General features: G+C 35.1%; 63 protein-coding genes and 1 other annotated feature (2 of these 64 only partly in view). Of the genes, 19 read left to right on the top strand and 44 right to left on the bottom strand.

Annotated elements, in window-relative coordinates; genetic code table 11:
* On the bottom strand, positions 1-6 hold the start of the coding sequence (locus tag ACTYA4_RS05135) for an RsiX family anti-sigma factor (RefSeq protein ID WP_443480006.1). It extends 1,164 nt beyond the left edge of the window; only the first 6 of its 1,170 coding nucleotides appear in the window; the start codon lies at positions 4-6; the stop codon falls past the left edge of the window.
* Positions 1-529 carry the 5' portion of an RNA polymerase sigma factor SigX gene (gene sigX, locus ACTYA4_RS05130; protein ID WP_443480007.1) on the bottom strand. Its footprint begins 23 nt before the window's first position, so only the first 529 of its 552 coding nucleotides appear in the window; its start codon is at positions 527-529; its stop codon lies off the left edge, out of view. Before sigX ends, ACTYA4_RS05135 begins: the two co-directional genes overlap by 29 nt.
* A gap of 338 nt (positions 530-867) precedes the next feature.
* Positions 868-2,634, bottom strand: a complete 1,767-nt coding sequence (locus ACTYA4_RS05125; protein ID WP_443480008.1) for an ATP-binding protein — start codon at positions 2,632-2,634, stop codon at positions 868-870.
* Entirely contained in the window at positions 2,631-3,347 is a 717-nt protein-coding gene (locus ACTYA4_RS05120; RefSeq protein ID WP_443480009.1) for a response regulator transcription factor, read from the bottom strand. Before ACTYA4_RS05120 ends, ACTYA4_RS05125 begins: the two co-directional genes overlap by 4 nt.
* Before the next feature lie 165 nt (positions 3,348-3,512).
* A complete protein-coding gene (ccsA, locus tag ACTYA4_RS05115; protein WP_443480010.1) occupies positions 3,513-3,731 on the bottom strand; it encodes a cytochrome c biogenesis protein CcsA in 219 nt (72 codons plus the stop codon).
* Between the two features lie 46 nt (positions 3,732-3,777).
* On the bottom strand, positions 3,778-4,125 hold the full coding sequence (locus tag ACTYA4_RS05110) for a hypothetical protein (protein ID WP_443480011.1): 348 nt from the start codon (positions 4,123-4,125) through the stop codon (positions 3,778-3,780).
* A 63-nt stretch (positions 4,126-4,188) separates the two neighbouring features.
* On the bottom strand, positions 4,189-5,835 hold the full coding sequence (resB, locus tag ACTYA4_RS05105; RefSeq protein WP_443480012.1) for a cytochrome c biogenesis protein ResB: 1,647 nt from the start codon (positions 5,833-5,835) through the stop codon (positions 4,189-4,191).
* A gap of 19 nt (positions 5,836-5,854) precedes the next feature.
* The gene (resA, locus tag ACTYA4_RS05100; protein ID WP_443480013.1) at positions 5,855-6,379 is read right to left on the bottom strand and encodes a thiol-disulfide oxidoreductase ResA; all 525 of its coding nucleotides are present in this window, start codon (positions 6,377-6,379) and stop codon (positions 5,855-5,857) included.
* A gap of 268 nt (positions 6,380-6,647) precedes the next feature.
* Positions 6,648-7,373 (bottom strand): 23S rRNA pseudouridine(2605) synthase RluB, encoded by a 726-nt coding sequence (rluB, locus tag ACTYA4_RS05095; protein ID WP_445505572.1) that lies wholly within the window; start codon positions 7,371-7,373, stop codon positions 6,648-6,650.
* 650 nt (positions 7,374-8,023) lie between these two features.
* On the bottom strand, positions 8,024-8,557 hold the full coding sequence (locus tag ACTYA4_RS05090; RefSeq protein WP_443480015.1) for a spore maturation protein: 534 nt from the start codon (positions 8,555-8,557) through the stop codon (positions 8,024-8,026).
* A gap of 2 nt (positions 8,558-8,559) precedes the next feature.
* Positions 8,560-9,150: a nucleoside recognition domain-containing protein gene (locus ACTYA4_RS05085; protein WP_443480016.1), complete on the bottom strand. Its 591-nt coding sequence runs from the start codon at positions 9,148-9,150 to the stop codon at positions 8,560-8,562.
* Positions 9,143-10,291 carry a D-alanyl-D-alanine carboxypeptidase family protein gene (locus tag ACTYA4_RS05080; protein WP_443480017.1) on the bottom strand — a complete coding sequence of 383 codons (1,149 nt, stop codon included), beginning with the start codon at positions 10,289-10,291 and terminating at the stop codon, positions 9,143-9,145. The genes ACTYA4_RS05085 and ACTYA4_RS05080 overlap by 8 nt, the downstream gene beginning before the upstream one ends.
* 195 nt (positions 10,292-10,486) lie before the next feature.
* The gene (locus ACTYA4_RS05075; protein ID WP_443480018.1) at positions 10,487-11,278 is read right to left on the bottom strand and encodes a DUF4097 family beta strand repeat-containing protein; all 792 of its coding nucleotides are present in this window, start codon (positions 11,276-11,278) and stop codon (positions 10,487-10,489) included.
* On the bottom strand, positions 11,259-12,890 hold the full coding sequence (locus ACTYA4_RS05070; RefSeq protein WP_443480019.1) for a hypothetical protein: 1,632 nt from the start codon (positions 12,888-12,890) through the stop codon (positions 11,259-11,261). Before ACTYA4_RS05070 ends, ACTYA4_RS05075 begins: the two co-directional genes overlap by 20 nt.
* Positions 12,887-13,762: an ABC transporter ATP-binding protein gene (locus ACTYA4_RS05065; protein WP_443480020.1), complete on the bottom strand. Its 876-nt coding sequence runs from the start codon at positions 13,760-13,762 to the stop codon at positions 12,887-12,889. Before ACTYA4_RS05065 ends, ACTYA4_RS05070 begins: the two co-directional genes overlap by 4 nt.
* A gap of 268 nt (positions 13,763-14,030) precedes the next feature.
* On the opposite strand from ACTYA4_RS05065, the gene ACTYA4_RS05060 reads away from it, so the two are divergent.
* Together ACTYA4_RS05060 and ACTYA4_RS05055 are read left to right on the top strand one after the other, a co-directional pair.
* Positions 14,031-14,759 carry a response regulator transcription factor gene (locus ACTYA4_RS05060; RefSeq protein ID WP_443480021.1) on the top strand — a complete coding sequence of 243 codons (729 nt, stop codon included), beginning with the start codon at positions 14,031-14,033 and terminating at the stop codon, positions 14,757-14,759.
* Positions 14,756-15,865, top strand: coding sequence for a sensor histidine kinase (locus ACTYA4_RS05055; protein ID WP_445505571.1), 1,110 nt, complete (start codon positions 14,756-14,758; stop codon positions 15,863-15,865). The genes ACTYA4_RS05060 and ACTYA4_RS05055 overlap by 4 nt, the downstream gene beginning before the upstream one ends.
* Positions 15,866-16,008: 143 nt before the next feature.
* Here ACTYA4_RS05055 and ACTYA4_RS05050 read toward each other — a convergent pair whose 3' ends face one another.
* Positions 16,009-16,902: a superoxide dismutase gene (locus ACTYA4_RS05050; protein ID WP_443480023.1), complete on the bottom strand. Its 894-nt coding sequence runs from the start codon at positions 16,900-16,902 to the stop codon at positions 16,009-16,011.
* A 388-nt stretch (positions 16,903-17,290) separates the two neighbouring features.
* Positions 17,291-17,599, bottom strand: coding sequence for a transposase (locus tag ACTYA4_RS05045; RefSeq protein WP_443480024.1), 309 nt, complete (start codon positions 17,597-17,599; stop codon positions 17,291-17,293).
* Positions 17,600-17,823: 224 nt separating this feature from the next.
* On the opposite strand from ACTYA4_RS05045, the gene ACTYA4_RS05040 reads away from it, so the two are divergent.
* Positions 17,824-18,090 (top strand): hypothetical protein, encoded by a 267-nt coding sequence (locus ACTYA4_RS05040; RefSeq protein ID WP_443480025.1) that lies wholly within the window; start codon positions 17,824-17,826, stop codon positions 18,088-18,090.
* Positions 18,091-18,377: 287 nt separating this feature from the next.
* On the opposite strand, the gene scpB is transcribed toward ACTYA4_RS05040, so the two are convergent.
* The gene (gene scpB, locus ACTYA4_RS05035) at positions 18,378-18,962 is read right to left on the bottom strand and encodes an SMC-Scp complex subunit ScpB (protein WP_443480026.1); all 585 of its coding nucleotides are present in this window, start codon (positions 18,960-18,962) and stop codon (positions 18,378-18,380) included.
* Positions 18,952-19,719, bottom strand: a complete 768-nt coding sequence (locus ACTYA4_RS05030; protein WP_443480027.1) for a segregation/condensation protein A — start codon at positions 19,717-19,719, stop codon at positions 18,952-18,954. The genes scpB and ACTYA4_RS05030 overlap by 11 nt, the downstream gene beginning before the upstream one ends.
* A gap of 619 nt (positions 19,720-20,338) precedes the next feature.
* Between ACTYA4_RS05030 and ACTYA4_RS05025 the strand changes: the two genes are divergently transcribed.
* Entirely contained in the window at positions 20,339-20,857 is a 519-nt protein-coding gene (locus ACTYA4_RS05025; protein WP_443480028.1) for a DUF309 domain-containing protein, read from the top strand.
* A 206-nt stretch (positions 20,858-21,063) separates the two neighbouring features.
* Here ACTYA4_RS05025 and ACTYA4_RS05020 read toward each other — a convergent pair whose 3' ends face one another.
* From ACTYA4_RS05020 to ACTYA4_RS04975, 10 genes are all read right to left on the bottom strand, one after another.
* Positions 21,064-21,417 (bottom strand): GNAT family N-acetyltransferase, encoded by a 354-nt coding sequence (locus ACTYA4_RS05020; protein WP_443480029.1) that lies wholly within the window; start codon positions 21,415-21,417, stop codon positions 21,064-21,066.
* A 638-nt stretch (positions 21,418-22,055) separates the two neighbouring features.
* Positions 22,056-23,381 (bottom strand): diaminopimelate decarboxylase, encoded by a 1,326-nt coding sequence (gene lysA / locus ACTYA4_RS05015; RefSeq protein ID WP_443480030.1) that lies wholly within the window; start codon positions 23,379-23,381, stop codon positions 22,056-22,058.
* 260 nt (positions 23,382-23,641) lie between these two features.
* Positions 23,642-25,126: a spore germination protein gene (locus ACTYA4_RS05010; RefSeq protein WP_443480031.1), complete on the bottom strand. Its 1,485-nt coding sequence runs from the start codon at positions 25,124-25,126 to the stop codon at positions 23,642-23,644.
* Positions 25,089-25,685 carry a stage V sporulation protein SpoVABEA gene (gene spoVAEA, locus ACTYA4_RS05005; protein ID WP_443480032.1) on the bottom strand — a complete coding sequence of 199 codons (597 nt, stop codon included), beginning with the start codon at positions 25,683-25,685 and terminating at the stop codon, positions 25,089-25,091. Before spoVAEA ends, ACTYA4_RS05010 begins: the two co-directional genes overlap by 38 nt.
* Before the next feature lie 29 nt (positions 25,686-25,714).
* Entirely contained in the window at positions 25,715-26,134 is a 420-nt protein-coding gene (locus ACTYA4_RS05000; protein ID WP_443480033.1) for a stage V sporulation protein AB, read from the bottom strand.
* Positions 26,124-26,744 carry a stage V sporulation protein AA gene (locus ACTYA4_RS04995; RefSeq protein ID WP_443480034.1) on the bottom strand — a complete coding sequence of 207 codons (621 nt, stop codon included), beginning with the start codon at positions 26,742-26,744 and terminating at the stop codon, positions 26,124-26,126. The genes ACTYA4_RS05000 and ACTYA4_RS04995 overlap by 11 nt, the downstream gene beginning before the upstream one ends.
* A gap of 117 nt (positions 26,745-26,861) precedes the next feature.
* Complete coding sequence (gene sigF / locus ACTYA4_RS04990) at positions 26,862-27,617, bottom strand: RNA polymerase sporulation sigma factor SigF (protein WP_443480035.1); 756 nt, start codon at positions 27,615-27,617, stop codon at positions 26,862-26,864.
* Between the two features lie 12 nt (positions 27,618-27,629).
* Positions 27,630-28,070 (bottom strand): anti-sigma F factor, encoded by a 441-nt coding sequence (gene spoIIAB / locus ACTYA4_RS04985; RefSeq protein ID WP_443480036.1) that lies wholly within the window; start codon positions 28,068-28,070, stop codon positions 27,630-27,632.
* 1 nt (position 28,071) lies between these two features.
* The gene (spoIIAA, locus tag ACTYA4_RS04980) at positions 28,072-28,422 is read right to left on the bottom strand and encodes an anti-sigma F factor antagonist (protein ID WP_443480037.1); all 351 of its coding nucleotides are present in this window, start codon (positions 28,420-28,422) and stop codon (positions 28,072-28,074) included.
* A gap of 388 nt (positions 28,423-28,810) precedes the next feature.
* A complete protein-coding gene (locus ACTYA4_RS04975) occupies positions 28,811-29,974 on the bottom strand; it encodes a D-alanyl-D-alanine carboxypeptidase family protein (RefSeq protein WP_443480038.1) in 1,164 nt (387 codons plus the stop codon).
* Between the two features lie 272 nt (positions 29,975-30,246).
* Here ACTYA4_RS04975 and ACTYA4_RS04970 point away from each other — a divergent pair, with 272 nt between their 5' ends.
* The 4 genes from ACTYA4_RS04970 (at position 30,247) to ACTYA4_RS04955 (ending at position 33,946) form a co-directional block, all read left to right on the top strand.
* The gene (locus ACTYA4_RS04970; RefSeq protein WP_443480039.1) at positions 30,247-30,411 is read left to right on the top strand and encodes a MerR family transcriptional regulator; all 165 of its coding nucleotides are present in this window, start codon (positions 30,247-30,249) and stop codon (positions 30,409-30,411) included.
* A complete protein-coding gene (locus ACTYA4_RS04965; RefSeq protein WP_443480040.1) occupies positions 30,408-31,526 on the top strand; it encodes an RNA-guided endonuclease InsQ/TnpB family protein in 1,119 nt (372 codons plus the stop codon). Before ACTYA4_RS04970 ends, ACTYA4_RS04965 begins: the two co-directional genes overlap by 4 nt.
* A gap of 161 nt (positions 31,527-31,687) precedes the next feature.
* The gene (gene map, locus ACTYA4_RS04960; protein ID WP_443480041.1) at positions 31,688-32,434 is read left to right on the top strand and encodes a type I methionyl aminopeptidase; all 747 of its coding nucleotides are present in this window, start codon (positions 31,688-31,690) and stop codon (positions 32,432-32,434) included.
* A gap of 300 nt (positions 32,435-32,734) precedes the next feature.
* Positions 32,735-33,946, top strand: coding sequence for a GNAT family N-acetyltransferase (locus ACTYA4_RS04955; RefSeq protein ID WP_443480042.1), 1,212 nt, complete (start codon positions 32,735-32,737; stop codon positions 33,944-33,946).
* 139 nt (positions 33,947-34,085) lie between these two features.
* Here ACTYA4_RS04955 and ACTYA4_RS04950 read toward each other — a convergent pair whose 3' ends face one another.
* From ACTYA4_RS04950 to deoB, 3 genes are read right to left on the bottom strand one after another with little or no spacing between them, the layout of a single operon-like run.
* Positions 34,086-35,390, bottom strand: coding sequence for a pyrimidine-nucleoside phosphorylase (locus tag ACTYA4_RS04950; RefSeq protein ID WP_443480166.1), 1,305 nt, complete (start codon positions 35,388-35,390; stop codon positions 34,086-34,088).
* Positions 35,391-35,420: 30 nt separating this feature from the next.
* A complete protein-coding gene (locus tag ACTYA4_RS04945; RefSeq protein WP_443480043.1) occupies positions 35,421-36,239 on the bottom strand; it encodes a purine-nucleoside phosphorylase in 819 nt (272 codons plus the stop codon).
* 13 nt (positions 36,240-36,252) lie between these two features.
* Positions 36,253-37,437, bottom strand: coding sequence for a phosphopentomutase (gene deoB / locus ACTYA4_RS04940; RefSeq protein WP_443480044.1), 1,185 nt, complete (start codon positions 37,435-37,437; stop codon positions 36,253-36,255).
* Positions 37,438-37,769: 332 nt separating this feature from the next.
* Here deoB and ACTYA4_RS04935 point away from each other — a divergent pair, with 332 nt between their 5' ends.
* The 4 genes from ACTYA4_RS04935 to ACTYA4_RS04920 all read left to right on the top strand — a co-directional run bounded on the left by ACTYA4_RS04935 (position 37,770) and on the right by ACTYA4_RS04920 (position 40,827).
* On the top strand, positions 37,770-38,123 hold the full coding sequence (locus ACTYA4_RS04935) for an ArsR/SmtB family transcription factor (RefSeq protein WP_443480045.1): 354 nt from the start codon (positions 37,770-37,772) through the stop codon (positions 38,121-38,123).
* A 1-nt stretch (position 38,124) separates the two neighbouring features.
* Positions 38,125-38,556 (top strand): DNA mismatch repair protein, encoded by a 432-nt coding sequence (locus ACTYA4_RS04930; protein WP_443480046.1) that lies wholly within the window; start codon positions 38,125-38,127, stop codon positions 38,554-38,556.
* 137 nt (positions 38,557-38,693) lie between these two features.
* Positions 38,694-40,457, top strand: coding sequence for a SulP family inorganic anion transporter (locus tag ACTYA4_RS04925; protein ID WP_443480047.1), 1,764 nt, complete (start codon positions 38,694-38,696; stop codon positions 40,455-40,457).
* Positions 40,458-40,485: 28 nt separating this feature from the next.
* Positions 40,486-40,827, top strand: a complete 342-nt coding sequence (locus tag ACTYA4_RS04920) for a zinc ribbon domain-containing protein YjdM (RefSeq protein ID WP_443480048.1) — start codon at positions 40,486-40,488, stop codon at positions 40,825-40,827.
* 224 nt (positions 40,828-41,051) lie between these two features.
* Here ACTYA4_RS04920 and xerD read toward each other — a convergent pair whose 3' ends face one another.
* The 6 genes from xerD to ACTYA4_RS04890 form a co-directional block, all read right to left on the bottom strand.
* Positions 41,052-41,942: a site-specific tyrosine recombinase XerD gene (xerD, locus tag ACTYA4_RS04915; protein WP_443480049.1), complete on the bottom strand. Its 891-nt coding sequence runs from the start codon at positions 41,940-41,942 to the stop codon at positions 41,052-41,054.
* A 5-nt stretch (positions 41,943-41,947) separates the two neighbouring features.
* On the bottom strand, positions 41,948-42,175 hold the full coding sequence (locus ACTYA4_RS04910) for a YqzK family protein (RefSeq protein ID WP_443480050.1): 228 nt from the start codon (positions 42,173-42,175) through the stop codon (positions 41,948-41,950).
* A 178-nt stretch (positions 42,176-42,353) separates the two neighbouring features.
* Positions 42,354-42,815 carry a ferric iron uptake transcriptional regulator gene (fur, locus tag ACTYA4_RS04905; RefSeq protein ID WP_443480051.1) on the bottom strand — a complete coding sequence of 154 codons (462 nt, stop codon included), beginning with the start codon at positions 42,813-42,815 and terminating at the stop codon, positions 42,354-42,356.
* A gap of 162 nt (positions 42,816-42,977) precedes the next feature.
* Positions 42,978-43,643, bottom strand: coding sequence for a stage II sporulation protein M (spoIIM, locus tag ACTYA4_RS04900; RefSeq protein ID WP_443480052.1), 666 nt, complete (start codon positions 43,641-43,643; stop codon positions 42,978-42,980).
* 409 nt (positions 43,644-44,052) lie between these two features.
* Positions 44,053-45,228, bottom strand: a complete 1,176-nt coding sequence (locus ACTYA4_RS04895; protein ID WP_443480053.1) for an endonuclease Q family protein — start codon at positions 45,226-45,228, stop codon at positions 44,053-44,055.
* Complete coding sequence (locus ACTYA4_RS04890; protein ID WP_443480054.1) at positions 45,228-45,776, bottom strand: NUDIX hydrolase; 549 nt, start codon at positions 45,774-45,776, stop codon at positions 45,228-45,230. The genes ACTYA4_RS04895 and ACTYA4_RS04890 overlap by 1 nt, the downstream gene beginning before the upstream one ends.
* Positions 45,777-45,951: 175 nt before the next feature.
* Between ACTYA4_RS04890 and mciZ the strand changes: the two genes are divergently transcribed.
* Positions 45,952-46,110, top strand: coding sequence for a Z-ring formation inhibitor MciZ (mciZ, locus tag ACTYA4_RS04885; protein WP_443480055.1), 159 nt, complete (start codon positions 45,952-45,954; stop codon positions 46,108-46,110).
* Between the two features lie 110 nt (positions 46,111-46,220).
* Entirely contained in the window at positions 46,221-47,129 is a 909-nt protein-coding gene (locus ACTYA4_RS04880) for an aldo/keto reductase (RefSeq protein WP_443480056.1), read from the top strand.
* Between the two features lie 60 nt (positions 47,130-47,189).
* On the opposite strand, the gene ACTYA4_RS04875 is transcribed toward ACTYA4_RS04880, so the two are convergent.
* Entirely contained in the window at positions 47,190-47,435 is a 246-nt protein-coding gene (locus ACTYA4_RS04875; RefSeq protein WP_443480057.1) for a YqkE family protein, read from the bottom strand.
* Between the two features lie 38 nt (positions 47,436-47,473).
* Entirely contained in the window at positions 47,474-47,932 is a 459-nt protein-coding gene (locus ACTYA4_RS04870; RefSeq protein WP_443480058.1) for an OsmC family protein, read from the bottom strand.
* A gap of 110 nt (positions 47,933-48,042) precedes the next feature.
* Here ACTYA4_RS04870 and ACTYA4_RS04865 point away from each other — a divergent pair, with 110 nt between their 5' ends.
* Positions 48,043-48,174, top strand: coding sequence for a hypothetical protein (locus tag ACTYA4_RS04865; RefSeq protein ID WP_443480059.1), 132 nt, complete (start codon positions 48,043-48,045; stop codon positions 48,172-48,174).
* A 390-nt stretch (positions 48,175-48,564) separates the two neighbouring features.
* On the opposite strand, the gene ACTYA4_RS04860 is transcribed toward ACTYA4_RS04865, so the two are convergent.
* Positions 48,565-49,338, bottom strand: coding sequence for a GNAT family N-acetyltransferase (locus ACTYA4_RS04860; protein ID WP_443480060.1), 774 nt, complete (start codon positions 49,336-49,338; stop codon positions 48,565-48,567).
* 177 nt (positions 49,339-49,515) lie between these two features.
* Between ACTYA4_RS04860 and ACTYA4_RS04855 the strand changes: the two genes are divergently transcribed.
* On the top strand, positions 49,516-50,442 hold the full coding sequence (locus ACTYA4_RS04855; protein ID WP_443480061.1) for an alpha/beta hydrolase: 927 nt from the start codon (positions 49,516-49,518) through the stop codon (positions 50,440-50,442).
* Between the two features lie 43 nt (positions 50,443-50,485).
* On the opposite strand, the gene msrA is transcribed toward ACTYA4_RS04855, so the two are convergent.
* Complete coding sequence (msrA, locus tag ACTYA4_RS04850) at positions 50,486-51,001, bottom strand: peptide-methionine (S)-S-oxide reductase MsrA (RefSeq protein ID WP_443480062.1); 516 nt, start codon at positions 50,999-51,001, stop codon at positions 50,486-50,488.
* 165 nt (positions 51,002-51,166) lie between these two features.
* Between msrA and ACTYA4_RS04845 the strand changes: the two genes are divergently transcribed.
* Positions 51,167-51,367 carry a YqzH family protein gene (locus ACTYA4_RS04845; protein WP_443480063.1) on the top strand — a complete coding sequence of 67 codons (201 nt, stop codon included), beginning with the start codon at positions 51,167-51,169 and terminating at the stop codon, positions 51,365-51,367.
* Positions 51,368-51,890: 523 nt separating this feature from the next.
* Here the strand turns inward: ACTYA4_RS04845 and ACTYA4_RS04840 are convergent.
* Complete coding sequence (locus ACTYA4_RS04840; RefSeq protein WP_443480064.1) at positions 51,891-52,682, bottom strand: SDR family NAD(P)-dependent oxidoreductase; 792 nt, start codon at positions 52,680-52,682, stop codon at positions 51,891-51,893.
* A 427-nt stretch (positions 52,683-53,109) separates the two neighbouring features.
* Positions 53,110-53,330: a binding site (T-box leader), on the top strand.
* Positions 53,331-53,393: 63 nt separating this feature from the next.
* Between ACTYA4_RS04840 and proC the strand changes: the two genes are divergently transcribed.
* Positions 53,394-54,230: a pyrroline-5-carboxylate reductase gene (gene proC / locus ACTYA4_RS04835; RefSeq protein WP_443480065.1), complete on the top strand. Its 837-nt coding sequence runs from the start codon at positions 53,394-53,396 to the stop codon at positions 54,228-54,230.
* Positions 54,231-54,294: 64 nt separating this feature from the next.
* Here the strand turns inward: proC and rnz are convergent, their stop codons facing one another.
* Entirely contained in the window at positions 54,295-55,209 is a 915-nt protein-coding gene (gene rnz, locus ACTYA4_RS04830) for a ribonuclease Z (RefSeq protein ID WP_443480066.1), read from the bottom strand.
* A 567-nt stretch (positions 55,210-55,776) separates the two neighbouring features.
* Here rnz and zwf point away from each other — a divergent pair.
* Positions 55,777-57,249: a glucose-6-phosphate dehydrogenase gene (zwf, locus tag ACTYA4_RS04825; protein WP_445505578.1), complete on the top strand. Its 1,473-nt coding sequence runs from the start codon at positions 55,777-55,779 to the stop codon at positions 57,247-57,249.
* The last annotated feature ends 197 nt before the right edge of the window (positions 57,250-57,446 follow it).

Raw genomic sequence — 57,446 nt, 5'->3', positions numbered from 1 at the left:
CATCATCGCTGTCCTCCTCTCTGCTGATTTTCTCCATCTGCTTTCTTAATACTTTTAATGCCCTATGTTGTGTTGTTTTCACTTTACTTTCTGTCCATCCTAGCGATTCCGCAGTTTCTGCTATAGTGTGTTCTTGAATAAATCGCATGACAATAACTAAACGTTGATCAATCGTACATTTTTTTAAAGCTTTATAAATATTCTTCACTTCTTCCGATTGCAGCATTAGTTCATCTGGCAATACATCATCTGCCTTAATTTGCTGTTTGGACCAATCAAATTTCTCCATCATTCTGCTTTTTATATTTTTATGCTTTCGAAAATGATCGATTGCAACATTACGTGCAATACTGAATAACCATGTTTTTTCTGAACTTTTCCCTTCAAACCGGTGATACGACTTTAATACACGAATATACACTTCCTGTACTAAGTCTTCCGCTGTTTCTTTATGATTTACCATATAAAATAAAAATTGAAAAACGTCATGATGATACTTATTATATATTTCATCAAAAACGGAGTTCATCTCTTTCCCTCCCCGTTCATAAAATCAGTCGTATTTAAGGTGCGATTAGTTTCATTTTAAAAAAAATAATATAAAAACTTAAGCTCAAGTTAAGCCCAATCCATTCTTTGTTAAGAAAAAACTATTTATATGACCATAATGAACAAAAGCGCAGGCGCCTTGCTCAGCGCCGGAGCTAGACTCTAAACTAGGTTTGAAATTGTATACTTTCTTATCTTTTTAAATAGGCGTAGTTCTTTCCCTTTTTACCATAATAAAAAGGAAGGGAATGATCATTTCACCTTCCTTTTTATTATGGTAAATTGTTTCTCATGAATCAAGAACAATCGGCATTTTCTCTAATTATATTCAATATTTCGAGGCAAATAAATAAAAAATGTCGTACCTTGACCGTATTTACTTTGAACAGATAGTTGTCCTTTATGCGCCTCCACGATATTCTTTGCAATAGCAAGCCCCAAACCTGTGCCAGAATTTCCTCTTGTTCTTGCTTTGTCCGCTTTGTAAAAACGTTCAAACACAAAAGGCAAGTCTTCTTCCGAAATGCCAACACCTGTATCTGTTATTTCCCAATATACTCCATTTTCATCCATTTTACATGTAATGCTGACATTTCCTTTAGCTGGAGTATGTCTAATACTATTATCAATGATGTTGGTGAGCACTTGTTCCATGCGGTCAGAATCCATTAAAAAGTACTGTTCTGACTCAATCGTATGAACAGCCAATTCAATCTCTTTTTCTTTCACAAGCGCATAAAATTTCCTGGCGATCTTTTGTAAAAAGGAACGCAACTCTACCTCTTCTGTTAATAATTCTAGGTGTCCAGCTTCCATTCGAGCTAAATCTAATAATTCATTAACAAGCCGTCCCATTCTTAATGATTCGTCATAAATTATTTGCGCCATTTCTTTTTTTTCTTCCTCTGACTCTGCAATATTATCGACGATCGCTTCACTGTAGCCTTGCAGCATGCTGATTGGTGTCCGCAATTCATGAGAAACATTGGCAATAAAGTCGATACGCAGCTTATCAAGTCGCCGTTCTTCGGTCATATCCCTGATCACAGCAATCGCTCCTCTTATATGTTCCTTGTTATATAGAGGACTAACAATAATAACCCAGTATCGTCCTTGTATTTTAATTTCATCTAGTTGTTCTTCACCCGTAGTAACAGCTAGATGAAATAAGTCTTTTACTTGTTTCGGAACTTGCTCATGCAGTTTTTGGGTACCCTGTTCATACTGCCAATCTTGTAAAAATTTTTCTGCAGGTGGATTCGTAATTAAAAGACTGCCATTTTTATTAAATGTGATGACTCCATCAGCCATTCCACTTAAAATATTTCCCAGCTGTTCCTTTTCTTCGCTTAAAGCATTCATATTAAAATTCAATCGTTTGGCCATTTCATTAAACGCTACGGATAATTCTCCAATTTCATCTTGGGTCATGATTGGTACTTTCGTATCAAAATTCCCTCTAGATAAATCAAAGGCAGCTTCTCTCATCTTTCGCAATGGCGCTGTAATTCTTGTTAATAAGAAAAAAGCAAAAATAGTGGTTAAAATGATGGCAATAACTGCTGCCAATACAATAAATTTTGTCGTCGATTTTTTCGACTCATTTAACACCTCAATAGATTGATAAATAAAAACAGCTCCAACAGCTTTCCCATTTTCTACAATAGGGACGCTGATAATCACTAATTTATCTTTATGATGATTTTGGGAATCTGTTGTTACTATTTTTGGTTTATTGTCTGTTAACACTTCTGATAATTTTTTATTTTGCAATAAATAATCGGTGGAAATTTTTTTGGAGTTGCTATTTGGTGATACAATCATTTCTTTAGATGCTGTCATAATCGTTGCACCTGTAGATTTATCAAGAAGATTCCAAGCAATTTCTACCCCAAGATTCGAGTCATGCTTTTCCATTATGTTTGCCATTTTTGTGGCAGTATTAAGCAATCCTTTTGTGGTCTGATCCGTGTGATATTGCTGAAAATATTCCAGCAACATCACCGTTAAAATAAATAATACAATGGAAATAAGCAGTAAAAAAGTAAACCACAGTTTAAATACTACACTTCTCCAAAACATCATCCATTGTTAACCTCAAACTTATACCCTACTCCCCAAACTGTTACTATCATAGCTGCCGCCTCTTCTGATACTTTGTTTAATTTTTCTCTTAAACGTTTAACATGTGTATCAACTGTTCGTAAATCACCAAAAAACTCATAATGCCAAACTTCTTTTAGTAATAACTCTCTATCAAAAACTTTATCTGGTGATTTTGCTAAAAAGAAAAGAAGTTCATATTCTTTTGGTGTTAAGCTTACTTCTTTTCCATCTGCCAATACTCGATGTGCATCATGATCAATCGTTAATGATGGAAACACAATAACGTCTTTAGAAGCATTATCATTTTGGACAAAAGTAGCAGTTGTTGATCTTCTCAGTAATGCCTTGACTCTTAAAACAACTTCCCTTGGACTAAAAGGTTTCACAATATAATCGTCTGTACCTGCTTCAAAACCTTGTACTCGATTAATTTCCTCCCCTTTAGCCGTTAACATGATAACAGGTGTTGCTTTTTTCTCTCTTAATTCCTTGCATACTTCCATTCCATCTTTTCCAGGCATCATTAAATCAAGGAGTATTACATCATATTCTGACTCGAACGCCTTCGCTAAGGCGCTGTCTCCATCTTCCGCTTCCTCTACAATAAAGTCTTCTCTTTCTAAATACATTTTTAACAATCGTCTAATTCTTTCTTCATCATCGACTACTAAAATTTTTATTTCTTTCTCCATCATCAAGACCTCCTATACAAAAAACCTATCTCTAAAATAGATATATGTTTAATGATCCAAGTAGCTTTTTATCCATCATACTAAAAAGGCTTATTGATTTCAGCAATCCTTTATATTTAAGCATAGGAATGCAAGCCAACCATTAACAAATTTACTACGATTAAATTAAACATGATAATAATAAAACCGATAACAGCAAGCCATGCAGATTTTTTCCCTTGCCAATCCTTCGTTTCTTAAATGAAGGAAAGCGGCATAAAATAACCATGTAATAAGAGCCCCTACTTCCTTTGGGTCCCAATTCAAAAATCTTGACCAAGCAATTTGTGCCCAAATCATCGCAAATATTAACGCACCTAATGTAAAAACCGGAAAACCAATCAAAAAGGAGCGGTAATTGATTTCATGTAGAAGCTCTAAAGATACATTTTTAACGACAAGCTTTAATACTGCACCAATCCTTTTTTTTGAATATCCATCGCAATAGTATACATATGATGCATCCTGCTAGGAAAGATAACAAGACACTGTTTAATTTATTGCTATTTAACGATGCAGGAACCGCCACGATTGGGTTTTTATCTCCGTTTTCGACTATCTGATTGTCATTTGGTCCAATGAAGACTGGCAAATGGTACTCCATTTCATTTCTTTGACCATCTTTTCCAATCCAATAAATGGTTTCTTTATAATCGATAGCAGAAAAAATAATCGATAAAAAATGAACCCAAGTACGGAACAAAATAAGAGAATGATCCCTTCTATTCCTCTTGTACATTTACTCGACTTTTTTTCATTTGTTGCTTTAATTAAATAGAGGAGGAAAGCGGCATATAAAAAATTACTGCTGATGCTTACCATCTTCTCCCTCCTCTCCATAGCCGTTTTTTTGATAAGTAATCGTATTATCAGAAAGAAGATCTATTTTATCACCAAATAGATGGGATAATTCCCGTTTTAATGCAAACCAATTTTTATTTGTATGGGCTGCCACCCAAATTTCATTATTTCGCCATTGCATCCAAACTCTGCGATGATTCCAATAAGAACCTTGTATCACACCAACCATAAATATAATTCCGCCGACAAAAAGAATCGGCAGCATCGGGTCTTTTCGCACCGTTAAAGCTGAAACATTTTTTGTTTGCACATCATCTAACACTAATTTCCACTGATTGCTTGCATTTGATTCTATTGTTTGATTTAGTGTAGCAAATGATCGTTCTTTTTCCTTGCTTTTTGCTGAGCTAATTTCAAAAATAAAAGCAGGATTATTTGGAATCTTTGATTTAGTTGTTGGTTTTCCGCCTTTATCAAACTGAACATCAGGGTAGTATTCCAACATTTTGACATGTAAACCGTTCTTTAATGTGTAGCTGCTGTTTGGATTATTTACATGAATCAGGATGGTGTCGAGTTTTGTTTTTGATTGCTTATCGATGATTTTATATTGAACCTTGGAGACTTCATTTAGTTTAAAATCTCCTTGATAAATGGCATAGCCAGCGAATTTTAACGGGTTATTTACTTTAATATTGGCTTCTTTTAATTTTATTTGGGAAGTTTTTTCTCCTGCAATAGCGTTTGGACTAGCTTGAAGCAATGTTACATTCGTTTGAAAGTTTTTTGCTATCACAGTCCTATTTTCTAATGCTTGCTGAAAGACCTTATCTTCTTTGTTTTTATCATATACTTCTAATATAAATTGATTATTTGTTAAATAGTATAAACCGTTTGTGCCTGGAATTTGTTTAGTTTGTTCTTCCCGTATCCACATCACTTCATTAATATATAATCCAGGTATAAACCGCAGCATCGCCCCACATAAAAAAATAAGTAATCCAAGGTGGTTAATATAAGGACCCCATCTTGAAAACCGCCCTTTTTCTGCCAATAAATGCTGCTTCTCCTTTTTCACATGATATCGTAATTGATGGAGTTTCTTCTCTAATTCCTTATCATTGTCCATAGCAGGCAATTGGAAAAAAATACGCTGATTATAATAAAAACTTTCGTGTTTACCTACTCTCTGATGCTTTAACGCACGATATAATGGAAAAAACCTGTCAATACTTGCGATTACTAATGAAAAGCTTAAACAAATAATAAGAAGTAGATACCACCAAGATTGATACAAATTAGCAAATCCTATACTATAATATACACTGCCAAACCAGCCGTATGTATCAGAATAATAATCATATGAGGAAATCTCCGTTGGAATATACATTTCCTGCGGCAATATTGTTCCTATAATGGATGCAAGCAACAGGAGGAAAATAAAGCATACCCCTACTTTAACAGAAGAAAAAAAATTCCAAACTTTATCAATGATATTTTTATTATACGTTTGCGAGCGGCGGGGAGTGCCTTCATACCTCATATCAATCTTGCCTGCATCTACTTCTTGTAAAACTCTTCCACAACTTACACATAACTTTGTTCCTAAAGGATTTTTATGTCCACATTGACAATTTACAGTATTCATATGTATGTCCACCTAAAGATCAAGGTTTTATTTTCCTCATCAATTCTTGAATCTTGCTTTCTGTTAGTTCTCCTGTGTATATATCGATAATAAATCCTTCCTTATCAATTAAAAATGTCACTGGAAGTGGATTTATTCTATACGCTTCCTGAACTAGCTCTTCAGAATCAATCATAATCGGAAAAGTTAAGTCATATTGTTCTATAAATCTATTAACAACAAATGAAGATTCTCCAACGTTTACAGATAATACTTGTACATCTTTACTTTTATCTCGTGTATATAGTTCATTGATAGTCGGTATCTCGTTTTCACAAGGTTTGCACCAAGTAGCCCAAAAGTTCAAAAATACCCCTTGCCCTTTATAGTTTGAAAGTTTTTGTTGCTCCCCATTTTGATCCAAAAGCACAAAATCAGGAGCTTTTTGGCCAATTTGAACTTTTTCAGCTTGTTTCGCTGTTATACTCTCGTAAATAGTGTAGGCAGAAGCAACTATTAACAGCAATAAAATAATCACTCGAAGCAGTAACCGTTTCTTTTTCATGTCATCCCCCTGGAACAAAAGCGTAAGCGCCTTGAACAGCTCTGAAGAAAAATGTTCTCTTGACTCAAAAAGTGTTTTTTACTTTTAGAGGGAAGAGGTTATCTTTCACAGTGGCTAGGCACCGGAGCTAGCCACTCACCTAGCTCGACTCATTTAAATGATGGAAAGACAAGTAACTTCTGCCACTATTATACCATTTATATGTTGTAGATATTGTAATCGCAAACAGGCATTCTGTGAAAGTTTTATGAATTTTTTAAATTATTCCCTATTTTTTCTTATTTGCCTCTGTCCGAAGTAACTTCACTTCATGCGCCGTCAGTTCTCTAGCATCTCCTGGTTGTAATCCGTTTAAATTTAAAAAAGCATATCTTTCCCGTTTTAACTTCATTACAGGCGTTCCAATCGCTTCAAACATCCTTCTCACTTGTCGATTTCTGCCTTCATGAATTTTCAGCTCAATAATAGACGTTCCTTTTTTCTTATCTAACGATAAAAGTTTTACTTTTGCAGGTGCCGTTTTCCCATCTTCCAAAACAATTCCTCTTTCTAATTGCTTTAACTTTTCTCTGACAGGAATTCCTTTTACTTTTGCAACATATACTTTTTCGATTTCACCCTTAGGATGCATCATTAAATTAGCAAATTCTCCGTCATTTGTTAATAATATTAATCCCGATGTATCGTAATCAAGGCGGCCAACTGGATAAATTCTTGCTTCCATTTCAGAAAAGAAATCTGTTACTACTTTTCTTCCTTTATCATCATTAACACTCGAAATAACTCCTCTTGGTTTATACAGAATAAAATAGACAGGCTCTTCTCTTTCAACTGGTATTCCGTTCACTTCTACTTTATCAGAAGGAGTTACTTTTACCCCTAATTCTTTAACAATCACACCGTTCACTTTTACTTTTCCATCCAGTATTAATTCTTCTGCTTTTCTTCTTGATGCAATTCCTGCATGTGCAATTACTTTTTGTAACCTTTCCATCTATGTCACCTCTAAATTTTCTTTGTTTTGAGTCATTCTTTATTTATTAATTGGCTACTCTGAAAAAAGGGTTCCGCAGGTTGAATACACTTCGCTTTCCGCGGGCGAGCGCCGAGCCGCTTCGTCGCTTTGCTCCTGCAGGGTCTGTCTGTCTCGCTTTCCCACAGGAGTCTTCGTGTATTCAACCTGCTCTCTGCTATAAATAGTGGAAGCTGCTTCTTTTCATGTGCCATGGTGCAAGTTTTGTTGCATGAGTGTCCACCCTGAAAATAAGCACTTTTAAATGGGGTTTTCCGAAGCTTATCGCTCGATTTCCACGGAGCGAGCGCCGAGCCTCCTCGTCGCTTTGCTCCTGAAGGGTCTCGCCTGTCTCGCTAATCCCGCAGGAGTCTCACGCCTTCCGCTCCAATCAACAAAGCATCAAAATCAACAATTAGCTTTAACACAGCCTTTAATTAAGTAAGCTTATGCCTTATGGCTACCTTAAATCGTTTGAATAAAAAACAAATAATATCATTACCCTTTTGAATTATGACATAAATTAATGAATTTTCAAAGAAAGTCTTAAAATAAAAAAACACTACTGTGTTAGTAGTGTTGCCAAAAAACGATCATTTGGAGTTGAATTTTGTTTGTAATTTAGGTAAAGATTATTTCCCAAAAAACATCGTGACAACGATAATCGCCACAATAAAACCGACAAGATCTGCTAATAAACCTACTTTTAAGGCATCCCCCATTTTTTTTATGCCAACCGCGCCAAAATAAACAGTAAGCACGTAAAATGTTGTATCTGTACTGCCTTGAATAGTGGCAGCAAGTCTGCCAATATAAGAGTCTGGACCATATGTTGCAATTAAATCACTTGTCATGCCAAGCGCCGCATTTCCAGAAATCGGGCGAATAATCGCAAGTGGAGCTACTTCTGAAGGAATGCCAATACTATGTAACACCGGTTTTAAAAAGCCCATAAAAAATTCTAATGCACCAGAAGCTCGGAAGACTGAAATTGCAACAAGCATGCCAATTAAAAAAGGAATGATCGAAAAAGCAATGCTAATTCCTTCTTTTCCTCCTTCTACAAAGCTTTCATATGTAGGAATTTTCTTGTATGTTCCATATAATAAAATAAAACCGATAAGGGAAGGAATCATCCATAATGATATTAAAGAAACAAATTCCATTATCATTCCTCCTTTTTTAATCTTCTATAATAAAAATATCGATCTATTAATATACCGCTGATGGCAGAAAAAATAGTTGCAATTAATGTTGGACCTACAATATCCGTTGGACTTGCAGCATGATAATTCATTCTTATCGCAATCACGGTTGTCGGTATTAATGTGATACTTGACGTATTCACCGCAAGAAAAGTAATCATGCTATTGCTTGCCGTATTTTTCCCGCCATTTAATTTTTTCAACTCTTCCATCGCTTTAATGCCAAGCGGTGTTGCCGCATTTCCGAGCCCAAATAAGTTTGCCATCATATTAGACAATATATACCCCATTGCCGGATGGTCTTTTGGAACTTCAGGAAATAATTTTACAACAAAAGGTCTAAATAGATTGGTCAGTTTTTTTAATAATCCTGCCTGCTCGGCAATCTTCATCATTCCTAGCCAAAATACTAATACACTAATCAAACCAATACATATCGTTACAGCTTCTTTTGCACCAGAAAATACGGCCTTATTCACTTCATCCATCGTGCCATTAACCATGGCAAACACAATTCCAATAACGGTAAGCAGTACCCAGATAATATTAACCATCACTGCCCACTCCCGTCAGGCTAATAAACATTTGTTTAAAATACCCAAAAAATGATTTGGATTGTTTTTTCTGATGCTGATAGTAGATAGGAATCGTATCAATTATTTTGTGGTCAAAATAAATTTGCACTTCCCCTACAATATTCGGTACTTTATTTTCATCTTTTTTCCATGCTTTATTTACATTTGACAATTTATATTCAATTTGAAATAAATCCTCTTCATCTGAAGTAATCGGATATTCGTAGCCTTGTTTTATATATAATTTATTTTTATAGAAAGCATTGTTGATATCTTTTAATTTTCCATTCTCGATTACTTGTGCCAATTTATATTTTTTAAAGGAAGTTTCAAACATATTAATATGGTCGTCCCAATCATCTGGATCATTTAATGTCACGGCAATTAGCTCTAATCCATCCTTTTCAGCCGTACTGACAAGCGTTCTTTTTGCCCTTTTTGTATATCCTGTTTTTCCCCCTGTGGAATAGTCATAAAGCTCTGTTAATAATCGGTTTTTATTGTTCCAGACACGGTCCCATTCTCCTGAAGGATCCTCTGATCTATATTTTTTTGTTCCTGCAATTTTTTTATATGTATCATTGTTCATCGCATAACGGGTTAATAATGCCATGTCATAGGCTGTAGAATAATGGTTTTCATGGTCATCAAGGCCATGCGGATTAGCAAAATGCGTATTGCTCATGCCAATTTCTTCTGCTTTTTGATTCATTAAGTAAACAAACCCGTCTAAACTTCCTCCAACGGATTCGGCAATCGCAACAGCCGCATCGTTCCCAGAACGAAGCATTAAACCATATACTAAATCTTTCAGTGGAATTTTTTCACCCACTTTTAAATAAACAGAAGAACCTTCCGCTTTTACCGCATTTTCACTTATCGTCACTTTTTCATCTAAATTTCCAGATTCAATGGCTAGAATAGCAGTCATTATCTTTGTAATACTTGCTATTCTTCTTTTTGTGTTAGCGTCCTTTTCATATAGAACCCGTCCTGATTTTTGTTCCATTAATACCGCACTATTAGCACTTACATACATCGCCGCATTTGTATTATGAGGAATCGCTAATATTAAAATGGAAGTGATAAGGGAAAATATAATGGTTTTATATAGTTTCATTTAACACTACCTCATCTCATTAAGTCATTTGTACATGTTTATGCAGGACAAGTAGCCTTATGACAATAAAGCAAAAACTTCTTTAAAAATCGAGGTAACCAACGAAACAAAAAATGCCGATACTCTTGATTGGAATATCAGCACGAATCTATAAAACATTTTTGTATAACGATTATTAAATTAATACTTAAATTATTAATCTATATTGATATTTCCTGATGATGAATGAAGTGATAAAGTTGGACCTTCTGAACCTATTTCTGATTTTAATTTGCTGCCAGCATCCTTTGTTATAATCTCTTTTGAAGAAAAAAGAGATGTCTTGATTTTACCTGATTCTGTAGCTGCATCAATTTGCAGAGAATTAGGTTTATCTTCTAGCTTTGCTTCAATTTCACCTGAATTGGAACTGATACTACTATCGTTCTTAAACGTTCCTTTGTGAGACACACTAACGTTGCCAGTATCATTTTCGATCGACAAATCTCCCATAATATTGACTAGTTTCACATTACCAGACACAACCTCCCCTTTTACCTTATCGCCTTCAAAGCCATTGATATTAATCTCTCCAGAATCGGCTGTTAGAATTAATTTTTCTGCTTTCAGGTCTTCCCCTGTAATGTTCCCAGAAGTCGTTACGAGATTTATTTTTTTATACGTATCTTTCGGTATATCAACATACAAAGTTTCTGTCTTAAAATGAATAAAATCTGATGAATCTTCAATAACAACAGATAAGACATTGTCTTCAACCTTTGCTGGTAATTCCTTTTCTGCTTTCATTTTAACCGTTACTTCTTTTCCATTAGATGGACGAAATTCGATGTTTTGTCCTCCTGTCTTAATATTAATTTCTTCTATCTTCTGTCCTTCAAAAGATTTTGTTTCATTTTTAGAAAGAGAATTTGATCCACATCCTGAAATTATAGAACAAATAATTCCCACATTTAATATTAAAACGAGTTTACTGCTTAAATTTTTCATTGTATGCTCCTTTATGTTTGATTGTTCTTTTAGCACCTATGATACGGTGATTTCCAGCCTGTAGCTGTTGTACTACTATAGCAATACTTAATAAGATGACTGTCAAAATCGCATAGAAATTCGGATAACCCGTTGACACTCCCAAGAAATCTAGATATGGCATGTTATTGACTGGACCAAGATACCACCACAGCATATAGATAACTTCGAATAATTTCCTTGATCCACTAAAACTACCAAGTGCTAATCCCAATGTCGGAATAAAGAAAATGCCAGTAATCCAAGAGTGGAGGAATAATAACTGTCCTTCCATTAGGAAATGAATCAAAACACCTAAAGACATTAGCAATGCGATAAGAACTCCTGATATCCAAACTGCAATAAACTTATAGAGCGGTGGACAACTGGATAAAATAATCTCTCGCATAAAATAATGCTTTTCTCTGTTCCCCATCTGTGACCAGATAGCAATAGGCAATACCATGACTAACGGCAGCCAGCTCCTAATTTTGTCGAGAGAGATTAAAAGACTAGCAGCAATTACACCTATAACAAACAGATACCACCAGATGGAAAAGCCTTTTATCATGATAAGAAGTTCCACTTTAACTAATCTTGAAAGATGGATTCGTTTTTCTTTTTCAACTGGTGATAAACGAAAGCTTTGGATTAAATTACTCTTCACTAACAGCTTCTTGTTTGTTTCAAAAATTGATAGCTTTCCTGACTGTTTACCTTTTCCTTGATTTTTAAATCGATCAAAGACTATAGACGAAAGTAAAATAATAATCCCTGCAATAAAAACCCAAATCACTCGTAGTGTTAGTAGACGAGGATTCCAATCAACCCCTTGCCATTCAAACGTAGAAATTTTTCCTTCTACTGGATAATATCCAAAGCTCCCACCCTCTTGACTATCTGCAATGAAATCATATTTCATTGCTGCTTCCTGAACCATATCTGAACGGATGACATCAAGTCCATATACATCCCAGAAACTATTGGGACTGGCAATAGAAATTACGCTAAAAAATATCCAAAGTCCAAAAAAAATAATGTTTCCAATCACACCCTTTACCCCCGGAAAGACATCAAAAAAAACACTTAATGCTGCCAATACGAATAGAGACGGAAGAGCAATGAACAAGAACGGTGCAAAATAATCCCATACTTCCAGTTGATACTCTTCTCCACGCAAGAGCTGCATGCTCATAAAGGCTAGAATCATCATTAGCTCCATTACAACAAGCACAAAAAAATTTGAAATTACCTTACTTGAAACATATCGAAAGTTACTGATAGGAGTAGATGCAATGATTTGTCCGACTTTCAGACGTTGATCTTCTAAGATCTGGCTTCTCAACATGTAAAAACCAAACAACCATAATAGAAGCGTGGAAAGCATCGCTGCCATGCCACCTAGCCAAGCAGAATTATATATTCCTCTAACTCCGCCAATATAAAAAACTTCATAGCCTGAGGATAACGAAGGTACACATGCGTATCCTAGGAACAAGGATATTCCAATAACAAGTAAGAAAGAATAGCTCCTCATTTGTTTGACTAAATTATTTTTTATTAAGTAAATATTAGATTCAAGTGTATTATTCATGCTTTCACTCCCAGTGACGCCACGTAATATAGATAGGCATCTTCCAATGAAGACGGCAGAGGGGTAGCGTTGAGGTTTGGCCTAAGATCAGATACGATTCGCGCATGCACACCGTCACTACGGTGAATTGCACTGCTGATCGAGTATTTCTCCTGCATATCTTGTAAACCGGTAGACGGTATCACACAGTTCCAAACTTTATTATCTACAGTTTGTATTAGGTGTTCCGGAGTTGTATAAGTGACAAGTTGGCCTTTTGATAGTATCGCAATATTAGGTGCTATTGACTCAATGTCTGTTACGATATGGGTTGAGAGAATAACGATTCGATTGGATGACAAGGTTGAAAGTAAATTACGGAATCTGATTCGTTCCTGCGGATCTAATCCTACTGTTGGTTCATCAACTATTAACAGAGATGGGTCATTTAACAGTGCTTGTGCAATCCCCACACGTTGTTTCATTCCTCCAGAGAATCCTCCTAAAAGTCTTTTTCGATCATTTGATAGATTCAAAATCTCCATTAATTCTTCTATTCGTTTCCTTGAAGATCTAATGGACAATCCTTTAATCGCTGCCATATATTCAAGAAATTCAATAGGATTCATGTTAGGGTATACACCAAAGTCTTGAGGTAAATACCCCAGTTCTCTTCTTAAGAGGTCAGGATTCTTTGTAATATCTGTTCCGTTCCACATAATCGTCCCACTTGAAGGTTTCTCAATCGTAGCTAACATCCTCATTAACGTAGATTTCCCTGCCCCATTTGGTCCTAATAACCCCATTACTCCTGATTTTAAATTTAAAGTCAAATTCTTGAGTGCCTGTTTAGATCCATAACTTTTTGTGACCTTCTGTATGCTAAGTTCCATTTATATTCCTCCACTGCACAAAATTCTTGTTATTTACATGTTTGAAGTGTAAATATTACTTTCTTACTTTCAATATAACGAACTAAAGTAAAATCAAAGTAAAATGAAGGGAAAATATAAGTAATACTTATTTTTCAAGTTCTCCAAATTCTATAAGGGTTTTGACGATTTTCCTCCTAAAAACAAACAATTTCCTATTTGATGATTAAACTTATGGTAAGATTAGTAAATAAATGATTTAATTTTATGCTATTGGGAGGGAGCATAATTGCTTGAGTCTGAAAACATCCTTTTGGTTGATGACGAAAAAGGAATTCTAACATTACTGGAAATAACTTTGAAGAAGGAACGGTTTGATAATATTACCTGCTGTATGACAGGTCAAGAAACATTGGAATTAGTCAAACAAAATACATACGACTTAATTTTGTTAGATGTTATGCTTCCTGATTTTAATGGATTTGACCTTTGTAGAGAAATACGGAAGCATACGAATACACCCATTATTTTCATTACATCCTGTTCCACAGATTTTGATAAATTAACTGGCTTTGGAATCGGAGGGGATGATTATATCACTAAACCTTTTAACCCTCTTGAAGTAATCGCGAGAGTGAAAGCATTGCTAAGAAGAAAGAATATGTATGAGTCATCATCAGACGTAGCTACAGAGGATGGAAAAGAGTATAATTTTGGACGCTTTTCATTAAAACCTGATGATGCTCTGCTTATAGTAAATAATGAAAAAATTGAGTGTACAGCAAAGGAATTAGATCTTCTACAGTTCTTCTGCAGGAATCCAAATCGCATTTATACTACATCTCAAATTTACGAGCATGTATGGGGGAATCAGGGATATGGGGTAGAAAAAACAGTCACAATCCATATCTCAAAGATAAGAAAAAAATTAGGCGATGATCCAAAATGTCCTAAAATCATCTTGAACTTAAGAGGTATTGGGTATAAATTTATTCCTCCATCTATGGAGGAAGCATGAAAATAAAATTTCGTTTTAGCGCTCATTTTATCATCGGATTATTTATATGGATCATTGGCATGGGTCTCACCGCTATGTTAACTATTGACGTCATCTTTCCATCGATTGGGGTCATTGAAGAAAACAAAGGATATGACCTTTTAGTATTAATGGTGTTTCTCTTAAACATTACTTTATGCAGCATGCTTTTTGCTTGGTATTTCGGCAGCCCCTTATGGTTTATGATGTCTTGGATACAACTACTGACCCAAGGTAAATACGAAGCACCTTTTAACAAAAGTAAAATTTATACGAGAAAAGGTAAGTTACGCAAGCCTTATCGACTTTATGAAGAAGTAATCATCAATATTCATTCCTTAGCTGAACATCTAAAGCAGGCGGAACAAGAGCGAATGAAAATGGAGGAACTAAAAAAAGACTGGATGGCAGGAATTTCCCATGATCTAAAAACGCCTTTGACATACATTACTGGATATTCAGCTTTATTGCTAAATAAAGAGTACGTATGGACAGAAGAAGAAAAAAACACCTTTATTAAAACGATCGCACAAAAAGGTGAACACATGGAAGCCCTTATTCAAGACCTTAATCTTTCCTTTCAGATAAATAGTGTTCAATCTCCTTTACCGCTAAACTTGAGTAAAACAAACATTGTTGAATTCATCCAAAACTTGATTGCTGATATTGGAAATGACCCGAAAGCTTTCGAATATAATCTAAGTTTCCATTCAGATGAAAAAATAATCAAAAGTGAATTTGATGCACAATTAATGTATCGTGCTTTGCAGAATCTACTGATTAATGCCATCATTCACAATCCTTCAGGAACAAGCATCCATGTGGAGATAGTGAATGAAAAGGACAGATTTGTTACAATCACAATCTCTGATGATGGAGTTGGAATGGATCAAGATACGATAGACAACCTCTTCAAGAAATATTACCGAGGCACTGCCACTAATTCCTCCGATTTAGGAACTGGTTTAGGGATGGCAATTGTCAAGAATTTAATTTTAGCACATGGTGGCCATATCAAAGTTAATAGCGAATTATCTTTAGGAACAAAGATTAACATTACCTTGCCACATACACATTGTAATAATTAAAAAATGAATACTAATTTATCATTCATATAAATTCATCTAGAAAATTAGCCATAGAATAACCATGACTAATTTTCTAGACTTAAGAGGATGGTATCCTGTTTAGCAACTCGACATTTCTCGACTAATTCCATATATAATCCATCTTAATATGGTCTCCACTTTAATTCACTTGCTTTCGCAAATCTTTGTTCTACATCCTTCCAGTTGACAATATTCCACCAATTATTAATATAATCTGCTCTATTATTTTTATATTGCAGATAATATGCATGTTCCCAAACATCCAGCACTAATAAAGGAATCGTATCCCATTGTGTAAGCAGATTATGTCTTTCTGATTGAAGAATCTCTAAATGGCGTGCCCGCGGCGACCACACAAGGATTGCCCAGCCTACTCCTTCCACCGCTTTGGCCGCCTCCGTAAAATGTTGTTTAAAAGCTTCAAAACTGCCAAAATATTTTCTTATTTCTTCTAATAAAGCACCACTCGGCTTCCCTCCGCCTTTTGGACTCATATTATTCCAAAAAATAGTGTGTAAATAATGACCAGAACCGTGAAATGAAAGTTCTCGAGACCAATGTTTTACCAGTTCATAATTCCCAGCTTTTCTTGCTTCTGCTAATTTTAATTCTGCTTTATTTAATCCGTCGACATACGATTGATGATGTTTCGTATGATGCAGCTCCATAATTTCTTTTTGAATATAAGGTTCTAACGCATTATAGGCATACGGCAATTTTGGTAAAACATGCTGCCCTGCTTTTACAATCGGCTCATTCATATAAATGCTTCCTAAATTCTGCCGATTGGAAAAATAATGTTCCATCTTATCATGAAGTTCTTCTGCTTCATGTTGTATTTTAATCAACTCTTCTGTATCAAGCGGTTTCCGCTGCATATTATCCATTAAACTAGAAAATTTATCAAGTTTTTTCCATATATTCTCTTCTTTTTGAACTTGTTCTGATTCTAATAATTTCTTTAAATGTTCATTCCACACTAACACTTCTTTTACATAATCATTGTAGCTGCTCAATCTTTTCACACCTCATTTCAACAGTACTCTTCCTTAAATGATATGATGAAACGTACAAGAACATGTTATTTTTGTATGGAAAAGGGGACGGAGCTACGCCTACTTTATGGAAGGAAACAAGTAATCATGCTTTGTAATTAGTTTTTATCCTATATATAGCACCGCCTTTATTTGATTAGTATTTGCCTATTCTAGTTAGATAGTGCGGACGAGAGGTTAAGTCCCAATGTCATCAATCTAAACTTCAAAAAACAGGAAAATAAGCAACTAAATAGGAAATAAGGGTTTCCTTTCTGTTCTCCGAGGCTTACCGCTCGCTTTCCACGGGGGACACCTCTCCAAACAAATGAGGTATTTCTTTTAAATAAAGGGTATCCCATAAATAGGATCATAAATACTGAAAAAAATCAATGGATGGATATCCACGATCAAATAGGAAAAGATCCTTATTTGATTGGAACTTTTTAAAACCCTCCAACAATCGAATGGCGACGGAACGCTCACTATCATTACAATTTGTAATTAGGGCTTTCACAATTAGATTATTTTCGATATCATAAATACAGGATGCCATTGTACGGGCAAGTTCTACAGACGAGCCTTTCGCAACCCCAAAGGCATCCTTTAACCTTTTCGAATTGTTCATTTCAAGAATAGACGTATCAATCCAATTATTGTGGTGTTTTCGAAAAATCAAGTATCTTTATGCTTAAATTCTAACTATTTCATGACATTTTTAAAGTTTGCAATTTATGAATTTAAGTTGATGACATTGGGTTAAGTCCCCAGGTAAGTTTTATATAAAACTAGCATGAATCCCTATTTACAACCTGAATATATTTATAAATTCTTAAAAAGTCTGTTATTGTACTTTAACTAAAAAATTTGTGTTAAAATAATGAGCAAAGGAGGTAATACTTAATGAATAACGATTTAAAAGAAATCTTACGTTCAGTTTTAAAAGAAGAGTTGGAACCGATAAATAAACGTCTTGATGGATATGAACAACGTTTTGATGGATTTGAACAACGTTTCGATACTTTGTCAGAAGAAATAAAAGAACTTAAAGATGGACAAGCACGACTTCAGAAAAACATTATTGAAAGTCTTGGTCAATACACGGAGAAAATTGCTGAGCACGTTGATAATAAAACGGAAGCACTAAATAAAAGAGTTTATGCTTGTTAAACAGACATTCAACGATTAACTAGCAAATTCATTTGATTGGAATCAAGTATAGCACTTTCTCTTAATATAGGAATATCCGTTCTTTTTATCATTGTATTTCTTTCACCTCTCTCCTCCATTTATCATTCACAAACTATTTCTTCGCACTTTTCATCCCCCTATTCTTATTGTAAAAAAATAAAAGCATGAATTCTTATAGGAATCCACGCTAAAAACTTATTTTTCCCGTCTCGGAACCGGCTGATAAAAAGTTACTTACCTTTTATCAGCCATACCATTTTTACCAACTATTCTTCTATTTTTTGCTGAAATGTTTCAAAAAACAAATCGGCTTCTTCTTGGTTAAATTCTTCTTCTTTATCAGCGAGCGGCGGCAGTTCTGCTAAATCCTTTAAACCAAAGTGATCTAGAAATTCTTTTGTTGTTCCATATAATATCGCTCTTCCTGCCCCTTCTGCTCTGCCTACTTCTTTAATCAGCGCTTTAGCAGCTAAAGTATGAAGAGGCTTTTCTGTTTTTACGCCTCTCACTTCCTCTATTTCTGCTCGAGCTATTGGCTGTTTGTATGCAATAATTGCCAATGTTTCTAATGCTGCTTGTGACAACGTGGATGCATGTGGAGACTCTACCAACTTTTTCAAATAGTTGGAATGCTCTTTTTTTGTTGCCAATTGATACGTCCCGGCAATTTCAATAATCGTAATCCCACGATTTTGATTATCGTTATAATCGTCTTTTAGCTGCTGCAGAATTTGCTCTGCTTCGCCGCTTTCTATTGATAATACATGGGTTAATTGCTTTACAGTAATACCTTCATCTCCAGCCGCAAACATTAAGCTTTCAATGATTCCTTTCCATTTGTTAACCTTCAATTCTTGCTTCAACTTCCTTTCCAATAACAAAAATATTTGCAAAATTATGTTCTTGTTCTACAAATATTTGCTGACGTTTCATTAATTCTAAAATTGCTAGAAATGTAACCACAATATGTGTTTTATCATGGATGGGAAAAAGTTCTTCAAAGGATGTTCTTCCTTTTTTATTTCGTACTAACTTTAAGATGTCATCCATTCTATTTTCAATCGGTATTTCTTGTCGAGTAATTTTTGTTGTTAACGGTGCTTGGAGTTTTTTTCTTTTTATTAGCTTTTGAAAAGCAGCTAACATATCATATAATGTAACATCCAATTCCTTTTTGGAAGCTTCTTCGATTTCTGCCGCAAAGTCCGATAGGTCACTAGGAGGCTTTGTAAAGATTAAACCACGTTCTTGCTCCATTGCTTTTAAACCGCCGGCAACTTCTTTAAATTTTCGATACTCCACTAATCTTTCAATTAATTCATCTCTCGAGTCTTCTTCCGGTTCCATTAATATATCTTCATCTAATAATTCTTCATCATGTTTCGGCAATAACATTTTACTTTTAATTGCGAGCAAAGTTGCTGCCATCACAAGAAATTCACTGGCAATGTCGAGCTCCAGCTCTGTCATTGCATGAATATAATCTAAATACTGTTCAGTAATCTCCGCTACATTTATATCATATATATCTATTTCCAATTTATTGATTAAATGAAGAAGCAAGTCTAAAGGTCCTTCAAAACTATCAATTTTCACATTATACTGCATTTATCTCACCAAAATCCTAATAGAATAACAATAATGCTTGCCAAAAGTTTGCAGTTTTATACTTTGCCTACCTCTGAACTATGATAGTACTAGTATAGATGATTTAAAACCGTTATCCAACAGAAAAATCATCCAAACAGATTGGAAAACAAATATTTTACTGTACACCGAGCATTTTTTTGTATAATATAACCGTTAAAGTTGAATCTTAGCATGATTGATCATTTTCGATCACATGTTTAAGTACGTATTCAAAAAGGTGGACAAAAAGATCCGAGAAATTCAAGGAAGTGAAGCTTTAAGCACCACAGCGAATGCCATTAATATAATTCGACAGCTATTTATCCCGGACTTTTTGGACAACCTATTAAAAAAATAGGCTGTTTTCGTATAGATTGTTGCTTTTAAACCCGCAGCCTGAATACACTTCGTCCGTTTAGCGAGCGTCGAGCCTCCTCGTCGCATACGCTCCTGTGGGGTCTCGTCTTTCTCGCATTCCCACAGGAGTCTACGTGTATTCAGTCTGCTGAGTACTTCTTCTCCTATTTTTTTACGAAAAAAAAACAAAAAACTTTGAGAAAACAGCCAAAAAGTATTACAAAAAGAAAGTGTGGAAAGTATGTATTCAAAACCGTATATCCTTTTTTTAGTCCATTTTCATGCAGACCGTGATTACTTTGAATGTCACGAAATACTAGAAGAATATTGGAAAAAAGTTGATGCAAACAACAAAGAATCCATATGGGTTGCATTCATTTTATTAGCAGTTTCTTGTTATCATCATCGAAGAGAAAATTTTGCTGGAGCAATCAAAACGATAAAAAAAAGTTATTCCCTTTTTAAACAAAATAAACACCAACTTCCTTCATATGGTCTCGATACAGTTCTATTATTCTCTTTACTTGAAAGTAATCAGACAAATATAGAGAACTTACTTTCTTATAAATCGTTTATTCTTCCTATCGATGATGCTGAATTAGAAAAGCAATGCCAAAAATATTGTGAACAAATGGGATTAATATGGAAAAACAATAACTTAGCTGCTGATGATATCATTCACCGTCACCTGACAAGAGATCGCAGTATCGTCATACAAGAAAGAGAAGCAGCGATTATGGCTAGAATGCATCATAAATAGCCAGTATCCTTGTATAATTTGGTTGAGTAAAACGACTTTTATATTCACCCCAAAAAACCATCTCATTAATGGCTGTCTTTTCTGTTTTTCAAAAAAGACAAACAACGAGATGGTTTTTAAAATAAATATATACAATTTCTAAAGTCGGAAAGGATGTCTAGCTTCAGAGTCTTCCAAAACGATTGTGCTTTCTTATCCATATCTTTTTAAACGATATCTTGACATTTGGATAAAAAAGAGATAATTAAATCATTTGCTTCAATGTTTTTATCTGGATACATCCCTTTAATTCCTTGGACCATGGACTTCCCTACTCCTTGGAGTCGATGTGACGGATTAACGGAAATATGCTGAATTCGAATTGTATTTTCCTCTACAAAGACGATTCCGATTAAACCGATAATATCTTCATCCTCTTTCCATAATAAAAGCTGCCATTTTTCGTTTATTTCATACTCTTTCATCGTTTGCTGCAGTACTTTTAAATCTTTTTCAGCTGGCATAAAGGAAAGAAGTCCCATAGCAATTTTTTCAAATGATTTCTTATATCGAATGATCATGTATATCCCTCATTATTATTAAAACATATTTACTTATTATTTTTCCCATCTTCCAAAATTCTCAAACTAGGTAAAGCATAATATAGTAGATAATATCTTGCTTTGACGAATGATGTTATATCATTTATCATACAGAAATTATTCTTATACTTCAATGATAATGTTAGAAGCAATTATTTTCAATATATTCCCACAACTTATAATACCATCTATTTCCTATCTCACTGTACTCGCGGTAACATGTTTTGCTCTCTATATAAGTATGCAATTAAAACGAAATAAGCTACTTTTTTCTATTGTCCAATTTTTCTTTAAAAAAATACACTTAATTTATGTAGGTTGTTTTAAGTAAAGGCTGTTTTCGTATAGATTGTTGCTGTTAAACTCGCAGCCTGAATACACTCGCTTTCCGTGGGCGAGCGTCGAGCCTCCTCGTCGCATACGCTCCTGTGGGGTCTCGTCTTTCTTGCATTCCCACAGGAGTCTACGTGTATTCAGTCTGCTGAGTACTTCTTCTCCCATTTTTTTACGTAAAAAACAACAAACTTTGAGAAAATAGCCTAAGTAAAAAACTAAGTGCAGTTCATGCACTTAGTTAAAGTGTTGAAAAAGTATAATTTAGAAACTTTTCAGGCTGATTAGTTTTTTATTGTCGCCGTTTCCTTTAAAGGCAAATCTAATTTTATTAAATCTTCATAAGATTCTCTTTTTACAACAAGGGTTGCTTTTTTATTTTCTACAAATACAACAGGCGGTCTTGGAATTCTATTATAATTATTTGCCATAGAATAGCCGTATGCTCCAGTACAAAATACAGCTAAGACATCTTCATCACTTGCTTTTGGCAATGGAAGATCCCAAATAAGCATATCGCCTGATTCACAGCATTTCCCTGCTATAGATACGACCTCATCCGTTTTATGCAGGGGCTTATTTGCTAATACCGCTTCATATTTAGCCTGATATAAGGAAGGACGTAAATTATCTGTCATCCCACCGTCAATTGCTAAATAATTACGAACGTTTGGAACTTCTTTACGAGAGCCAATTTTATAAAGGGTCGTTCCTGCATCACCAACCAAGGATCTGCCTGGCTCAATCCAAATCTCTGGCATATTCATTTGATGTGCTGCTACTTGATTTTGTACTTCATGGATAATCTCTTTCACATATTCTTCCGGTTGAATCGGTTGATCTTCACTAGTATAGCGAATCCCAAATCCACCGCCAAGATTTAACACTTTCGTTTCAAAACCATGGTTTTGCTGCCATAATTTCAAATGATCAATAATTTTTTTCGCGGCAAGCACAAAGCCTGTTGTTTCAAAAATTTGTGAACCAATATGACAATGCAATCCTAGTACGTCAAGCCATTGCGAATCGATTCCTTTTAGTAAAGCTTCTTCTGCTTGACCATTTTGAAGGTCAAAACCAAATTTAGAATCTGCTTGACCTGTTAATATATAATCATGAGTATGCGCCTCAATACCTGGTGTCACACGCAATAAAATATTCATTTTCACTTGTTTCATTTCACATAATTCATGGAGTAATTGCAACTCATAAAAATTATCAACTACAATGCAGCCAATCTGATGATCAATTGCCATCAGCAATTCTTCGCGGCTTTTATTATTTCCATGAAAATGAATACGCTCAACTGGAAATTTTGCAGCAAGAGCAGTATATAATTCTCCACCTGAAACAACATCCAGTGATAATCCTTCTTCCTCAGCAAGCTGAACCATTGCAATCGTTGAAAAAGCTTTGCTTGCGTATGCTACTTGTGCAGTAACACCCATATTATCAAAAGTTTGTTTAAACCCTCTTGCTCTTTCACGAATTAACGCAACATCATACACATACACAGGAGTTCCAAATTTTTCGACTAATTGTAATGTATCCACCCCGCCGATTTCTAAATGACCTAATTCATTTACTGTAGACGTCCCATAATAATGCATCTTTTCCCCTCTATTCTCTATATTATATAAATTAGTAATCCCATATACTATCAATAGATGAAGGGATACTCCTATTTTTTTCATACAAGCTATAGCTAATTAATTAAAGACAGCTACCCATTTAGAGAGCTGTCTTTTCGTTTCATTATCATTAACAGCCCACTTAATTAAACAAATGTACCATAAAAAACTATATTTCTCAATCCTCTTTTTACCTCTTATTTTTAAAGAATGAGAAGTTTCCGCTTACTATAACAAACTCATTCGCTTGGCTGCTTATAGCGATTCTGCGGATGCAGATGACTAGGTCTTATTGTACTGCCAGGAACCGTTCTACGTAGCATAATTTGTGCTAATGCCCTTGGATAAAAAGGAATAAATGGCCATAGATACGGTACATTTAATGTACGAATACGGATTAATAACAAAAGATATAAGGTACATCCGATAAGGAAACCTGGGGTATGGAATATCGAAACCACTATTAATAATAGTAATCGAACTATTTTATTGGCAATTCCTAGTTCATAACTTGGTGTTGCAAAGTTTCCAATTGCTGCTACCGAAACATATAGGATAACTTCTGGTACAAACAAACCGACATCAATAGCTATTTGCCCTATCAATACGGCTGCTATTAGCCCCATTGCCGTTGATAATGGAGTTGGCGTATGAATCGCAGCAATTCTTAAGAATTCCAACCCGAGATCCGCAATAAACAACTGCACAACAATTGGGATATTTGTCCGCTCATTTGGGCCAATAAACGCTAATTTTTCAGGCAATAAAGAAGGTTCTAGTGTAACTAAAAACCATAATGGCAAAAAAAACAAAGATGCTATGACACCTATAAAACGAACCCATCGAATAAACGTTCCTACTACAGGTGCTTGTCGATACTCTTCGGCATGCTGCAAGTGATGAAAAAAAGTTGCCGGTGTAATAATAACACTTGGTGATGTATCGACATAAATAATGACATGTCCTTCTAGTATATGCGTTGCGGCTACATCTGCTCTTTCTGTATATCTTACTAAAGGATAGGGATTGCCGCCTTGTTGCAGGAGAAATTCTTCAATCGATTTATCTGCCATCGTAAGGCCATCTGTTTTAATCGCATTTAATTCTTTTTTGATTATTTCGATTAAATCAGGATCTGCAACATCTTCTAAATACCCGATGGCAATATCCGTTTTCGATCGTTCCCCTACTTTCATAATTTCAAATCGCAATCTTTCATCACGAATTCTTCTTCTTGTAATCGCAGTATTAATGATAATATTTTCGACAAAACCGTCTCTCGAACCTCTTACTACTTTTTCCGTATCTGGTTCTTGCGGTGATCTTCCTGGATAACTTCTAACATCAATAGCAAGACCTATTCCATAACCATTTACAACAATAACAATTAGACCAGAAAGAACTTGGTCTACAAGTTCATCCATTGTCTTGATTGGTTGAACAGACTGATGAACAAGTTGATTTTCCACCACTTCAAAAATATTGCTGCCTTGCAGTGTTCTATCAGTATCGTTAAGAAAAAGCAGATGTTCTAATAATTCCGCGATTAAAATACTATCACATAAACCATTTACATAATATAATTGAATTTCTTTATTTAAAACGGTCAGTTTTCGTACACCTAAATCAAAGCTTGTTCCTAAACCGACACGATCTTTCATATATTGTTCAATTGAATTGATATTATCATATATCGGGATCATATTGTTTTTTTGCTTTTCCATGATAAAAACCACTTCTTTCTAATATATATTCTACTGCTATTTTTGTTATTGGAGCACCTTTGTCATATGCATCTTTTTTGCCCATTTTTCCAATATCCCCAATGCCAACAACTAACGGTAAATCTAACTCATCTAGGTTATATACGGTATCTCCATTTAAACGGCCTATTTCATATTCTGGTACCCCATATTTATCTACGCCATATGGAGTTAATTCACCATCTTGATCGATGCTAACATCAATTCTCGTCCATTCTTCTCTTCTTGATTTGCTTGCAACAGCAATCACACCAAGTATTTCCACCTCTTCATGTGCTGCTATGTATCTTAATATCGTTTCTCCTGCTCCTTCTCCTATAAATCCACTATCATCAACCATCACTAATACTGGATCGTTTTTTGCTTTTTTGATGCTGTTGATCACTTCAGGGCCTGTATGATTACTTGGATTGCCAAAAGTCATACAACTTCCACCTACTTCTGTTGCTACAACTTCTACAGCACGTCTTGCATATTCATCACCATCTGTAATTAATATTACTTTTCTCCTTTTTTCCATTTTATTTATTTCCTTTCTTTTTTGAATACCTATGAAATAAAGAACATCCAATGAAACAAGGAGCCAAAGATTTTACCAAATACAATGGCCATCATTAGCATTAATAAACGATCATCCATTCCAATCCTTTTTGCTAATAAAGGGAAAACATTTAGTACTTCTGTTAATGCAGCTGCTATCATTCCAACATAAATTCCTTCTGCTATTCCCATAAAAATAAGCAGCGCTGATGGCAAAGAAAAGGTCGGTTCACTTAAAAAAGCGAATGTTCCACATACAGCACCAAAAACAACAGACCATTCATATGCATAAATTTTACTTCCTGTTTTCGTTAATTGTGTTAGGCGTGGAATAATGCCAAAAACGGTTAAAAAAGCAACATACCCAGCACCTACTGTTGTCCCCCATGCCAAAGCGATAAAAATAATCAGCAGGATATTAATGATCATCTAGATCTTTCATACTTTCTTTATTTTCATGCATAATGACGTACTGATCTAATGACTGTTGATAATTAAACACTTCCACCTCTAACGGGCTCGGCTCCTCATTTAAACGCTTTTTAAAAACATGATTAAAAAAGATAATCATGCCTAATCCTAATCCAATCGAATATGGAATTTGAAATAGAAGTGGTTTTTCGACTTCTTTCCCTGTTATCAACCTATATAGGCGCTGATGCACATATTGCATGCTTACATCTTCATGAAAGTTCATAATCGTTAATGCAGAACCAACAAATAAAAACAACCACACTAATAGAAACAAGGGTGTCGACACTCTTTTTTTCTTGTACACTACTTCAATAATCGTTTGGGCTGGACCAATCAGTTGAATTTCAATATCTTCGCTTATCGTTCGTATCTTCCTAATAAGCTGTGTACTATCAATAATGATAATATTTCGGTCTTTTTCAGAAATCTCATAAATACAGACATCTTTAAGGCTGTTGATCAAGGTATCAGTAGCGACTAATTGTGCGAGATCCTTTAACAATACTTGATCATGTAACTTCTTCTGAATGCGATGCCTCATGCGTATATAAATAATCTCCCCCATCGTTACCCCTTCCTATCACATTGTTTTACCTTTAAAGGTAGTATTTGTTTATATTGCAAAATATATAATGAACTATTCTATGGAAATTTTTCCAAACGCAAAAAAGCAAATGGATGACTAATCCATTTGCTCCCTCATCTGCTTCAATATCTTCTTCTCCAGCCGTGAAACCTGCACTTGAGAAATGCCAAGCCTTTCTGCAACTTCTGACTGTGTTTGGTCCTTATAGTACCTTAAATAAACAATAAGGCGTTCTCTTTCATCTAATTCTCTTATAGCCTCTTGCAAAGCAATTTTATCAAACCATTTCCCTTCTTCGCCATCATCGATCTGGTCTAAAAGGGTTATAGGATCTCCATCGTTTTCATAAACTGTTTCATGAATAGAGGAAGGTGTTCTGGATGCTTCTTGTGCAAGCACAATATCTTCTGGAGGTAGCTTTAAGTATTCTGATAGTTCTCCTACAGTTGGTGTTCTTCCGAATTGTTTAGAAAGCTCATCTTTTGCTTTCCGGATTTTATTGCTTAATTCTTTTAACGACCTGCTTACTTTCACTGTTCCATCGTCGCGAATAAAACGCTGAATCTCGCCAATTATCATAGGAACAGCATAAGTGGAAAATTTCACATCATAACTTAAATCAAATTTATCGACGGACTTTAACAAACCGATACAGCCGATTTGAAATAAGTCGTCAGGATCATAGCCTCTATTAAGAAACCTTTGGACTACAGACCATACAAGGCGCATATTTTTCTGAACAATCGTATCTCTTGCAGTTTGATCTCCATCTTGGCTTTTTTTAATTAATTCTTTCACTTCATGATCCTTTAAATACGGTTCTTTTTTGTCTTTTTTTACCTCCACATCCATAGACGATTCTCCTTAATTGCTTAGCATTTTGCTCTTAATTAAATGCTTGCGCAGACGGATCTCAGTTCCATTCTCAGGGCTTGACTGCACTTCAATTTCATCCATAAAGTTTTCCATAATGGTAAAGCCCATTCCGGATCTTTCTAATTCAGGTTTTGTTGTAAACAACGGTTGTCTCGCTTCCTCTACATCTAGGATTCCTTTGCCGTCATCTCTTATTATTAAGTCAGCGTATGAGTCATTAAGAATAACAGAAATATAAACAATTCCATTTGGATCGTTTTCATATCCATGAATAATACTGTTTGTAACAGCTTCGGAAACGACTGTTTTAATTTCTGTTAATTCATCCATCGTTGGATCTAATTGCGTAATAAATGCTGCAACCGTTACACGGGCAAACGATTCATTTTGGCTTATCGCACTAAATTGAAGATGCATCTCATTTTTCATGTTATGCTACCCCCAATCGTTGAAGGGCAAATTCCTCATTCATTTCGAGTCTCATAATTTTAAACATTCCTGACAAATCAAACAGCCTTTGTACACTTGGAGAAATAGCACAAATCACCATCTCTCCGCCTAATTGTTTAATTTGTTTATACCTGCCTAATATAACACCTAGACCAGAACTATCCATAAACGAAAGATTTTCTAAATTAAGCACTATATGACGAATATCATAATGTTCAATCGCATTCGTTGCTTTTGAGCGCAACTCTTCTGCGTAATGATGATCTAATTCCCCAGATAAACGAATACAAAGGACATTATTTTTCACTTCTAGATCAATACTCAGACTCACTATCCATAACCTCCTCATTTGGTTTAGTGAGTCAATTCTAGGCTGTTCCTTTCAATTCCTTCATGAAAGACAAAACTAGTGGTAATTCGCTAAAATAAGTAAAAATGATCATTCCTTCGACAAAAGCCGCTTCCGCTTTTCTTTGATCTAGCTCCAGCGTCTAGCCCCTGTGAAAGATAACCTCTTGTCTCTAAAAGTAAAAAACACTTTTTGAGTCAAGAGAACATTTTTCTTCGGGGCTGCCCAAGCCGCTTCCGCTTTTCTTTGATCTAGCTCCAGCGTCTAGCCCCTGTGAAAGATAACCTCTTGTCTCTAAAAGTAAAAAACACTTTTTGAGTCAAGAGAACATTTTTTTTCGGGGCTGCCCAAGCCGCTTCCGCTTTTCTTTTTAATTTGTTTTCGTGAACATTCCAGTAGCTCGTTTAAATAACTGCCACCAATTGGCTTCCTTAATATCTTTTTGAGCGACTAATGAACTTTCTACTAATATTTTGCCGTCTTTCGTAAACTTAATGGTTCCAATTTGCTGCCCTTTTTCAATAGGTGCTTTTAACTTTTTATTCATTGTTATTTCTTTGTTCACTTTGTCAACTTGTTCACCTTTTTTTGTCAGAAGAGAAATCGATTCACTCGTTACAGCAGTTACATGTTTTTGTTCACCTTTGCTTACCTTTACTTTTCCAATTGGCTCATTTCGTTTATACATAGGATGTGTTTCATATTGACTAAACGCATAATCCAGCATTTTTGTTACTTGTGCATTGCGTTCTTTTGAGGTTGGAGCACCAAAAACAACGGCAATTACACGCATGCCATTTTTTTCAGCAGTTGCCGTTAAACAGTACTTCGCTTCATTTGTAAAGCCTGTTTTTAATCCATCGACACCTGGATAAAATTTCACCAGTCGATTTGTGTTAACAAGCCAAAACTTTTTATCACTATTTTCTCGTAAATACGCTTCATATGTACCAGTGAATTTTGTAATATCTTCGTATTTAAGAAGTTCTTTCGCCATAATAGCCATATCATGTGCTGTACTATAATGATCTTCTATCGGCAAACCGGTTGTATTTTTAAACATTGTATTTTTCAACCCTAATTCTTTAGCTTTCGTATTCATCATTTCGACAAATGCTTCTTCTGAACCGGCAAGTCTTTCTGCCATTGCTACAGCAGCATCGTTGCCTGACCCAATGGCAATGCCTTTTAACATTTGCTCTGTTGTCATTTCTTCTCCAGGTTCTAAAAAGATTTGCGAGCCGCCCATTGAGGCTGCATATTCACTTGTTCGTATCTTTTCATCCATCTTAAGCTTTCCTTCATCAAGTGCTTCCATAATTAAAAGCATAGTCATTACCTTTGTCATACTTGCAGGAGGAAGTTTTTCGTTGCTGTTTTTTTCGTACAAAGTGGTTCCTGTATCTCTATCAATTAAGATCGCTGACTTCACATTTTCTACTAACTCACTTTTTTTTTCAGCTGCTAATGTTGGTGATGTCAGTGTTAAAGCAAATAAAAGCGTTGTTAATGCCATTGATATGATGCGTTTCATTTCTATGACCCTCCATTCTATATGACTCCATTTTTTCCAAAGGAGGATTTTTTATACAATCAACTATTGAATATTTTTTAGACAGCTTTTTAATCTGTTCCATCACTTATAATTCTAATTAAGTAGTAAAAATTGGTTTTCCCTTCGCAGCTAAAAGGAATATACTAATGGAAGGAGGGAAAGAACAGTCAAAGGTAGTTTATAAAAGTTCATAAAAACTTCTTATTTTATTATAAACATTATTTTTATAATAAAACTAAGAGGTGATATAAATGAGATATTATTTAATAAGTGTATTTGCTGAATGGATAGGAAAAATAACACAAACATTAAGAAATTGGGAAAAACAAAATACTTTCAAACCATATTATGTGATAGAAGGGTATTGTACAATTATTTCGCAACAAAAAGATGATAAAGAAGTTGATGGAAAGTGATTCTTGCAAAGAAAATAAGGATAAAACCAACGAAAGAACAGGAACATCAGCTTTGGAAATCAGCAGGAACAGCTCGCTGGGCGTATAACTGGACATTAGGGAAACAAGAAGAAAACTATAAGAACGGTAGTAAATTTTTATCTGATGAAACCCTGCGTAAAGAATTGACTGTTTTAAAACAAACGGAAGAATATGCTTGGTTGTATGATGTATCAAATAATATCACAAAACAAGCGATCAAAGATGCTTGTGATGCGTATAAGAAATTCTTTAAAAATCAAGCAGAGAAACCACGTTTTAAAAGCAGGAAGAAATCAAAACCGTCTTTTTATAATGATAACGTAAAACTCAAAGTTAAAAAGGATGAAGTCTTGATTGAAAAAGTTGGTTGGATTAAAACGTCTGAACTTTTGCCAATAGGTGTAAAGTACTTCAACCCAAGAATCAGTTTTAATGGTAAGTACTGGTATTTGTCTGTTGGAATGGAAAAAGGAATACAATCAACGGAATTAACAAATGTTTCACTTGGAATTGATGTTGGTGTGAAAGAATTAGCAATATGTTCAGATGGTAGAAAGTTTAAAAACATAAACAAAACAAATGTAGTAAAAAAGGCAGAGAAACGCCTTCGCAGGTTGCAGCGTCAAGTTTCTCGAAAATATCAAATGAACAAGGAGGGAGACCGTTTCGTCAAAACCAGCAACATTATAAAAATCGAAAGGAAAGTGCGGAACCTATATAGAAGATTATCGAATATCAGAACCAATTATCTTCATCAAACGACAAACGATATTGTGAAAACCAAACCATATCGAATTGTAATGGAAACCTTAAACATCAAAGGAATGATGAAGAATAAGCATTTATCAGAAGCGATTGCCAAACAAGGATTATACGAATTCAAACGGCAAATCCAGTATAAGTGTGAGAAGCATGGGATTGAATTTGTGGAGGCTGATAAATGGTATCCATCTTCTAAAATGTGTTCATGTTGTGGGACTGTTAAAAAGAATCTAAAGCTATCTGACCGATTATATCAATGTGATTGTGGTCTTGTAGTGGATAGGGATTTGAACGCTTCTATCAACTTATCACATTATCAATTAGCAAATTAACACCAAAACGTTAACTGCTAATATGTAGGATTCGTTGTATCCGAATTTACGCCCTCGGAGTGTTATATCAAACGAAAGTAGCTTCGGCAAAATCGGACACGAAAAACAGGGAAATAAACAAACTTTATAGATTTTTATAAGGTTTTGGCAACGGAGAAAAGATGATTATTATTAAAACACCTGAACAAATAAAAAAAATGAAAAAAGCTGGCGAAATATTGGCTGATTGCCATAAAGAAATAGCAGCAATAATCAAACCTGGCGTAACAACCGAAGCGATTAATGCGTTTGCAGAAAACTATATTCTTAAAAGAGGAGCAATTCCTGAACAAAAAGGATATCATGGTTATCCTTTTGCAACATGTGCATCTGTTAATGATGTTATTTGTCACGGATTTCCTAATAAAACCCCATTAAAAAATGGCGATATTGTGACCATTGATATGGTTGTCAATTTAGATGGCTGGCTCGCTGATTCCGCATGGTCTTATGCTGTCGGCACCATTTCTGAAGATGCAAAAAAATTATTAGAAACAACGGAGGCTGCTCTTTACAAAGGAATTGAGCAGGCTGTAGTAGGAAATCGAGTGGGAGATATTTCTCATGCTATTCAAACATTTGCTGAATCTCAAGGTTTTTCAGTAGTCCGTGATTTTGTAGGTCATGCGATTGGGAAAAATATGCATGAAGAACCGCAAATCCCACACTTCGGACCACCTAACTTTGGAAAAAGATTAAAAGAAGGGATGGTCATTACGATTGAACCAATGCTTAATATCGGTATGTATCATGCTAAAGTTGACTTAGATGGCTGGACAGCAAGAACTGTTGACGGGAGTCTATCTGCACAGTATGAACACACATTAGCTATCACTGCAAATGGGCCTGAAATATTAACTAAACAGTAATTTTTATTTTTGATTATTCTAAAGCGAGGAATAGTATTTTTTCTCGCTTTTTTATAGAAAAGGGGTCGGAGCTGCGTGATTTAGATGGAAATAAACACGATTCTGTCCTCATTACTTTGTTTTTTATTCGTATGAATAATGTGCTTTTTTCGCTCGCGCCGCCTTAATTAGGTTTTCTAAAATTGAAGGAGACGACATATATACGATTGCATAAACAATTTATTTTGAAAAATGACTTAAAATCAAAAAAATTGTATAGTAAAAGAGAACGGTGAAAAAGTTAAAAAAGAGGGGTATTTTATGGGTCGAAAAGAAAGGTTAAAAATGAAAGATGTTCAACTAGAGCATCTAGAACAATACAACCAATTACTTCGATATGTTTTTCAAGTAACAAATCATGATCTACAAAAAATCGGTTGGGAAGAACGAGAAATAATATTGGCGAAATCACCAGTATTAGAACAAGCAGATGTAATCGGTTGGTTTGATGGCGATAAATTAGTATCTCAGCTTTCCGTTTATCCTTTTCAAGTAAGAATATTTAATAATACATACGACATGGGCGGTGTAACAGGTGTCGGCACATTCCCAGAGTATTCAAACTTAGGATTAATGGACAAATTGTTGCGGAAAGCACTTGCCAACATGCGGGAAAAGAAACAATCCATCAGTTATCTTTTTCCATACTCTATACCTTATTATCGCCGAAAAGGGTGGGAAATTATTTCAGATAAAATGACCTTTGAAGTAAAAGACTATCAATTGCCGAAAATGAAGCAAGTTTCAGGAGAAGTGGAACGTGTTTCTACTGAAGACAAAATACTCAAAACTGTTTATGAACGATTTACATCACAAACCCATGGAGCCATGCTTAGAAATGATTTAGCATGGGATGAATATTGGCGCTGGGATTTTGAAGATCTTACTGCAGCTGTATATTACAGTGAAGACAGACAGCCAGATGGATATGTTCTTTATTGGATTGCGGATGAAATATTTCATATTAAAGAAATGGTATTTGTTAATGAAGAAGCAAGGATTGGACTATGGAATTTTATTAGTGCCCACTTTTCGATGGTATCACAAGTTGTCGGCAATACATTCACAGATGAGCCACTTGCTTTTCTATTGGAAGATGCTGACATCAAAGAAACGATTTCTCCTTATTATATGGCTCGTATTGTGGATCTGGAGCAGTTTATTTCTCAATATCCTTTTAAACCGCAAAGAATGGACCGAAAATTAACTTTTACATTAGATGATCCGTTGCTGGCATGGAACCAAGGTACTTTCACTCTTTATATATCTAAAGATGGACAAGGAAAATTAGTACGTGATGGCAGTCAAAGCGAATTAAAGCTGGATATTCAAACGATAACAACGATGCTTCTTAGTTACAAAAGCCCAGACTATCTTTATAAAATTGGACGACTTTCCTGCAGTCTGGAAACGGTTGAGCTCCTTGAAGATATTATTGAACAGCAAACTCCTTATTTTTCTGATTATTTTTAAGTGTATTTTAGATAAAAGATTTGGCAAATCCATTTGCTATTTATCGGATTCAATTAAACGTGCCAACTTCATCTAAAATTCATCGTAAAACAGAAGAGTTGTACGATTTTTATAGGTATCATACAACTCTTCTGAAATTTTATTTTGTTATTACTTCATGTATTAATACAGGTGCTTCTACCCGATCGCTGCTAATTTTTATATGCTTATAAAGCCTCTTTTTGACATCTTCTATATCTTCTGAATTACTATATATGGTGACAAGTGATTCACCTGCTTCTATTTGATCGCCGATTTTTTTACGGAGAACTAAGCCGACAGCTAAATCAATTTCTGATTCTTTTGTTGCTCGCCCTGCACCAAGCAACATTGCAGCAGTTCCAATGCTGTCTGCTGTTATTTCAGCCACATATCCAGCTTCCTTAGCAGGCAGTTCAGATATATACTTGCTTTGCGGCAGTTTATCTGGTTGGTCTACAACTGAATCATCTCCACCTTGCGAACGTAAAAACAGTTTAAACGTTTCAAGTGCTTTGCCATTGGCAATTGCTTCTTCCAGCATTTTTCTAGCATGTTCAATACTGTCCGCTTTTTCTGCTAGATAGACCATATGACTTCCAAGGGTTAAGCATAGCTCTGTTAAATCTTTTGGACCATTGCCTGTTAATGTATCGATTGCCTCTTTTACTTCTAATGCGTTGCCAACCGCAAATCCCAGCGGCTGGCTCATATCAGAAATAACAGCCATCGTTTTTCTGCCGACATTATTGCCTATCCGTACCATTGCTTCTGCTAACTCTCTTGAATCTTCTAATGTTTTCATAAATGCACCAGCGCCTGTTTTAACATCCAAACAAATAGCATCTGCACCTGCAGCAATTTTTTTGCTCATAATGCTGCTTGCAATTAAAGGAATATTATTAACCGTTGCTGTTACATCTCTTAAAGCATATAATTTTTTGTCCGCAGGCGTTAAATTCCCACTTTGGCCAATGACTGCAACTTTATTTTTATTCACAAGCTGAATAAACGCTTCTTTATCTATTTCGACATGAAATCCTTGAACTGATTCTAATTTATCAATGGTTCCACCAGTGTGCCCCAATCCTCGGCCGGACATTTTTGCCACTGGAACACCAAGTGATGCTACTAATGGCCCTAATACTAAAGTAGTAGTGTCGCCAACTCCACCTGTAGAATGCTTATCTACTTTTATTCCTTCTATTTCCGATAAATCAATGACATCACCGGAATGTACCATAGACATCGTTAAATCTGCACATTCCCTTTCTGTCATTCCCTGAAAAAAAACAGCCATCGTAAAGGCACTCATCTGATAATCTGGAATGGAGCCATCTGTATATCCGTTAATGATAAAAGAAATTTCTTCTTCCGTTAGTTCGAATCCATCTCTTTTTTTCTCGATTAAGTCAACCATTCGCATTTTCATAATTAGTATCCCCTTTGCGATATATTAGCCAATTTGTTTAATAAGTTCTTTTACATACAGAAGAAAATCATTTTTTACTTTTTCCGTTGTTTCGATTACTTCTTCATGATTTAGCGGTTGATCCAAAATGCCAGCTGCCATATTCGAAATACAAGATATTCCTAGCACCTTCATTCCCGCATGTCTTGCCACGATTACTTCCGGAACCGTTGACATCCCAACAGCATCACCGCCAAGTGTTCTTATCATGCGAACTTCAGCTGGTGTTTCATAAGAAGGACCTGTGTTGCCGACATATACTCCTTCTTGAATCGTCAATCCAATTTTAGTCGCTATTTCTCTAGCTGTTTTTCGTAATTCTTTGCAATACGCTTCTGACATATCAGGGAAACGTACGCCTAAGTTAGCATCATTCGGACCAATCAATGGATTGGTCCCCATATTATTTATGTGATCAGAAATTAGCATTAAATTTCCTGGCAAATATGTTTCATTCACTCCACCTGCTGCATTCGTAACAATTAATGTTTCTACCCCAAGTTCTTTCATTACACGAACAGGAAAAGTTACTTTATCAAAAGAATATCCTTCATAAAAATGAAAACGTCCTTGCATCGCTACAACATCAATGCCAAAAATACTGCCAAATACTAATTGACCAGCATGTCCTTCAACTGTACTTACAGGAAATTCAGGTATATCACTATATGGAATTTTCACAGCTTGATCAATTTCGTCAGCTAAAACGCCTAATCCAGATCCTAAAATAAGTCCGATTTTTGGTGAAACATTGTTGTTTTTCTTTAAAAAATCTGCAGCTTGTTTAATCTTTGTATAGTTCATATTATACTCTCCCCTACTTTAACTCATCTAAAAAGCTTTTTCCGTACTTTGGCAATGTGACATGAAAATTATCAGCAACTGTTGCACCAATATCGGCAAATGTTTCTCTTAGCGGCAGCTCGTTTCCAGCAGCCATCTTTTTGTTATACACTAATAAAGGTACATATTCTCGTGTATGATCTGTTCCGTGATGTACAGGGTCATTGCCATGATCGGCGGTAATAATTAATAAATCATCCTTAGTTAATAGTTCCAATACTTCCGGCAATCTTGCATCAAACTCTTCTAACGCTTTCCCATATCCGATTGGATCTCTGCGATGGCCATAAAGAGCATCAAAATCTACTAAGTTTAAAAAGCTTAGACCAGTAAAATCCATATTTAGTGTTTCTATTAATTTATCTATTCCATCCATATTGCTGACTGTTCTTAAAGACTTTGTAACACCTTCTCCATCATAAATATCCGAAATTTTCCCGATGGCAATGCAATCTAATTCGTTATCTTTTAATTCATTCATCACAGTCCGTTCAAATGGCTTTAAAGCATAGTCATGACGATTGGCTGTTCGTTTAAAGTTTCCTGGTTCTCCAACAAATGGCCTTGCAATAATTCTTCCAACCATATATTTTTCATCCAAGGTTAATTCTCTTGCCAACTCACAAATTTTATACAGTTCCTCTAATGGCACAATTTCTTCATGAGCAGCAATTTGTAACACAGAATCTGCTGAAGTATATACGATAAGAGCACCCGTTTTCATATGCTCTTCCCCTAACTCATCGAGAATTTCTGTTCCGCTCGCCGGTTTATTTCCGATAATTTTTCGACCTGTTTTTTCTTCTATTGTTTGCAATAGCTCATCTGGAAATCCATCTGGAAACACTTTAAATGGTGTGGCAATATGCAGACCCATAATCTCCCAATGACCTGTCATCGTGTCTTTGCCGTTAGAAGCTTCCTGCATTTTTGAATAATAAGCAAGTGGCTTTTCCGCCTTTTTTATCCCTTTTATTTCTTCAATATTACTTAATCCTAATTTACCTATATTCGGCATCAGAAGTCCATTCATTTTTTCTGCAATATGCCCCAACGTATGTGAACCGACATCCCCAAATTTTTCAGCATCCGGCGCTTCGCCAATACCAACTGAATCCATAACAATAAGAAATATTCTTTTATATGTATATGAAGACATGTTCCTTCCTCCTTCATAAAGAAATAATCAAACTATTTTACCCATAATTTAATATATTTAATCTTAAAAATTATATCATAATCGTTAGAAGTCTGACATCTTTTATCTTTCTTTTTTTGTGGAAAAGAGAACGAACATTCGTCTTCATTCTACTGTACTAACTCTAGCGTAACAAAAAATCAAAAGTTAAACGCTGGTTTCTGGTTCTTTTTTTAACGTTTCACAATTTGTATTGAAAATTGTAAGTTCTAGAAGTATCATATATATATATTCAAACATTTGAATATGTATATGATACTTCCTAATTATTTAAAATCAATGGAGGCGTTTTAATGGGAGACGAAATGCAACAATTTAAGGCTGATTTTTTTAAAGCCTTATCACATCCTTTACGAATACGTATTCTCGAATTATTGTCAGAGGGCGAAAAAAGTGTAAATGAAATTCAGAGCATTCTTAACAAGGAAGGTTCAGTTGTTTCCCAACAGTTAAGTGTACTACGTGCTAAAAATATTGTTGTTGGCACAAAAGATGGAAAACGAGTTTTATATTCTCTTCGAGATCCTATGATTATGAATTTACTGGCAGTTGCTCGAAAGATTTTTAATAACCATTTAATCGACACGATTTCAATGTTTGAAGAACTAGATGAAACAGAACGTGAAACGATAGTTAAGGAGGGTTAGGTTGAGCATTGAAGTTGAGAAAGAAGATATCATCCAACATGGAATTGAAATATTTCGCTCAATAGGAGCTCATCACGTTTGTAATGTTTGTATTAAAAGTGGAAATTCTTGTTGTTTATCATGTCAGCATTTACAGGATGGAGTAGGATGTCAAAAGAGAAATACAGCTTGGTTATGCGGAATTCAAAGTTTTTTATTTGATCAAAAGGGATTACTAAACGAATGGAATAGTTTCTGGAGTGAAATCCCAGGACAAATGTTTCGTAGAGACAATACCCCAGATAAAGTAAAGATTAAATCGTTTATAGATATGAAAAAGCTTGATAGTCGAGATGGATTACTTCTAGCAGAAGGGTTAAATTCTTATATACTCGAAGGCGGAGATATAAACAAATTAGAACGTCATTTAAGTAAAATGTATAACCAATATTAAGCTGATGCTCCTCTTGTAAAGAGATAAAATGGGGCTGTATAAGGGTATGGGAAATGTATTTGTAATTCAATTTCATCAAATGCTAATATTCTTACAAAAAAGCAAGATTTATTAAAAATAGAAAAGAAGGGTTTGTAATGAGAGGGTTATTTACGGGAAGGTTTGAAGGTTATTCGTTGGGATATTTTCAAAAGGATCTTCTTTCAGGAATGATTGTCGGAGTTGTTGCGATTCCACTTGCTATGTCTTTTGCTATAGCCTCTGGTGTTAAGCCGGAGTTTGGGATTTATACAACATGTATTGCTGGGATACTCATTTCGCTATTTGGTGGTTCGAAGTATCAAATTGGAGGGCCTACAGGTGCTTTTGTTCCTATTCTTTTAGGCATTGTAATTACATATGGGTATGAAAATTTACTACTTGCTGGTTTATTAGCTGGAATTATCTTATGCCTTATGGGAATTTTTAAACTGGGATCTTTAATTAAGTTTATCCCACGTCCTGTAACTATTGGCTTTACATCAGGGATTTCTGTCATTATCTTCACGGGACAAATTGCTAGTTTTTTGGGTCTAACAGGTATAAAAAAGCATGAGGAATTTATAGCAAACCTGAAGGAAATCTTCACTCATATCGGTACCACCAATTTTTACAGTCTTATAACTGCTATGATTTGCTTTATTGTTATAATCATAACACCAAAGATTTTGCCCAAAGTACCAGGTTCATTAGTAGGTGTTGTTATTTCAACTTTAATTGCTACCGTATTTTTCTCAGGTCATGTACCTACTATTGGTACAGCATTTGGTACGATTCCAAATACACTTCCTCAGTTTGATATACCAGAAATCACATTAGAGCGAATAAAACAATTAATTGGTCCTGCATGCGTTATTGCAATGTTGGGTGGTATTGAATCTCTTTTATCCGCTGTCGTGGCAGATGGTATGACAAATAGTAAACACAACAGTAACAAAGAGCTTATTGGTCAGGGAATTGCCAATATTGTTACACCGTTATTTGGAGGAATTCCGGCAACTGGAGCGATTGCTCGAACAGCAACCAATATAAAAGGTGGAGCTGTATCTCCGATGTCGGGTGTTATTCATGGAGGATTTGTGTTATTCACGCTTCTACTATTTGCTCCATATGCTTCACATATTCCGCTTGCTAGTATGGCTCCCATTTTAATGGTGGTAGCTTGGAATATGAGCGAACAAAAACATTTTGTTCACATACTTAAAATGAAGACAGGAGACTCTCTTGTATTACTTGTAACATTTTTACTCACTGTTTTTACTAGTTTAACAACGGCTGTGGAAATCGGACTTATTTTAGCTGTTATTTTATTTACAAAACGTATGAGCAATATGCTTGTCATATCTAAAGTGCTTCCAGATCATACAAGAAAGAACGAAAGAATGCTACCACATGTAGTAAATAAAGCTCATGATTGCCCACAAATTAGTATCTATACAATAGAAGGTCCATTGTTTTTTGGTGCCGCTCAAACGTTTGAACAAAACATTTTAACAACCATTCATTACAAACCCCAAGTTTTGATTTTACGTATGGGAAAAGTTCCTTTTATTGATACAACAGGAGAATCCTATTTTAGAAATATTGTTCAGCATTTAAAAAAACAAGGTGGCGTACTTCTTGTTTCTGAGATTCAATTTGAGTTAAAAATAACCCTAGATAAAAATGGATTGTACGATGAGATTGGAGAAGAAAACTTTTTTGATCATACAGGGGAAGCTATTAACTACGCGCTTGGACATTTAAATACAAAAAAATGTATGGGGTGTACACATTTCGCTTTTCATGAGTGTACCCAACTTTCTCAGCAATCCCAGAAAGCGAATACAGTAAATAATAAAGTAAATGCATTAGATTTTTAGAATGATAACAAGTGGAGGAAATAAATATATGTCTAATTTACCAAATTGCCCAAAATGCAAATCAGAATACACTTACGAAGATAGAAATCTTTTTGTATGTCCAGAATGTGCTCATGAGTGGACTTTAAAATCAGAAACTGAAAATAGTGAAGATACGAAGGTAATCAAAGATGCAAATGGAAATGTATTAAACGATGGTGATTCTGTAACAGTAATTAAAGATCTTAAAGTAAAGGGAACTTCATTAGTCGTAAAAATAGGTACAAAAGTAAAAAGTATCCGTTTAGTTGATGGAGACCATGATATTGATTGCAAAATAGATGGTTTTGGAGCTATGAAATTAAAATCTGAATTTGTTAAAAAGGTATAAATGCGATTTTAACGCAACAGAACTAATTTGATTTAATTATTTAAAGCCAATAAATGTACAACATTTTCAAGATAGAAAGTAAGCAACTTTTAAAATAGAAAGATCTCATTCAAGAATACTTATCATGAATGAGATCTTTCTATTTTTTGAACTTATCTCGAACATATCCATATATTTTTAAACCTGCCGTTTGCGACAGGAGTGCTCCAGTAAGATTGCAGCAGCTATGCTCTCGGATGAAACTTCGTATACACATCTTTTAATCTTGTTTTTGTTACATGTGTATATATTTGGGTTGTCGAAATATCCGCATGACCCAACATCTCTTGAACTGCCCGCAAGTCTGCCCCATTCTCTAATAAATGAGTGGCAAAAGAATGTCTTAATGTATGCGGAGTAATTTCTTTGTTTATTTCCGCCTCTTTGCCAAGACGTTTTAAAATTTTCCAAAACCCTTGTCGTGTTAATCTCTTTCCGTGATGATTGAGAAAAAGGGCATTGTCTTTTTCTTTTTTATTGATGAAAAGGGAGCGTCCCTCCTCTAAATAAAGCTGAAGCGCACTCGTAGCAGCTCCACCAATAGGTATGATGCGTTCTTTATTGCCTTTGCCAATACAACGAACAAATCCCATTGTTAAATGAATATCTTCTTCATTTAAACTAATAAGCTCACTAACTCGTATTCCCGTTGCATATAACAGCTCTAACATTGCTTTATCTCGTTTTCCATAATGATCGGTTATTTGCGGGGAATCTAACAATTTTTCTACATCCTGCATGGAGAGGACTTTTGGCAGCGTTCTTTCTGCTTGAGGAGTCTCAATATGTACAGTCGGATCTTCTTCTAAAACACGATCTCTTAATAAAAACTGATGAAATGCCCGAATAGAGGCAATATGTCGAGCAATTGTTTTCGACGATTTCCCTTGATCCTTTAAAAACGCTAAAAATCGAATAATATGCGCTCGATTTATTTGTTGCAAGGAACAATGTTCTATGTTTTTTATATATTTATAGTAAGCCTTTAAATCTCTTTCGTAAGAAACTAAAGTATTTTTTGCTAAGCCTTTTTCAACTAACAAAAAATGCATAAAGTCTTGTAATTGGTCGTCCATTTGCATTACTCCCCATTTAAATAAAACAATAATATTCGATCTTTCCAGGAATATTCCTCTTTCGCTACCGTACTATTTACTTTTACAGCTGCCCCTGAAGGTTCATCATAACGATGAAGATCCTGATATTCTTCATTAAACCATATTAGTGCATAATAAAAAAGAATCGTGCATCCTGTAAACAAAATAAACACTTTAATTGTGCGAAAAACGATTTTTGACCATTGTAGCATATTATTTCCTCCAAACTTGCATCTTACTAAAAGCTATGCCAGTTTGGACAGGTTTTATACCTTCTAAAATGAAAGGTTGAAAAAAACTTCTCAAAAAGAGAAGAGAATTGTTGAAAAGTTGCAGTTTCTTTTACCTTCAACCTATATTGAAAACCTTCTCCAAAAAGAGAAGGTTTCATTATTCTTCGACTGCACCCTCACTTTTTTCTGTGCAGCGATGACATATTCCATGAAAAGTTAAGCGGTGATCTTTTATTTTGAAATTCCAATCACGTTCGACTATTTTTTCAACATCCCCTAATAAATCCTCTTGAATTTCATCAACAGCACCACATTCTATGCATACTAAATGATGATGAAAGTGTGCCGCTCCTTCTTGTCGTAAATCGTATCTTGAAACACCGTCTCCGAAATTTATTTTATCAACAATTTTAAGTTCAGTTAACAATTCTAACGTACGATAAACGGTTGCTAATCCAATTTCTGGAGATTTATCTTTAACAAGGAGGTATACGTCTTCTGCACTTAAGTGGTCTTCTTCATTTTCTAGTAGTACTCTTACCGTTGCTTCCCTTTGGGGAGTTAGTTTATAACTCGATGAGTGCAACAGCTTTTTTATTCTATCAATTCTACTTTCCATTCCGAAAGTCCCTCCCTAGCCACTATCCATCTCATTATAACAGATGTAGGAAAAGAATCCTAATAAAAATTATTATAATTAAGAATCAATAATTATTATTAAATAATATTAATTATACCATTCCTTTTTTCGTTTTTCCACCATTTTATTCTCCCCCCTTGCTTACATTCCAAAGGGTATGATAAATGATTGAACCATATTAATGATGGACTTCATCAGCATAGGTGAAATATAGGCCTCAACTCCGGCAGCTGCAGCCAAAAAAAGAAAAGCAACCACTAAAAGAAACATATATCGTCCGAATAAAGGAAGTATCGGCTCCCCCCTTTTGTTTATAAACTGTTGTCTTATCATTTTAAATGAAAATGCTACGGAAAGTGTGGCAGAAATAATAAAAATCGGGATTACAATGATATTTTGTGGCAAGATAGACACAAAGGAAAGCAGAAATCCATTCCACCCCATCTGATTTACTAAAAAACCTACTGTAAAACCAACAACCATTCCTTTAATAAATAATAGAATAAGAATAACTGGCAATCCGATAATAGAAATACCGAGTAGCCACATTAAACCAATAAACTTACTATTATGTGAAAAGCTCTGTATAAACAGATCCTTACTACTTGCTATTTTTCCATCTGAAACTTGGCCAAAAAATTGGGATAAATAATCATATAAATCTTCCTTTTGCGTTAACGTTAAACTATTGACAACAACCGCACCAAAAATAACCCCCATCAGAAACAAAACAACGATAAATAAATAAATTGAGGAATGCTCCCGAAAATGATTGGCCACAATGTTCTGGTACTTTTTTTTCTTCATTGCTCTTCCTCCTACAAATCAGTTAGTTTATTCTATGCAAGAGAGGAAGGCATATGACTAGGAAATCTAGTATTTTTTCTAGTAAATTCTTTTTGCATAAGAAAAGCACAGGCGCCTTGCTCAGCCCCGAAGAAAAATGTTCTCTTGACTGAAAAAATGTTTTTTACTTTTAGAGGCAGAGGTTATCTTTCACAGGGGCTAGGCACCGGCTGGCTAAATGCGCACAGAGGAAAATCGACTAAGTAGTACGCCACGTCCTGTGGCAGCGTCGATTGACTCGCATCCTGCGAGCCTGTGGCAACGCCGGCACTAGACACTAAACTAGGTTCGAAATTTTATACTTTCTTATCTTTTGAAAAAAATAGTGCTGTTCCAAAAGAAAAAAGAATCTAATGGACAGCACTAGGTGCTATTTATGAAATAAATTTTCTGCAATCTTTCCATATTTCCCGCCGCCGCCAACAGAAATTAATAGCTTTCCATTTCTTGCAGCAGAAATATAATCTGCGATTTTTTTTGGCAAAACTTCTGCTAGTTTTTCGTATGGAACTTCATGAATAACTTGCATTTCTGTGGAAAAATGCTGCAAAAGCTTCTCTAGCGTTTTTCTCCCGAGGCCTGGGATAAATTCAAGGGGCACTTGGTAGATGTAAGGGGGTCTTTTCGTTTGTGTTACCGCATTTTTTAATTCCTCTATTCTTGCTGCAACACCCTTCACTCCTTTTTTACTACCACAAATAGAACAGGACTCTCCTATTTTTGAAAGTTGGTTCAAACATTTAGCACAAACAGTTTCATGATACTTCCCCAGTAAAGGATTCAATCCGTAATTTGCACGTATACCTCTTCCTTCTTCACCCTTTATTGCCTTTTTCAATTCTAAAAAGGAAGGTTCTTTCATCTCAATTATTTGATATTCACGAGCTATTTTTGCTAACGAATGAGCATCTGAGTTCGTAATATATGTATAACGATGCAATTCTTCGATACAATCTGCCATTTTTGAATCGGCACTCAAGCCAAGTTCCACTGCATCAATTAATTCAGGATCAAAGATTTCTGAAAGAGACTGCTTGACACCGCTGCCATAAAGGCTTTTAAAAGGTGTAAAAATATGTGCTGGAATAAATAATCCTCCCATGCTCTTTATCTTTTTTTGCAATTCAAATCCTGTTACATAAATTCTTTGTGAACTTAATGTAATGTTTTTTGTATTGGAAGAAAGCCAATAAGAAAATTCCTTCATTTTCTCTAATGTCGGCAAAAACACTAATACATGGACCGGACCGTTGCAATGGTCATCGTATAGTTCCAGTTCTGATCCTAAAATAATCGTTAATCCATTCATATCCAAACCGCCGTTTGTTTTTGGAGCAATCACACCTTCTTCCACCTTTTGTTCAATTTCGGCAAGCACTTCCGGTGAATGAGAATCAATGATGCCTATCATATGCATTCCTTTTTGAAATTTTGCATATTGAATTATATTCGAAAAAGTTAATGTGCGGGATCCGGTGATTTTTACTGGTTTTCCGCTTTTTGTACGGCCGATATGGATATGAAGATCTGTATAATATCGATTCATTATTTTTTCAAGGCCTGAACAAGCTGCATATACTGAACCGCATACATCGTTTTCGCATCAAAAATGCGTTGATTTTTGACCAATTCCTGTGCCTCTTCCAACGATACTTCCATTAAGTTGACAAATTCGTCTTCATCTAATCCTGCTGCGTCTTCGATTTTATGTAATCCTTTTGCAATATAAAGATGAACAATTTCATCTGCAAATCCGGGAGACGTGTAAAAAGATGTTAGCAATTCTAGGCTTTTACAGCCATAGCCTGTTTCTTCCTCTAACTCCCGTTTCGCACAAACTGCAGGATCTTCCCCTTTTTCCAGCTTCCCTGCTGGTATTTCGACAATTTCTTTTTCTAATGGTTTTCTAAATTGTTCCACCAATACTAATTTTTCTTCATCGGTTACCGCAATAACTGCAACGGCACCAGGATGTTTTACTAATTCTCTTGTTGATGTCTTTCCATTCGGAAGTTCTACCTCATCCACTTGGACCGTGATGATTCTGCCATCAAATATTTTTTCTGAACGAATTGTTTTTTCCTGTAAATTCATTTCAAACCCTCTCCTGTTCTCGTTCTATTCGCATCGTCTAACTACATATAGTTTTATTATCTGCCTGTCGAAAAAATTTTTTTATGTCTCCCAGAAAGATTATTCATTTCTTTTTTGTCTATCCTAAGATTATTATACTTTTTTTTCTTTTATAAAGACAGGAAAGGAGCTGCATATGAAGATTTACTTACATGATAAGGGCATCATTTGCACAGGAAAGGCGTGGCAAATTCGGCACCTTTTAAAAAAATACACTAAAGATTATACGTATGTAAAAGAGTGGCTGGAATATGTTGAAAAACAAACCAAAAAATATCCTTCTTCTAAAAAATAATAATCCAGATAGTAAAAAAATCAATTTTACTAAATAAGGCGATATTTTTGAAAAGCCGATTATTTTTTCGGTACAATGAAGGAATAAACGACAAAAAGAGGTGCCTTATTTTGAAAAAAAGACAGTTAGGATCATCTGATCTATATGTTTCAATACTTGGATTAGGATGCATGAGTTTAGGGACGGATGAAAAAACGGCATTCCCCATTTTAGAAGCTGCTCTTGAACAAGGAATTAATTATTTTGATACAGCAGATTTATATGATTTTGGAAAAAACGAGCAGTTATTGGGGCAATTTTTCAAACATAATCGGGAAGATATTATTATTGCAACAAAGGTGGGAAATAAATGGAAAGGTGGACAAACTAACTGGTCATGGGATGCGAGCAAAGACTATATAAAAGAAGCCGTTAAACAAAGTTTAAAGCGATTAAATACCGATTATATCGACTTGTATCAGTTACACGGTGGTACATTAGAGGATAATATAAAAAAAACGATTGAGGCCTTTGAAGAATTAAAGGAAGAAGGGTTTATCCGCTATTATGGCATTTCCTCTATTCGTCCAAATGTCATTCGTGAATATATAAAACATTCCTCGATTGTTTCTGTCATGATGCAATACAGTATGTTAGACAGACGACCAGAGGAAGAAGTGCTGTCACAATTATATCGAAACGGGATTAGTGTAGTTACAAGAGGGCCAGTTGCAAAAGGCTTATTAAGTGAAAACTTTCGAAACAAACTTACTGCTGGATATTTAGATTATACTTTAGAGGAATTACAAGATATCTTGCCAAAACTTAAAGACATTTTTGCAGATACTCACTCTTTAACGGAAGCAGCACTTCAATTTAATTTAGCCGCCCCAGCGGTTAGCTCTGTCATTGCCGGAGCAAGCAGTGTAAAACAGATCGTGGAAAATGCAAAAGCTATAAATAGTGAACAGTTATCACTTAAAGAAATAGAACTTGTACAAAAAATAACAAAAGCAAATACGTATCTTCAGCATCGTTAAAAGTTTGCGACCTTTTCCGTGAAAAAAAGGAAAGGTCGCGTTCTTTTTTATCTTCGTTCATTACTTAAATTCTTTCCAATTAAGAGGATTTTCATTTAATAATTCTTCAAAAGATTTATTTTTTTCTTTTAATCTTTTTTCTTCTTTCATTCTTTCTTCTTCCGCTTTTTGTTTTACTTGTTCTTCTGCCTTTAGTGCCTGTTTTTTGTCTTGCAGCTGTTTCATTAGCTGGTCATTAAGCAAGTCCTTTAATGTTGTCGGTTTATCTTGCTGGTTCTTAGTTACTGGTTTACGCTGTTTTTTCATCGTAAATTCCTCCTTGTGCTTATTCATTTATTTATCATCTAATTGCTTTCATCCTGGATGCAAATAGTTTCCACCAATTTCACTTCCACATTCCCTTTTATCGCTCTTGTAATCATACAAGATGCTTCCGCTTTATGTGCTAAACGGCGGACTAAAAGCTTGTCTCTGTCTGTTGCACCGATTGGCAAAACAATTTTAGGACGATGTATAATTTGCTTATAAGTAATTACGCCATTTGTAACATCTACAATTCCTTCAGACTTCAAGCTTAAACTTTCCTTTTTTATCTTACTTCTTTCCAGCATTGCTGCTAAAGTGATGATAAAACAAGTGGCTGCGGCTCCTAAGAGCATTTCATCCGGATTTGTGCCAATTCCTGGTCCATCCATTTCTTTAGGAATGGAAATTTCAGTTTTCAAATTTCCGCTTTGTATTGTACCAACATCATTTCTTAATCCAGGCCAGTCTGCATGTAAATAAAAGTGATGTTCTGCCATTCTTATATTCACCCTCTCCTTATGTTAATCCCCCAATTTAGTGGGATGAATAAAAATCGTGCTAATAACTTATGTTATGATTGTAGTTTATTTTGGAAAGGAGCATTAAAATGAGCCAAAAAAGAGACAAAGGATATAGCCAAGCAGGACAGCCAAATGGTGATACAGTAAAAGAAACGATTGCAGTAGAAGAATTAGAGAAAGCCATTCATCCAACAAAAAGACAAAACACAAAACAATGAACTCGTTTTAAAGCAAGCTAAAACTTCAACTAAGCAGGTAAAGTTATTATTTAACGTATTGGAAAAACCCCACCTATAATTCGCTTAAAGGTGGGGTCTTACCCCAATGTCATCAAGCTAACCTTCAAAAAACAGGAAAATAAGCAACTAAATAGGAAGTAAGGGTTTCCGCTCTGTTCTCCGAGGCTTACCGCTCGCTTTCCACGGGGCGAGCGCCGAGCCTCCTCGTCGCTTTGCTCCTGTGGGGTCTCGTCTTTCTCGCTAATCCCGTAGGAGTCGAGCGGACGCCTCTCCAAACAAATTGGGTATTTCTTTTACATAAAGGGTATCTAATTCCATGATATTAAAAAGTTTGTAATTTATGGAATCTTAAGTTGATGACATTGGGTCTTACCCACAGAATCTATTTTCCTTTTTTTCCTTTATTCTATACCAATAACGGTAGCTCTCTTGGAAACCACATGTTTGATATAAGGTTATTGCCGGTTTATTTTTTACCATAACTTGCAAGTAGGCATATTCTGCACCTTCGTTTTTTCCCCATTGCAGGATCGATTGAACTAAAGCTTTTCCATACCCTTTGCGGCGATAATCACTATTTGTAACAATATCAAATAATCCGATATACTTTCCTTGCCTTACACCTAAACCGCACGAGACTACTTCCGAACCTTCCTTTAGCAAAACATAACATGTGTCTGGAATAATAGTACGCAACATATGTACTAATGTCGAATGATTCGTCTTGTTTACTTTATTCAAGCGGCAATAATGCTCAAGCCACTCTTCTGTAAAATAATCATACATCTCTACAGCATTCGTTAAAGAGGAGACAGGAGATATATCGTGCAAAGATCTTGTTTGTACACTTGTTTCATCTAGGAATCCATATCCTTTTGTTTCAAGGATTCCATCTAGCTCCTTAGGACAAGCTTCTTCTGTCATCTTAAAAATAACAGGCATCTCTTTCTTTACATATATTTGTTCCACTTCCTGTATTTTTTCCTCAAGACTCATGGAAGAAAAATACAATGGCTGCACTGAATTGCCACGTTTTGTATAACCATCATTAAAACGAATAATCCACCCATCCAGCAGCATTGTAACTGCACAAGGCTGAGCATTCATCGCCAATTCCTCTAACATTGTCGTAGTATGTTTCACTTAGCCATTTCCCCTCTTCTTTTTTTCACTATTCTAACTTTTAACTCAATTACTATCAATAGTCTTTACCATTAGGTTTGAACCGATGAAAAATTAAAGAATCTATCCCTTTGCTTTCCTGAAAAAGAATGGTAAACTACAAATGATTTTTACAGATATAGGAATAGGTGGGATTTGATGAAAAGATTCTTTCGGTTCTTTCGTTATATCTTTTCATGTTTGCTTTTTTTAGCATCTATTGGTGTATATAGCACCAACCGATTAATGTACATGAAGACAAAAAAAGATCAATTTATTTATAATCGAGAACGAGATGCAGGGCGTTTCGATCCTGCGTCATTCGAAGCATTACGTAAGCAAGAAGTTACCATTCCTTCTCCCTATGGTTATCATTTAAAAACCATTATAGTGGAACCGTTTGAAAAAAAACACTATATTATTATTTCACATGGCGTTACCGAAAACAAAATCAATTCCATTAAATATATGAATCTTTTTCTAAAAAGAGGATATAATGTCCTAATTTACGACCATCGCAGACATGGAGAATCTGGAGGTAAAACAACTAGTTTTGGTCATTATGAAAAATTTGATTTAAAAGCAGTGGTTGATTGGGTTCATGAAAATAGAGGGAAAGATATTCTTCTCGGCATACATGGGGAATCAATGGGCGCTGCAACCATGATTCTTTATGCAGGCATGTTGGATGATGGGGCCGATTTTTATATTGCAGATTGTCCTTTTTCTGATTTTAAAGAGGAAATTCAACATTTAATTTCTTCTGAAGTAAAATTACCTGCAAAACTTCTATTGCCGATTGCTGATTTGTTTATCCGACTAAGAGAACATTATTCTCTTCGCGATGTTTCTCCTATCACCGTTATTGATAAAATAACAAAACCAATGTTGTTTATTCATAGTGAAAAAGATGATTTTATTTTGCCAAGTATGACCCAAAAGTTATTCGAAAAGAAAAAAGGACCCAAAAAATTGTTTTTTGCAAGCAACGGTCTGCACGCTCAATCCTATAATGAAAACAAGGAAGCCTATGAACAAGCAATTGATGATTTTTTACAAGAATATGTCCATGTTAAGGAAACATAATCGGGATTGTCTAATAGGAGCAATCCCGATTATGTTTCCTATTCTACTGCCATTTTTCTTTAATATATTCATCTCTTCCAGATTTTTGACGATCTTCTTTATAATGCTGTTTATTCTTTTTATGATAATCTTGATGATATTCTTCTGCCTCGTAAAAAGCGCTTGCTGGCTCAATAGCAGTGACAATTGGTTTATGAAAGCGTCCACTGTCAATGACTGCTTGCTTTGATTCTTCCGCAAGTTTTTTTTGTATTTCATTATGATAAAAAATAACCGTACGGTATTGCGATCCTCTGTCATGAAATTGACCACCAGCATCCGTTGGATCAATTTGCTGCCAATACAATTCTAATAACCTTTCATATGGAAAAAGATCTGGATTAAACGTAATTTGCACGACTTCCGAATGACCTGTATTTCCTGATTTCACTTCTTCATATGTTGGATTTTCTTTCGTTCCACCCATATATCCAGAAATAATCCCTTCAATCCCAGGCAGCTCGTCAAAAGGTGTTACCATACACCAAAAGCATCCCCCTGCAAATGTAGCTTTCTCCATAATTTCCATCCTCTTTCTTCGTTGAAATTCATCTTATCTATTTTCCCTGCTTTATGTAGGCAAATTTTCAAAATACTTTATTCTATTGAGATATAGTATATAATATTTTATAAAACCATTCTATCTTTTCATTTTTAAAAGTTCTAAATTAAAGTAGGTTATGTCATGAATAAAGTTTTTATTAACAAAATGATTAAAAATGCATTAAAACAATACCATACAGAAAGTACTATTCTGAACGATCATGATTTCGAAAACATGTATAAAAAAATTATATATAGTAAAAAAGAATCGCCTGAAGTAGATATTTATGATCTTGTTCAGGATGTTGTTTATGGGTATATTACAGATTCGCCTTATTTTTAGAAGAATCTGTTTTATTTTTTGGCTACCCTGAAAAGAAGTTCCGCAGCGTGAATACACTACGCTTCTTGCTTAGCGAGCGCCGAGCCGCTTCGTCGCTACGCTCCTGCAGGGTCTCGTCTGTCTCGCTTTCCCGCAGGAGTCTTCGTGTATTCACGCTGCTCTGCGCTATAAATGTGGAGACTGCTTCTTTCCATACGCCATGATGCGAATTTTATTAGCATGGGTGTCTACCCTGAAAAGTGTGGTGTTCTTGTGAGTAGTCCGCAGCCGGCATACACTTCGCTAAAAAATAGGGAGACTGCTTCTTTTCATGCGCCATGGTGCGAATTTTATTAGCATGGATGTCTACCCTGAAAATAAGCTCCTGATAAAAGGGGTTTTCCGAAGCTTATCGCTCGCTTTCCGTGGACGAACTGGCAATCCTCTTAGCTTGTACCCCCGTCTTGCGGGGTCTTGCCAGCCCATTTTCCCACAGGAATCTCGCATATTCCCTTCCAAAATCAACATAATCGTTTAACAGAGCCTATTTTTTATTAAACATTTTCGTCATTACTTTATCTGCAGTTTTTGGAAATAAATGATAAAGCATATTTCCCCAATTCATCCAGTTTGGTATATTCAACTCTCTTTTTGGTTTTAACATTAAGTTCGTTACCTTATTTGCCACATCATCAGAAGAAAGCATATGTTTTTTGATATTTTTTACATAATCCCCTGACTTATCAGCAATTGTAAAAAAATTAGTGGCAATTGGTCCCGGATTAACGGCTGAAACATGAATATTTGTTTTTGCGAGTTCCATGCGCAAGCTGTTAGTGAAACCTAATACGGCATGTTTTGTAGCAGAATAGCCGCTTGACTTCGCTGTCGCCAGTTTCCCTGCGATTGATGCAATATTGATGATATGCCCACTATTTCGTTTTAACATCGAAGGCAACACTTCTTTTGTACACGCCATTACACCTAAAACATTTACTTGAAACATTTTTTCTAAATGGTCAAAGCTTGCTTCATGCAAATAATCAAACACTCCAAATCCAGCATTATTTAATAAAATATCAATAAAGCCTACTTCTTCATAAATTTTTTTAAAAACTGCTTTTATTTCTGCTGAATTACCAACATCAAGCTGAAAAAAAATCGCATTTACATTTGAATGTTGATTAATTTCTCTACATATTTGCTCTAGCTTATCAACAGAACGAGCCAAAAGAATCGGTCTTGCTCCTAAAGCCGCTACATTGTGAGCGATTTTTTCTCCAATGCCAGACGAAGCTCCAGTAATGACGATATTTTTATTTTTTAATATTTGCATGATACACCTCTTATTACTTTCTCTTATCATTGATTTATTTCTTGATTTGAATAGGCTGTTTTCTTATGGATTATTGCTTTTAAATTCGCAGCCTGAATACACTTCGCTTTCCGCGGGCGAGCGTCGAGCCTCCTCGTCGTATACGCTCCTGCGGGGTCTCGTCTTTCTCGCATTCCCACAGGAGTCTACGTGTATTCAGTCTGCTGAGTATTTCATTTCCAATATTTCATGTGAAAAACAACAAACTTTGAAAAAACAGCCTTTGAATAAAATCATTTTCACATATCTTCCATTGATTCACAATATTATGTTTTTGTTTTGCATTGAGCATTCCTCTCAGCTTTCCCGTCATCACAATACATTTTTTTTAAATTGTCTCTTGACAGACAAGCCTTTTTTCTTGCATAATCAAAGCAATTTCATAGATAAATAAATGATGACTAAGAATAGTAAATGAGATAGATACATTAAGAGAGTGAAGTTCTTGGCTGGAAAACTTCATCGTCCCTCATCTCATTGAACCTACCTTACGAGTTGATAGGCAAACCTACACGTATTCCGTCGTTATCCGGATAAAAGAATAGTATGTAATAAATTTTATATACTGAACTAAGGTGGTACCGCGAAATAAAACCTTTCGTCCTTTATTGGATGAAAGGTTTTTTTATGATAATAATGAATATATAAAGAAAAATAGTTGGAGGCAAATATATGACAAAACTCACTTTTATTGGCGCTGGTTCTATGTGCGAAGCAATAATTTCCGGAATAGTAAACAGTAAAATGATTAATGGGGAAGATATTTTTGTTACAAACAGAGCTAATCAAGAAAGATTGGAAACACTTCAAAATCAGTATGGCGTGAACTATTCCTATAATATGGAAACACTTTCAGCAAATGCTGATGCAATAATCCTTGCTATGAAACCAAAAGATGTAAAAGAAGCTATTACAGAAATAAAACCATTTTTAGCCGATAACACACTGCTTATTTCGGTTTTAGCAGGTGTCAGCATCAAAAGTATGGAATTATTAGCCGATAAAGCACTGCCAATTGCCCGAGCGATGCCTAATACATCTGCAACGGTTGGCAAATCTGCAACGGGAATTGCAATGAATGCGTACGTTAATGAAAACCAAAAACAATTTGTATTAAAAATATTTGAAACGATTGGATTATCAACAGTAGTCGAGGAATCTCAGCTAGATGCAGTTACGGGACTTTCTGGAAGCGGTCCTGCTTATATTTATTATATTGTTGAAGCGATGGAAAAAAGTGCAGTCGAAATTGGACTAGACCATCAAATAGCAAAGGAGCTAATTGTGCAAACTTTAAATGGAGCGGCAGAAATGATTGCTACCTCTTCTAAAACTCCTGCTGAACTTCGCAAAAATGTAACAAGCCCTGGAGGCACAACAGAAGCCGGCATTAAAGTGTTAGACTCTTTTAACGTGCAAAATGCTTTCATCCAATGTATTCAAGAAGCAGCAGCCAAATCAAAGCAGCTTGGAAATACACTAAGTGAAGAGTTGAAAATCACTAATTAAGAAAAAGAAAGTCAAAAAGGATACATTCCATTTTGACTTTCTTTTTTTAACAAAACCATGTTAATTAGACGGAATATACATTAAAATCTTCTGCTATATCCGTGTTAGGAAAAACTTCTTGTGCTTCTGTTAACAACTCGTGAATATCATTACTATCATATCTGGCACTTATATGGGTTAAAATAAGCTGTTTTACATTAGCCTCTTTCGCAATTTTTGCAGCTTGTACCGTTGTTGAATGAAAATATTCCTTTGCAAGCGCTGCCTCATCTCTTGCAAAAGTCGCTTCATGAACGAGCACAGATGCATCTTGTGCTAAAAGACTCGCCGATTGACAAACCCTTGTATCCCCTAAAACGGCCACAATCCGCCCCTTTATTGGAGAACCGACAAAATCCTGGCTTTTTATAAAAGTGCCGTCCTCCAGCGTGACGTCTTCCCCATTTTTGATTTTTTTAAATAACGGGCCTGGTGTCAAGCCAATTTTTCGCAGCTTATCAATGAGTAATTTTCCAGGACGGTCTTTTTCCGTGACACGATAGCCAAAGCAGGGAACACCGTGCTCTAATGCCATCGCTTCGACTTGAAAGGATTCGTCTTCAAAAATGATGCCTTCTTCTATTTCAACTACTTGCAATTCATATTTTAAATGCGTTTGACTAATAGTAAAACTTGTTTCAATATAAGTCTTAACCCCTTTTGGACCATATACGGTCACTGAAGTCTCTCCTCCTTGAAAAGATCTGCTTGCAAGCAATCCAGGCAATCCATACAAATGATCACCATGCAGATGAGTGATAAATATTTTTTCAATCCTTTTTGGTTTAATAGACGTATGTAAAATTTGGTGCTGTGTCGCTTCTCCAACATCAAACAACCAGATGCTTCCTCTTTCTTCTAAAAGTTTTAATGCGATACAGGTAACATTCCTTAATTTTGCTGGAAGCCCAGCACCCGTTCCTAAAAACTGCAATTCCACTGTTATACACTTCTTTCTATCTATTTTTGCAATGCCAATTATTAGATAAAATCTAATTCAAACGAAAGCTTTTTTTAGATAAATGCTGTTAATCTATAAAATACTAATTAAATATACATGTTCCAAAAAAAAGAAAATTAAAGCGGAGAATGCCTTAAGTATAAGGGAAAAAGAACAACTTACCAAATTATTTTTTCTTTTTTTCCTAGTAAGTTTCTCGAATTTATTGTATTATCTACAATAACGAATAATAAAGTAAACACACTGCTAAAGTTTTAAAAATTAATTTTTCTAAAATTTCAGTAAAAAATGTTTTATTAAAACATTTTGTTTGCTTAATTAGCAGGAAACAGATAAAATTTTATATCTGAACAGATACTTTTTCACAACATAGTAGAAAAAAGAAAGAATATTATGTTTTCATCTTCTTTAATACCTGTTATTCTTTTATAAAGTTTGTTTTAAAGTGTCTTAAAAAAATTCAAAGCTAATTTGAACTATTTATACATACTTAATGAAAAGAGGTCCATGAAAGTGAATCAAAATCAACAACCCAATGCACTATTAATGATTTTTGGAGCAACAGGAGATTTAGCAAACCGCAAGCTGTTCCCTTCCCTATACCGACTATATGAAAAAGGCAAATTATCACGCTTTGCTGTGGTCGGAGTTGGAAGAAGAACATTAACAAATGAACAATTTAAAAAGAATGTTGAAAAATCTGTAGCAGAATCTATTGCGAATACAAATCCAACTGAAGTTGAGACATTTGCTTCCTATTTCTGCTACCATTCACATGATGTAACAGATTCTAATTCTTATCTTACATTAAAAAATATCGCAAATGAGTTAGATGAGAAATATAGCTTAGACGGCAACAGAATATTCTATTTGGCAATGGCTCCAGAATTTTTCGGTCCAATTGCGATCCATTTAAAAGAAGATGGTCTTACAGATGTCACTGGTTTCAAACGTCTGATTATCGAAAAGCCATTTGGACATGATCTGGAATCTGCTAAAGAGCTAAATGAGCAAATAAGAACAGCATTTTCTGAAGATGAAGTGTATCGAATTGATCATTATTTAGGAAAAGCAATGGTGCAAAATATTGAAACCATTCGTTTTTCTAATGCCATTTTTGAAAACTTATGGAATAACCGTTATATAAGCAATATTCAAGTGACTTCTAGTGAAACTTTAGGGGTTGAAGAGCGTGGCAGATACTATGAAACAAGCGGCGCGTTACGAGACATGTTTCAAAACCATATGCTGCAAATGGTCGCATTGCTTGCAATGGAACCGCCGATTCGATTAACACCTGATGAAATTCGTTCTGAAAAGGTAAAAGTCTTCCGAGCTATGCGCTCAATCAAAGGAGATGAAATAAACGAATATTTTGTTCGTGGACAGTATGGTAAAGGAACAGTAAATGATAAAGAACTGCCTAGTTACCGTGAAGAACAAATGGTAAATCCGGAATCGAATACAGAAACATATGTTGCTGGTAAAGTGATGATCGATAATTTCCGTTGGGCTGGTGTGCCATTTTATATTCGTACAGGTAAAAGAATGGAATCAAAATCAACAAAAATTGTTGTGCAATTTAAAGATATTCCAATGAATTTATATGATCATCCTGAAAAAGAATTAACGCCAAATCTTTTAGTAATTCACATTCAGCCGGAAGAAGGTATTACTTTACATTTAAATGCTAAAAAAGCTGGACAAAATATGGAAGCTACACCGATTAAACTAAGCTATGCAAATACAGGTGTTGCAGGCATTAATACACCTGAAGCATATGAAAAGTTAATTGATGACAGTTTAAATGGTGATGCAACAAACTTTACACACTGGGATGAAGTGGCTCTTTCTTGGAGTTTTGTAGATGAAATTTCTAAAGTTTGGGAAAATACAGCTGCTGCTAATTTTCCAAACTATGCATCTGGATCAATGGGACCAAAAGAGGCAGATGAATTATTAGAACAAGATGGTTTCTTCTGGTGGCCAATAAATCAATTTGATGTGGATGTTTGCTAACAACAATAAAAACGTGGGATCTTTATGATTTCACGTTTTTTATTTACGCTCTTTTCGTATAGATTGTTGTTATTTACCCCGCAGCCTGAATACACTTCGCTTTCCACAGACGAATGCCGATCCTCCTCGTCGTTTTGCTAAGGTCACTGAAAAAGTGGATGCTATGAAATATAGATAGTAAAAATCCAAGCATTCAG

The sequence above is a fragment of the Niallia yueguangensis genome, assembly GCF_052663115.1.
Note: the sequence above shows the minus strand (reverse complement) of the source record. Positions and strands in the feature narration are given on the sequence as shown.

What these genes read in the sequence shown, in the direction of transcription:
- zwf (WP_445505578.1), top strand. Translation starts at nt 55,777, where the DNA reads ATGATTTTTGGAGCAACAGGAGATTTAGCAAACCGCAAGCTGTTCCCT.
- sigF (WP_443480035.1), bottom strand. Translation starts at nt 27,617, where the DNA reads ATGGATGTGGAGGTAAAAAAAGACAAAAAAGAACCGTATTTAAAGGAT.
- fur (WP_443480051.1), bottom strand. Translation starts at nt 42,815, where the DNA reads ATGGAAAGTAGAATTGATAGAATAAAAAAGCTGTTGCACTCATCGAGT.
- ACTYA4_RS05120 (WP_443480009.1), bottom strand. Translation starts at nt 3,347, where the DNA reads ATGGAGAAAGAAATAAAAATTTTAGTAGTCGATGATGAAGAAAGAATT.
- ACTYA4_RS05110 (WP_443480011.1), bottom strand. Translation starts at nt 4,125, where the DNA reads ATGTACAAGAGGAATAGAAGGGATCATTCTCTTATTTTGTTCCGTACT.
- lysA (WP_443480030.1), bottom strand. Translation starts at nt 23,381, where the DNA reads ATGCATTATTATGGGACGTCTACAGTAAATGAATTAGGTCATTTAGAA.
- proC (WP_443480065.1), top strand. Translation starts at nt 53,394, where the DNA reads ATGACAAAACTCACTTTTATTGGCGCTGGTTCTATGTGCGAAGCAATA.
- ACTYA4_RS05085 (WP_443480016.1), bottom strand. Translation starts at nt 9,150, where the DNA reads ATGGTTAATATTATCTGGGTACTGCTTACCGTTATTGGAATTGTGTTT.
- ACTYA4_RS05090 (WP_443480015.1), bottom strand. Translation starts at nt 8,557, where the DNA reads ATGGAATTTGTTTCTTTAATATCATTATGGATGATTCCTTCCCTTATC.
- map (WP_443480041.1), top strand. Translation starts at nt 31,688, where the DNA reads ATGATTATTATTAAAACACCTGAACAAATAAAAAAAATGAAAAAAGCT.
- ACTYA4_RS05030 (WP_443480027.1), bottom strand. Translation starts at nt 19,719, where the DNA reads ATGCAGTATAATGTGAAAATTGATAGTTTTGAAGGACCTTTAGACTTG.
- ACTYA4_RS05010 (WP_443480031.1), bottom strand. Translation starts at nt 25,126, where the DNA reads ATGGAAAAGCAAAAAAACAATATGATCCCGATATATGATAATATCAAT.
- xerD (WP_443480049.1), bottom strand. Translation starts at nt 41,942, where the DNA reads ATGGACGACCAATTACAAGACTTTATGCATTTTTTGTTAGTTGAAAAA.
- mciZ (WP_443480055.1), top strand. Translation starts at nt 45,952, where the DNA reads ATGAAGATTTACTTACATGATAAGGGCATCATTTGCACAGGAAAGGCG.
- ACTYA4_RS05020 (WP_443480029.1), bottom strand. Translation starts at nt 21,417, where the DNA reads ATGATCATTCGATATAAGAAATCATTTGAAAAAATTGCTATGGGACTT.
- spoIIM (WP_443480052.1), bottom strand. Translation starts at nt 43,643, where the DNA reads ATGAAGAAAAAAAAGTACCAGAACATTGTGGCCAATCATTTTCGGGAG.
- ACTYA4_RS04920 (WP_443480048.1), top strand. Translation starts at nt 40,486, where the DNA reads ATGTCTAATTTACCAAATTGCCCAAAATGCAAATCAGAATACACTTAC.
- resA (WP_443480013.1), bottom strand. Translation starts at nt 6,379, where the DNA reads ATGAAAAAGAAACGGTTACTGCTTCGAGTGATTATTTTATTGCTGTTA.
- rluB (WP_445505572.1), bottom strand. Translation starts at nt 7,373, where the DNA reads ATGGAAAGGTTACAAAAAGTAATTGCACATGCAGGAATTGCATCAAGA.
- ACTYA4_RS04890 (WP_443480054.1), bottom strand. Translation starts at nt 45,776, where the DNA reads ATGAATTTACAGGAAAAAACAATTCGTTCAGAAAAAATATTTGATGGC.
- ACTYA4_RS04995 (WP_443480034.1), bottom strand. Translation starts at nt 26,744, where the DNA reads ATGGGGGAGATTATTTATATACGCATGAGGCATCGCATTCAGAAGAAG.
- ACTYA4_RS04895 (WP_443480053.1), bottom strand. Translation starts at nt 45,228, where the DNA reads ATGAATCGATATTATACAGATCTTCATATCCATATCGGCCGTACAAAA.
- ACTYA4_RS05025 (WP_443480028.1), top strand. Translation starts at nt 20,339, where the DNA reads ATGTATTCAAAACCGTATATCCTTTTTTTAGTCCATTTTCATGCAGAC.
- spoIIAB (WP_443480036.1), bottom strand. Translation starts at nt 28,070, where the DNA reads ATGAAAAATGAGATGCATCTTCAATTTAGTGCGATAAGCCAAAATGAA.
- deoB (WP_443480044.1), bottom strand. Translation starts at nt 37,437, where the DNA reads ATGTCTTCATATACATATAAAAGAATATTTCTTATTGTTATGGATTCA.
- ACTYA4_RS05055 (WP_445505571.1), top strand. Translation starts at nt 14,756, where the DNA reads ATGAAAATAAAATTTCGTTTTAGCGCTCATTTTATCATCGGATTATTT.
- ACTYA4_RS04975 (WP_443480038.1), bottom strand. Translation starts at nt 29,974, where the DNA reads ATGAAACGCATCATATCAATGGCATTAACAACGCTTTTATTTGCTTTA.
- ACTYA4_RS04945 (WP_443480043.1), bottom strand. Translation starts at nt 36,239, where the DNA reads ATGAACTATACAAAGATTAAACAAGCTGCAGATTTTTTAAAGAAAAAC.
- ACTYA4_RS04845 (WP_443480063.1), top strand. Translation starts at nt 51,167, where the DNA reads ATGAATAAAGTTTTTATTAACAAAATGATTAAAAATGCATTAAAACAA.
- ACTYA4_RS05000 (WP_443480033.1), bottom strand. Translation starts at nt 26,134, where the DNA reads ATGATCATTAATATCCTGCTGATTATTTTTATCGCTTTGGCATGGGGG.
- ACTYA4_RS04955 (WP_443480042.1), top strand. Translation starts at nt 32,735, where the DNA reads ATGGGTCGAAAAGAAAGGTTAAAAATGAAAGATGTTCAACTAGAGCAT.
- ACTYA4_RS04840 (WP_443480064.1), bottom strand. Translation starts at nt 52,682, where the DNA reads ATGCAAATATTAAAAAATAAAAATATCGTCATTACTGGAGCTTCGTCT.
- ACTYA4_RS04950 (WP_443480166.1), bottom strand. Translation starts at nt 35,390, where the DNA reads ATGCGAATGGTTGACTTAATCGAGAAAAAAAGAGATGGATTCGAACTA.
- ACTYA4_RS05075 (WP_443480018.1), bottom strand. Translation starts at nt 11,278, where the DNA reads ATGAAAAATTTAAGCAGTAAACTCGTTTTAATATTAAATGTGGGAATT.
- ACTYA4_RS04855 (WP_443480061.1), top strand. Translation starts at nt 49,516, where the DNA reads ATGAAAAGATTCTTTCGGTTCTTTCGTTATATCTTTTCATGTTTGCTT.
- ACTYA4_RS05080 (WP_443480017.1), bottom strand. Translation starts at nt 10,291, where the DNA reads ATGAAACTATATAAAACCATTATATTTTCCCTTATCACTTCCATTTTA.
- spoVAEA (WP_443480032.1), bottom strand. Translation starts at nt 25,685, where the DNA reads ATGGAAAAAAGGAGAAAAGTAATATTAATTACAGATGGTGATGAATAT.
- ACTYA4_RS04935 (WP_443480045.1), top strand. Translation starts at nt 37,770, where the DNA reads ATGGGAGACGAAATGCAACAATTTAAGGCTGATTTTTTTAAAGCCTTA.
- resB (WP_443480012.1), bottom strand. Translation starts at nt 5,835, where the DNA reads ATGAATACTGTAAATTGTCAATGTGGACATAAAAATCCTTTAGGAACA.
- ACTYA4_RS04865 (WP_443480059.1), top strand. Translation starts at nt 48,043, where the DNA reads ATGAGCCAAAAAAGAGACAAAGGATATAGCCAAGCAGGACAGCCAAAT.
- ACTYA4_RS04910 (WP_443480050.1), bottom strand. Translation starts at nt 42,175, where the DNA reads ATGCTACAATGGTCAAAAATCGTTTTTCGCACAATTAAAGTGTTTATT.
- ACTYA4_RS04925 (WP_443480047.1), top strand. Translation starts at nt 38,694, where the DNA reads ATGAGAGGGTTATTTACGGGAAGGTTTGAAGGTTATTCGTTGGGATAT.
- msrA (WP_443480062.1), bottom strand. Translation starts at nt 51,001, where the DNA reads ATGGAGAAAGCTACATTTGCAGGGGGATGCTTTTGGTGTATGGTAACA.
- ACTYA4_RS04870 (WP_443480058.1), bottom strand. Translation starts at nt 47,932, where the DNA reads ATGGCAGAACATCACTTTTATTTACATGCAGACTGGCCTGGATTAAGA.
- ACTYA4_RS05065 (WP_443480020.1), bottom strand. Translation starts at nt 13,762, where the DNA reads ATGGAACTTAGCATACAGAAGGTCACAAAAAGTTATGGATCTAAACAG.
- ACTYA4_RS05070 (WP_443480019.1), bottom strand. Translation starts at nt 12,890, where the DNA reads ATGAATAATACACTTGAATCTAATATTTACTTAATAAAAAATAATTTA.
- ACTYA4_RS04875 (WP_443480057.1), bottom strand. Translation starts at nt 47,435, where the DNA reads ATGAAAAAACAGCGTAAACCAGTAACTAAGAACCAGCAAGATAAACCG.
- ACTYA4_RS04970 (WP_443480039.1), top strand. Translation starts at nt 30,247, where the DNA reads ATGAGATATTATTTAATAAGTGTATTTGCTGAATGGATAGGAAAAATA.
- ACTYA4_RS05125 (WP_443480008.1), bottom strand. Translation starts at nt 2,634, where the DNA reads ATGATGTTTTGGAGAAGTGTAGTATTTAAACTGTGGTTTACTTTTTTA.
- ACTYA4_RS05040 (WP_443480025.1), top strand. Translation starts at nt 17,824, where the DNA reads ATGAATAACGATTTAAAAGAAATCTTACGTTCAGTTTTAAAAGAAGAG.